Raw genomic sequence first — 54,836 nt, 5'->3', positions numbered from 1 at the left:
AGTGCTTATTGATTTGAAAAATAATTATTAATATGTTATAATTAATTATAAAGTTAAGAGAGGAAGTTATAAAATGAAAAAATGGAAGATTTATGCTGGCTCTTTAAATGAAGCCGAGTATATTGAAACTTTTGAGGGTACTGAAGAACAAGCTGCTAGATACGCTTGGGAATGTGCTTGTGAAGATTTTGAATCCTATGCTGGCTTGCACGGTACTCGTGATATTACAGATATCATGGCGGAAGAAAATGTTGAATGGGATGAAGCGGAAGACATCTTTAATGATGAGCGTGAATCCTGGTTAGATTATTACGTTATTGAACAAAAAGATTAAGGCTTCGGCCTTTTCGGGGGATTAGTTTAGCGGGAAAACCCTAGATTTGCAATCTAGTATCAGGAGTTCGACTCTCCTATCCTCCATTAGTACCAGTATAGCACGATTTATAGGCGGAAAACCGGTCAATGCTCCTTAAAATTGTACTACTTACCTGTAAATTGGACTACTTATCTACGGGTTATCCGAGAATATGCGCAAATTCTTGGGGGAGTGAAAGTCTCTAATCTGGTACGAACCGCACCTTTAGTTCAGCGGGAGAACGCTACCCTTACAAGGTAGATGTCGGTGGTTCGATTCCATCAAGGTGCATTAAGAAGCTAACAGCAATTACAACTATTAATGAAAAAGATAAGTTGTGGGTTCGAATCCCACCTGGCTATGCCAGAGGCTCAATGGCAGGGCAATCTTCCCAATAGATACGCTTCTTGTAGTACATAATTTAAGAACCTTACAGCAAATTAATATGTTTAATTCAAATATTAAAAACATTTTGGTTCTTGAGTTATTTTTAACCAAAAGAGAAAAAGGAGAGAAATAACTATGACATTTTTAGACAATTTAAAAGAGGAAACAACAGTTGGGCGCACAGCAAATGGTGCAAGCACTTTTACATCTAGCTTGAACGCTAACCTAGATTTTTACGCACAAGCTGGTTCAATGCGACAAAATAAGGCTGCAATCAAACCTTTGTTCGCAAAAGCTTACGATGAAGATCGTGAGATTGCCCTTCGTAACTTGATTCACTTACGTAACATTCGTCTTGGCGGTTTAGGTGAACGTGATGCGTTTCGTATTGCTGTTCAATATCTGATCGATGCTAAAGACTATAAAGCGATTACTATGATCGCAGAATCTGTCGGCTACTTCGGTCGTTGGGATGATTTAGTTGCAATTATGGCTAAAGACACCAAAACGTTCGACATTGGTATTGAAGTCTTGAAAGAGCAGTTTGCTCAAGATTTAGATGCAATGGAAGCTGGCGAAACTGTTTCATTGATGGCTAAATGGGTTCCTAACGTTAGCGTTAAGAGTGCAGAACGTCGTCATATGGCGCATCGAATTGCTAAAGCTTTAGGATACACACCTCGTGACTATCGTAAAGTAATGGTTAAACTACGCTCTTACATTGGCGTACTAGAAGTTAAGCTTGCTGCTAAGGAGTATAGCTCAATTAACTTTGAGAAATTACCTTCAAAAGCATTGTTCCGCTACCGTGCTGCATTTAATCGTCACCTAGAAGACGAATACCAAGCATTTATCGAAGCTGTTAATAGTGGAGAAAAACAAATGAATGGTAAGCTAATGATGCCTCACGAAGTTGTTCGTGCCTATGGAGAGGTAGCATTCGGCTGGAGCCAAGTAGAACCAGTAGACGCTGTACTAGAAGCTACATGGAAGTCAATGGACGATGTTCTAAAGGGTGTCGAAGACAATGCTATTGTTGTTGCCGATACTTCTGGTTCAATGACCTCTACTGGTGGATGGGGTTCTAATAACACTGTAGCACCATGGAATGTTGCGGAAGGTCTAGCAATTTATACTGCTGAACGCCTAGAAGGAGCATTCAAGAATAACTTTATCACATTCTCAACACGTCCACAACTGGTAACACTACCAGAGCATGGGACATTGCGTGATAAAATGAAAGAGTATCGTAAGCATTCAATCATCGATAGTACCAACATTGAAGCGGTCTTCGATCTAATCCTAGACACAGCTGTTAAAAATGGTACTCCGCAAGAGGACCTTCCAAGCAAAATTGTTATCATTTCAGACATGGAATTTAACATTTGCGCACGAAATGCTTCATTAAATAACTTTGACAATGCTAAACGCAAGTTTAACGCTCAGGGTTATGAATTACCATCAGTAGTATTCTGGAACGTGAATGCTCACGGTGGTAACATGCCAGTTCGTTTTAACGAACAAGGTGTGGCGCTTGTGTCAGGGTTCTCAACTAACGTCTTATCTGCTGTTCTTGGTGGAGAAATCTCTAGTCCAGAAGAAATGATGTTAAAAGTTCTAAACAAACCTGAGTACGATTTTATCAAGCTCGGTTTATAATAAATCTGCCCCTTCGGGGGCTTCTAGTTCCTTTAGCTCAGTCGGTAGAGCAATCGGTTGAAGCCCGATGCGCACTGGTTCGATTCCAGTAGGGAACATACGGTTGGGCTGCTCAAGGCCCAACTGATAACCCAGGGGAGCGCTTACATTCCTTTCTCGCTCTTTTGGGCTTTTTATTTGTTATTTTTTATATAATATGATATAATTAATTATAAGGTTAAGAAAGGAAGTTATAAATATGATTAAGAAGAATTTTTTAACAATTATCAACATTCACTTTGAAGATGAAGCTTTATTAATTGATTTAGATACAAATAAAGTTGTAATGCAAGGTGATTATTATCACAATAAAATTCTTGACAAAATTGAGGGTTTTGTTAAAGGATTGGAGTATGCCGGTTATGAAGTAAATATTTCTACCGAGCATGGTACACATGAAGATTTTGTAGTTGGAGAGGAAGGATAGTTATGGAAGATGCTATGGAGCAAATTGCAGATAAGTATTGGACTGACTGGAGCATGCTGCAATCTGGATATCACAAGACTATCATTGATGAAGAAGGCAACTCTCATGATTTAAGAGAAGAGCTAGAAGCTTATTTGAAAGAAAACTTCATTGGTTACGACTTTGTTCATGTTGATCTTGGATATCAAAAAACAAAAGAACTTTACATAGTTTCTTATGTAGATGAAAGCGACCTTATTGTCCGAACTAACGTATTTAAATTAATTAATCCTGACTATTAAGTCAGTATTATGGTGGTGTAAGCAAGCTGGTTGAAGCAAACAGACTGCAAATCTGTAGGAAAGAAATTTCCCATCGTGGGTTCAAATCCCATCACCATCTTTAGGAGGTGTATTGGTATATGTTTAAAGATCAAAAAGGAAATATTTACTCATTCGGTGGCTTTTGTGAGCATCCTATTGATGGACGCACTTACATTGGTCATATAGACCATGCACCCCATGTTATTGGCTTTGATAAAAAGGGAAATAAGCATTTTATCCCTATGATCGATGCTGAATTTATAGAAGAAGAGGAGAATGAAGATGCCAAAGAAAACTAAAGAAATTAAACAAACCCCACTTACTCAAGGAGTGGATCTACGGGATTGGCTAAAGGGTCAACCTAAAAAATTCCAAACGCAGGTTTGGAAACAATATAATAAAAAAGAGAAAGCTAGCTAAAGCTTTCTCTTTTTTGATTTTTATTATTTAAAATGGTATAATATATTATAAGGTTAAATAAGAAAGGGAGTTTTAAAATGGCTGTGATATTAATAATTTTCTTTATACTTTTTCTTATAATTTCTGCTAGTGTTTGGGAGTCAAGTGGAGTTTTATTCTCTTTTATTATGATAGTAATTCTTGGTTTTTGGGTGTATTCAGCGAATACTTATAAAATTGAAAAAACTGTAACGACCGAAGAAATTCCTATCTATAGTATAACTACTGACAAGAATTTTCAATTAGGTTACTCAGAGGATAGATATAAATTCTATATCAAAGATAATGAGGGAGCATATAGAGTAAGCACAGCACCAATCGAATCTCCTTTATATATGTCTGATGATGTAGAGCCACATGTCTCTGTCACAACAACAACGAACGGAGAACTACCTTGGTATCATCGTATTGCAATGTTCGGCTTTGAAAGATCTATTGATACCATAGAGTACAAAATATATGTTCCATCTAACACAATTAAACTAGACTTTAATTCTGGAGGTTAAAATATGGCAATTAAAGCTAATCATAATTGGCTTTCTTCTAATGAAAACAAGAAACTTTTCCAAGAAAAGCAAGAATATTTTGAAAAAGTAACTGGATTAAAAATCAAACATGCTTACGAAAAACGTTCCTTTTGCTCAGGTTTTGCTCATGAAATGGTAATATTTGAAGCAGAAGGCAATATCTATGCAATAGATGATAACCATAAAATTTATATTCGTAAGGATGAATGGGAGGAATACCAATGGCAGAATTAAGATTCCATGATGTTGATAATCATGATGTAAGTAGACTAATTGATATATTAGCTGGTTATAAGGTTGAGGTTATTTTAACTCCAGAAACATTAAGCTTTGAAGAATTAGACAAAGAGCTACCAAAAGAAATGACTCTGTTTGTGGATAGATGTTATTTAATTGATGGGCGTCCTTATTTCTTCTTAGATGTAGTAGATGAGCAAGAGGCTAGATTTCTTATATTTGAAGATGATTATGGCTCGATCTTCTCTATTGAAGAGCAAACTATAATTAATTACCACATTGTAGAAAGAGAGGATATTAAAAAATGAAGATTTTAGAACTGTATGGTGATAAAACGATGTACGCTATTATAAATCGAATTATCGATGATGAAGTTGAAACTAAGACTGGGCTTCAAGAACGCATCTATGAAGTGTTACCAGTTAAAAAGTTAGACTTTACAGATGAAGATGTACAAGTTATTGAAATTACTTCTCAAGGATCGCAGAAAGCCCAAGAGCGTGAGATAGATAGTATTGTACTTCATATTCATGAGTTTCGGCGCATTATTGATGGTAATGTTGTTAAAACAATGCGAAGCTATCATATTGTTCCAACATTACAAAGCGATGAAATACTTTCAGAAATCTTGGATGAAAAGCAAGCACAGTTGAAAAAATTTAGATAACATGATATAATATTTATATAATAGAAAGGATGATTGTTATGGGTTTTACTAAATCGGAGTTTTGGTTGTCAGTTTACATGGGGGTTGCATTTAGCTTATTGTTCACTTTCTTTGCTGGTGGGTCGATTGTATTATTCGTAGCTTACTTTATGGCAATGTTTATGTGGACCTTGTTATCTTATTTCATTGTTAAAGTATTAGGTAAGATCGATTTCTATATTAAAAGAAAAATTTGGGGGTAGATTTATATGAACAACTTTGCTAGCTTAGAAAAAACTATGCCACCTGTTGCGTTTGAAGTTCCTGATGGATTCTTGATTCATCAGTTGACTGAAGATTTCTATGTTGTAGCAAGGGAAGACATTACAGTCGGCATGGAATCTATCCAACAAGAACCAACAGACGCTGAACTTGACACTCTGGCGGACCGAGCTGCCAAGCGCCAACGAGAGATTGAAGAATCTCTCAACCCAACAATCTCGATGTTTTGGACACAATTTGAATAAAAAAGGAGAACGATGCACTATGGATAAAATTAAAGAAAACTTGAAAGATATGATCTATTTTCCAGACGAACGTACTCGTGAAGCATATTTTGCTGACTTAGAAAAAGCTGTTGCAGATGCAGGCGTTGATCATGACGACGCAGATGGACTTACTAAAATCGCCAACAAGTTGGCAGATGATAAGGGCCTCACTCATGAACCTAAAGCTGCTGATTAATGAAACACCCCATTACTGCCACGGCAGTTATACGAAACAAACAACAAGGCACACATACAAGCTTGGCGCCCGATACATCGTCACTGATTCCTTGATCGCTTTTGGGGACACAGTAGAATATGATGAAAAAGAAGAAATATACAGAAAAAAAGCCTAGACAATTAAGTTTAGGCTTTTTTATTTAATCTTCAATGTTAGTTGCGGTTGGAATATCGCCGACTTTTTCAAAACCACCTGTGATAGAGTCTGCTACGTTTGTAATATAATAAACATCGTAGTCTTTAGTTGATTCTTCTTTAATCTTAACCTCAATCAGACCGAGTTGGTTTAATGTATATAGAATATTGTCTAGTTTCCTGTAATTAGCAGAGCCATTGCTCTTTTTCCATACGCCCTGAATTATATGCGAGCGTGTAAAGTAAAATGCTTCATGACCTTTATGCTTGTGATAATTATACATAGCCCTAAAATAAGAGTAAAGAGCTAACATTTCATCTTTTGCTGTAATATCAGAGAAGAAGTTCAATACTTCTGCACTAACTGTTGTATAGCGTGTTTTATCGTATTTGAGGACATATCGATCTTCTAGGTCTTCAACAAAGTTATTATTAAGTAATTTATTCATTTGATTATAGACTGTAGCTCGTGTGACCCCAAGTTTCTTTGCAATCTTGGTGGGTGAATAGTCTTCTTTTAACACATAGCGGAAGCCCCCATTGTCAAAGAAATCCCACGCAGAGATCGATTGAAGATAACCATAAAGCTTATCCACTTTAATTAATGACATAAACACATCGTCGGTCGGAAATTGATTGTTGTAAATAATACCGTCATTCACTATTTTTATCACCATCCTTCAAGCTATATCAAAGATAAATAGGGTTGAATCTAGTTAAATGCCCATATAATTATACAGAAATGTATAGCGCCTAGTTGATTTTTTACGTTAAAGATGTTATAATATATTATAAAGTTAAATAATAAAAATTATAAAAAGGATGGATGATTAATATGAAAAAAGTTGCTAGAGTAATTCTATTTTTACCTTTGTTAGTTTTGGCATTTTTGTTTTCGACTATTTGGTTTTTGTATAGAAAAACAGCTTATTACTTCTGTTGTTTAATGCTTTTCTTGCTTAATGTAGGAGAAAAGACTTCTGATTTCTTAAATGGGAACTATTAATATGGAAATTATATTAGCTATAATCGTATTATTAGTGTTGTATGGTATCGTTGTACTTATTGCTGCTATATCCATAATCTTACCTATGATGATTATTCTTTTGATTATTTGGTTGTTAATAGTGATTGTTGATAAAATGAAAGAAGGAGATTAGAATTATGACTATTGGACAAAAATTAATGTTGATTGGAGCAGTAATGATTATATTAGGCTTTATCATGTTATTAGTTTCATCTTTTGGACTCGTTTCTTTGGCAATAGCACTCGCATCATTTATGGTTGTTGGATTCTGTATTATGGAAGATTTATTCTTTTAAAGAAAGGGAGGAGAAGTTTTATGAGTAAAAAGAACAAAATATTCTTCATTTCTTTATTTATTTACTGTACAGTAGCAACAGTTGCCTATTTTTCATCATTATTGCTAACCGGTCTAATTGCAGCTATACTTTCTTTCATCGCTCATGGTATGTTGTTTTTAATGATGATAGGTATTATATATTTAGTTATTGATATTATAGAACAAGAGAGGCGTTAGAATGAACAAATTCACAAATATTTTCTTTATTGTCTTAGCAGTAATCATTCTGCTTACTATGTTATATTTTGAGCCAATTCCAGTATTAATTTCGTTTATTACAGCAGCATTATTTTCATATTTCGATGGAGAAGAGGAGTATCAAAATGGAAAAAGAAAAAACAAATATTAACTTAGATGAATTTTATTTACAGAAGAAAGCGATCTAGGAGGTTATCCATGTTCAATAAGATAAAAGCTATAGATTTGTTCTTAGGTGGAGTGACGCTAGTCATATTTGGTATTTCTTGTCTTCTCTTAGAAATACCAGTAATAATTAGCTTACCAGTAACTACTGCTTTTTTAATAATGTTTTACATTGATGCAAGAAAGCGAGGAGGTTGACCCATGTTCAAGCGCATTAAAAGGATAAGTTCCAAAGAATGGTATTATTACGGATGGGCCATGATATGGCTTGGTGTTATTGGTATTGTGGCGAATATAGCGGTAAGTCTTTTTGTAAGTTTATTTATTGGAATAGTAATTTCTATGTTCACTCATTAGGGGGGGAGCCAATTTGAATAAAACAGTTTTACACATATTGATGATCATCATCGTCGGAGCCATCACCGTACTAATTGCGCCCATATTGATCGCACTCTTGGGGGTTATCCCAGGTTTAATGTTGACAGTTGTTGTTTTAGCCTTTATGGTATACAAGGAGGAGAGTCAGGACATATGAAAGAAAGATTGAAAGACGCATTTAAAAACACACTTGCTTTATTTATTATCTGGGTTGCTATACTAGCAATAGGTACTGTTCTCGTATTTTTAATTGGGTTAGTTGCACTTCTTAGCCTTCCTATCCTAACATTTTTGGTCTCTTTAGTTGGTTTATTTTTATTTATATTTTTGGTAATGTTTATTATAGAATATATTGCAGATCTCTTTTTGGGATGAGCAACGAAAAAAATTTGACGGATTGACATCAAATTTGTATAAAAGGAGGTGATTTTATCGAAGAATTAGAAGAATGGAGACCTTTTGGTCCTCCTTACGAGGATATCACCGAGGGATATTTAGTTAGTAATCTTGGTAGGATCATGGATATAAAAACAGGGCGTATTTTATCACAACGAGAATCTAGTGATGGACTTGGTTATTATCGAGTACAAATAAGAAACAGTAAACTAGCATCTAAATTAGAAATGGTCCATAGGTTGGTTGCATCAGCTTTTGTAGAAGGATATCAAGAAGGAATGGTAGCAAATCATATTGATTGTAATCCTAGTAATAACAGAGCAACAAATCTTGAATGGTTAACAACCAAAGAAAATCTTAATTATAGAAGTCCTAATACTTTATTTAAGAAGTATAAAGCTGTTTATTCTTATACTAAAGATGATGAGTTAGTGCGTGTATATGCGGCTCAAGAAATTGTAAAATATGACAATCATATACCTAGTCGTGTTGGTGAAGTTACACGAGGTGCAGCTCATAGCCACCATGGTTTAAAATGGGGAGTAGTTGGAGACGATCTCTGGGTGTCTACTTTCAGAGAGATCTATGAGGATGATATAGACTATTTTACAGTTCATTGGTGATGGTCAAAAAAGTAGGCATAATTTTTTTCGCACTAAAACACGTGTTTTGTAAAAGAAACTTCGCTTAAATTATATTATACTCGGCTACGCCTCGTACTACATTATATCGTAATATTTAACTCGCTAACGCTCGTTAAATATTACTCTTACGTTGGCGCCGGCGGTTAAAAAGTTTATGTTTCTAGTCCTCCATTGTTATTGAGGTTGAAAAGGAGGTCTGCCAAATGATATATCTTGCTTTTGCAGCGTTCATATTTTATATGACATTGAAAAACGTTCGTTCGGTGGGTGGGTTTGATAAAGGCCTCGATTATATAGTAGCTACTATAACGATGTTTATATTTACATTTGTATTTATAGTATTTACTGCCTGGGCCATGATAGCATTACTGCCTTCACGAGAGGTATATGAACAAACACCATTGGTAGAAATAAAACTTGATGATTCGGATATTCCAACATACGTTACGATTAGTGGTGAACCTGGCGAAAGAGTTTATAATTATATAGTGAGGGATGAAAATGGCTCGTTTGTTATTAAGACAGCTCCTGCGACTGATACAAAGGTTAAAGAGAGCGCCGATACAGATGTTCCTTCGTTCACATATAACTATGAGGTAATTGATATGACTTCGCCATTATGGAGTTTTGTGGCACGTTGGGTATTCTTGTTGGATGATTATTTAAAGACAGATGAAAATAGATATTTCAATATTCCTTTAAATAGTGTTCGCCGAGATTATGAGTTGACCATGGACGATATATTTAAACAATATGAGTACAGAGAGACAGGTAAGTAGAAATACTTACTTGTTTTTTTGTTTTTAAAATGATATAATTAATTATAGAGTTAAATAAGAAAGGAAGATTTTGATGAACACTTATCATGTAGAGATTCGTGAGGTAACTACAACAACAATCGCTGTTCAAGCTGATTCTTTAGAAGAGGTCTATGGAATGAGTTCTTATGAAATAACAAATGAAAATATTGTTGCGGCACCTGATTCTTATTTTGAAGTCGTTAGCGCAGAGGAGGCCTAATATGGAATATACTTATGTATTACCTATCGGAGACTGGTCGAAGGATGGGCATAGTCAGTCAGAGAATATCACAATGGAAATGAATAAATCTAAGGAAGAAATTATTGATGCCTATCATAAGACTACTGAGTTATTGAATATGACTTTTGATAGCAATGATATGATAGGGTCCAATCCTATTCGATTGATTAATAGTTGGGACGATAATAAAATAAATAAAGAAGTAGCTGATATCTTGTCTCAGCATGGAGTTGATCTTGAATTATTTGATAATTTTTTAGGTAATTATTACTTCGATGCTGAAGAAGCTGCTGTATTGTTCATGGAGTTTGTTAAGATTTCATTGCCAGATCTTGAATATAAGCGTGTTAATGATAAGATACCTTATTTGTTTGGTTACTGGGGAGATTTGAATATTAGTGTTGGCTATGGAGTATTCGGGTAGGAGGAAGATTATGTTAAATCAACATGATAGAGAGTTTATAGTACAATCATTAGGATATGTGTTAGATGTACTAGAAAAGAAAGGCAAGACTATCCAGCTAAGTTCGCTACAACAAATTGAAGAAATTGTAAGAAAGACTAAGGAAATGGTCAAGCCATGGACTGATTTAACTCTTTTGTGGGATTCAACTAATTCAAAGCTAAATGAAGTTAAACAAGAAATTAGTCGGGATTCAAATTTAAAAGCAGCTTTTGAAAAAATTGCTTTATTAAGAATTTCGGGTTCCCATAGTGCTAAAGAGATTGCTTCAGTATTAAGTTCTCTTGCGGAAGATTATTCTGAAGTTGATGGTTATGATCGACTTTATGAGCAAGAATATGCTGCCTTGAAAGTATTAAGTGAACAAGAAATGAAAGGTTGGGGTATAGTATGACAGAATTTAAAAAAGGTGATTTAGTTGAATGTGTTGAAGCTAATTATCAAGAAGGATGGCCTTTTACCTTGCATAAGGCCTATGAAGTATTAGATACTTCAGAAGATGATGTTTGTTCATGGAAATATATAATACTTACAGATGACAATGGAAATACAGTTTCTTATAGAGATGAATATTTTAAATTGTTTAAATTCAAGGAAAATGATATGGTTATCTGTAAAGTACCTGCAGTAAATCTTACAGTTGGGAAGACTTATAAGGTTTTAAAAGAGCTGGAAGATATAGGTAAATCTTTTGTAAAAGTTGCTAACGATGATGATGGGGATGCTCGTTTCTATATGTCGAGTCACTTTATTCTTACGGATGCTGAACCGAAGTTTAAGATAGTAATTGAAGGATATACAATGGACGAAATGCTAGATAAAATTGAAGAAGCTGCTGATGTTTTAAACGATGCTGTTAAATTAGAGAAGGTATATCCTAAGCTTAGGGACCTACTAGACGATAAAACCTTGCCGTTGGACCTTTTTTAAGGGGAAAGAAAAGAAATAAGATTTCCGTCTAATACACGGAAAAACCTGGGGAAAGATGCCGTGTTACACGGTCGTAGGCTAGGTAAGGGATGGGATTTAACGGAAAAAGAGACCAAAAGAGTTGAAAAGTAGCAGAAAGTAGCGGAGTTATGTGGCGCACCCTTTCAGCACCTTTCACGTAGCACTGACCTCCTCCTGGACACGATAATATGCGACCGCCTATTTCCCCATACATATTTGAAAATTTTTATACAAAATGGTATAATATATATATAGTAAGAAATGAAAAGGAGTGCTTTTTGAATGATTCGTAAATTTACCAAGTCAGAGGTCTTAGAAACCTTTATCGAAACTGTACATGAGGAGTCACCTATCGCTTTAGTAGAGCAAACAACTCATGTTAAGTTAAGTCCTGAGTTACATGTGATTATCTCAAATACCATTTCCAAAATGATCAAAAAAGCTTCTCCTGATTTAAGTTTTTCAGTGCAAGTCGATTCTATTCAAGATACTTCATATCATGGCACTAGCACATTTGAAACTTTTTTTAATGCAGATCCAGCCGATGTTCAATTCTATGTATCACGAGAGGCTGATCCAGTATTCTTTAGATTCAACAATGAACAAACTCTAACTACTACTAATATCAGTATTGATTATTACTATCCATCTTCTTGGACTATGACACCTCCTAGGGATGAAGAAGCAGCAATTAGACGTACAATGGACGAAATTTTGTTTGCTTGGGCAATAGTATCAAAAACTTTGATGTCTATACCTATTATTCGTTTTGATGATGAAGACGAAGCTGCTGAAGCAGTGTTCGCCTTTGCCAATACTCTTTTGTTTACTAGAGTGGTGACAGACCCCTATTATTACAAAAATGATTTTATTAGACGCTTGATGTATATCCAAAAAGCTATTAAGGGCAATCAGCCTGCTTTCAATAAGGAATTAGCTACTATTTTGTATCCAGAAAATAAAAAAATTGGTCAACTAGAGGTTCCGGTAGCTACTATCCAACATAATAAACTTACACAATATGGGGAAGACTACCTATCCTGTCATGGACAAGAGCGGTATGAAGAATACTATAAAGTGCTAGAAGCCTTTAAACTCTATGAACTTAAAGGAGAAGGCTTCCTTGAAAAGGATATTTCCGATCATCTTTCATATCGTGTTGGTAGACAACCAGAAGATTTCCACAATTATGACATGAATAAGATGGAGCGAGTAGTAAATAATGATAATTATATGAGAACTCGTCCTCCTATGGTAAGTACAAATTTCAAGGGCATTAGATTCAATGATATTTGTCCATTCACTTATGGATCTCGTGCTTTCACATATATTCATTTTGAAAAAGACTTTGTTTCTCACCTAGAAAAGACTTTCAAACATTTAGACGCTGAGTCTGCTGTTGACATTGCAAGACGTATGGACTTGCCTAAAGATGATGAAGTTAATGATGGCTATGATGTTGATCCTAGTCTGATTGATCTTGATCTGTTTAGCTTCGATTCAAGAGTAGGAAGTGCTAATATGATTGAAGATAAAACAAAAGAAGTCTATAAGAATCATGGTCTCCATGCTGCAGAGCAACGAGCTGCTAAAGAAGCTAAAGAAGGAGCCACCGTCGAGGTTAAGTATGAACCAAGCGATGTCGATCTTCTTGTTGACTCTCTTAGATCAGCAGAACGCATTCGTGACGAACGGCTTGCTGAAGCCATGGCCCAGGCCAGAAGCATAGCAGAAGAAAACCTCTTTTAATAGGGGGCCCTCCCCAAGGGGGCCTAGTTCTTCTTCTCTCTTGGGCACTTAGTTTTAGGAAAATGAATTTCGATTTTCGATTTTCAAATTATGGAAGGGAGTTATCATTTTGAATATACACGATAAACTGAAGGAACTTAAAAACCAAATCTCATTATTAGAATCAATCTCAACAGAGATTATAGACAACAGTACAACTAAAGATGGACGGGAACAGATTTTGAATATCGCTAAGTCCTATGAAATCTTTGAAGACTCATGGAATGCCTTTGGCAGATTTCGTAATGCGATGGAAGTAATCTACTGGAAATATGATTCATCATTTGATCTCCCTCAGTTCAAAACAGATGCCTACGGCTTAGACTGGGTTTATACTATGGAGCATGGATATCTATTGTTGAAAGTTGACACTAGCCGTAACTATAATGCAGTAAGAGTTTTTGGTCTATCTGCTCTATTTGATTCATATAAAGAAAATACTGAAAAGCATACACCTGAATCAACATACTTCTTTGTCATGGATTGCATTACCTATCTACAAAGAGCAGCCCAAAAGATGCTGTCATTACCTATCTTCGATTCTAACGAGTTTATTCTCTCATCTTTGATGTACCACTACTACCTTGACTACCAAATTAACTCAAACTCTTGTCTAAGGCATGTTATGAACGCTAGGGGTAGCTACATCCATGATGATTTCAGACGTATGGTATTTGAAACTAATGGATCGGACCCATTATCAGTTCGTGGCAGCTTGCCTATTCTAAGTCATCTTGCACGGAAGAAAACCTACGGACATTATCGATGGAGTGACTCTGATCCATCTGAATTTGTTAGGGATATGAGAAGCAATAAGGCGCTAAACCTTAGAGAAGCTTTTGCCGAGATGGAACGTCGTCTAGATCATGATCCCGAAGGTAGCAGTGAGGAATTAGAAGAAGAAATTACTTTTCAATGTACTGTTGGTGTTTCTACGCAACAACCTCATTACAACAGTCGGAAGAAGTTCCCTGGTATCAGTACCTATCCTGTTATATTCTTTAATGACAGTTTGCAGCTAGGTCTCTTTGCCACCTGTATGGACCCACGGAGATCAGACTATGGTGAGCAGTGCATCGGTTGGGTTGATTTCGAAAGTAGTGTAAGCGTATATGATAGACATGAGGGTATCTTCAATTGCTTAGAAGATAATATTGTCGATACGTTAGAAGATAACTATAACTTCCTGCTAGAGAAGCTACCTAACCTAGACAAAGACAGATTACGCAACGATATGCTAGATTATATTATAGAAGGCCGCTAGGCCTTTTTTTGTTTTACCGGACCTTAAAAAGGTCTTTTTTTATATTGTAACATATTATTCTAAATAAATCAAGAGGGGGTGGGTAGTGGGCCAAACTCCCAGCTTTTGAAGCAGCTCGTTTAACATAAGAAAAAGTTAGCGTGGTGGTGTCGCAGAGGCTAGGTTCCGGCCGCTCGCGACCGGCCAAAAAATAACACCTCCTTTCTCATAATCCCCTCATTTTGGGATGGCTTGTGAATTTTTCACATTTTAAAATAACAATTTCAGGGGTGAGTTTCGGGATGAAAACTCAATGAAAGCTTGATACATCAACGTTTTGGGAATGTTATTTTATGATTCAAGAACAAGCCCCCTTTGTTATTTAATTGGATTGTGAACTTTTTCACATTAGAAAAAAATTAAAAAATAACAAAAGAAAAATGAGAACTTTCTAATGTTATTTAATTAAAAATAACACTTGTTATTTAATAAGACAATAAAAAAATAATCAGTCGGTGACTGATTATTTACTTGATGAATTTTTAAAGAGTCCGCCGATAAATGATAAGGCAATAGTTATCCAAAACATTTGCCAAAATGTAACAAGGGGAACCGCAAAAAGTTGAGCGATTACATAATTCCACACTAACATTAAAACTAAAGGTGTGATACTAAATAAAACGAATACCACTAAAATAATAAGTAGACCGGCTAAAAATTTTTTCATATTAATTTCCTCCAAAGGGTGTATTTTTTTATTATATTATTAGTAGGGTGTTTTGTTGCTAACACCCTACTATCATTTTTTAAAATTCGATTATATCAGGGTTTGGTTGATATTCTTCTAGCTTGAATTGATATAAATCTTCTAAAATAGAAATTAAAGCATCATCTTTTTCGTTAGGTAAAAAATCATCATCAATAAGATTGAGAAAATGAACAGCTTTTAAAACCATATCTCTCACGTCGTCTACCAACAAATCATCTTCTATAACATTATATAATACGCCACCAATTCTAATTTTAACCATTTTATTCACCATACTTGCGACTTATAAAGTCGCAAGCTCTTTCATATTGATTTCGTTGATTTTGTTTTTGTGGGTAGCGCTAGGAATACGCCAACAATAACGATTGATTTTTTTGTTCATTTTTTTATGTTGTCGGTAGCACCATGCCATGATTTCAGTTTCAATCAAAACATCTTCATAGCCGGTATGCTCTTCCACAAAATCAGTTGTTTTCATAAGCCAATTATAAGCAACTTCTGCGTTTGTTTTTAGATTCCCTGCTTTTGAATAAAAACCATTTTCGATAGCCCACTTTGGAAAAGTTTTCTGAGAAAAAATGGTTTGGCAAGCCATGTGCCAGATACAAGTGATTTCCATTTTTTGACTTACTTCATAAGGGAAAAAGTAAGGATAATTTGTCAATTCACACCATGTATTATTTAAAGCCTTGACAAAATCAAAGTAGGCGTTGTAAGCTGCGACTTGTTTAATATTGTATTCTTTCATCACGTTTAGAATAACCGCCCGAACATATCGCAAAGGTTTCACTTTCATTTGACCTAATCGAATTTTTTCCCGATATAGTGGTAGTTTCGTATAGTAGTAAGCACTTCTCATGAGGGCATCATCATCGAAAATTTCCTCGATTGCGTATGAAAATCTTTCATAGATAACGCCTTTTTTGTCGGTCACTACAAAACCAATATCATAACACAAAGGATTTTTTTCCACGTCGCCCGCCGTTTCAACGTCTAATACTAAAATATAATTTTTTCGCTTGTCAATTTTCTTCACAATTTTTCCCACCTTTTATAATTTTAGGGCTAGGCTTTTACCTAGCCCCGACTTCCTACGCTTGCTTATTTAGCTTGATAGCCTACTTTTTTCTTGTCGCTTGTAGCTTGTGCAACTTTTTCAGCATTTTCAACTTGTTTCAACAAAGCAGTCATTTTTTGAGGTGTAAAGTCTGCGATTTCGCCACCTACTGCTTGAGCAACTTCTGCACTTGTATATGCAATTTCTGGATCGGCTTGTTCAAAGAAGAAAGCGTTGATTTTTTCCACGTGTACCAAGTTTTCTTTTTGCGTTTTAGTCAAGCCACGTTTTTTGCTTGTCGTGCGTTTTTCGTGTTGTTCTTTGCGTTCGTTGATGAAATCAACTAATTCAGTTTGAGCGCCTGCCGCTACCAATACTCGTGCTACTTCTGCAAATTTTTCCGCTACTGTTTGTTTTTTGTTTTCCATGATAATTCCACCTTTTTATAATTTTGTTAGTAAGTCGATCCCTTACTACTCTTTAAGTATAACACCTTTCTTTTTGATTGTCAACACTTTTTTCTTACTTTTTTAAAAGTTTTTTTGTGTTATTCTCAAAGAGTAAAAAGGGAAGTATTCTGTTTTCAAAGGACTTATTTAACTTTATAATTCATTATAGCATATTTTGTTTCACTTTGCAAATCTTTTTGTTCGATTATGAGAAATTTCTAATTTTTGCTTTTTTCCTCATATCTCTTACTTACATACATAGTATAACATTTTCGATCTGAATGGTACTGAGAAAACAGTTATAATTTCATTAGAATTTAATGAGAATTGTTTCTCATTTTAACACAATTGCTTGTGATGTTATTTTATTATTAAATAACACTCGGTGAACTGAGATAGCGTTATTTAATTTCACGCCAGATCCGTAATAGCGCTTACAAATGGCGGTCTATCAAGCTTTCATAGGTTTTCAGAAACTTTCATAAGTATTTTCATGTTATTTTAATTGCGATAAATAACATAACAAAAATAACATGTGAAAAAATTCACAATCATAAAATAACACCCAAGAGGGAATAAAATAACAGTTTCGGGCGCAAAATAAGCTGTGAAATATACACAATCTCTTGTGAAAACACCTGTGAAAGCTTGATATATCAACGTTTTGTCTTGCTCAATAGTTCACAAGGGGTCTACTTATGGGCGAATAAAATAACACCTAAAAATAATAAAATAACAGATCCAAAAACTTGACAAACATTAAATAACAGAGTAAAATTGCGCTCGCCAGCGAGCGGCCGAAAAATAACGTCCTCCTCTGCATCTTTATACATTTTCACAAACTTTGATTTTGGGATTCCGTTTTTTAATTCTTGAAAATGGAAATGAAAACTATGAAAATGAAAATGAAAGCTTGATATACCAACGTTTCGGGGGCCAATTCGGGATATGTTATTTTATTCTTCTTCTCTTGGGCTGTTATATTATTTTATACATTTCACAAACTTCTATGAATAAAATAACGGAACTAGTTTGTGAAAATTTTCACAGACCAAAATTAAATAACATATTATTTTTTTACTATAATATTCTAAAAATAAAAAGGTGAGAAATTCTCACCTTAAATTTTGTAATCTAACATTGATTTTATTTTTTTACTGTGTCTATTATATTTTGCAATCAATCTCTTTTTATTGTGTTTACCTAAAATTTTATAGTATCTACAAACAACTTCTTTGCCTGTAAAATCAAAGCTATCTTTATACATTTCTTGCAATTTTAAAAATGATTTTCCATTCTCACAATATAACGATACAAAGAAATCATTCTTTTTCCCAGAAAAAGCTTGTTCTTTAATTAAACTATACATTTTATAAGCACTTCCTTTTTATAAGTATTTTTCTTTAAATTCTTTTGCTTGTTCTACTGTTTGCTGAATTACAGTTTTAACCACGATTGTTTTTTCTGTTTCTTGGCACACGTAAATTCTAGCGCCTTTTGTGAAAACTCGAAAAGTATTATCTGCCTGTTTTGCTTCTTTATATCTAATATTCATAACTTGAAAATCTTCTAAAATTTGTTTGCGTATAGCATTGTTAGAATATTTTACTTTGTTCCCTTGACTATCGCCAACACGTTCGGCAAACCTTGCCATGCAGTGTTTTGTTATCCATACCTTTTTAGTAAAAAATAGCATTCCTTTCACCACCTTATATTATTATTATAAAGGATAAGAAAAGGCTTGTCAAGCCTTTTCTATTATAAAATTAAATCAATTATCATTTTTTGGGCTAGTGTTTTGAGAGTTTCAAAGGTTGGGTCAACTAACATTTTGTAAGTTGCATGTTTGAAAAGTCCAAAATCGCTTGCCGTATCCCCCCATGCTTCAATTTCATCATATTCATTTAAGTTGTAATTCCATTGTACACAATCATCTTTTTGTGTTTCGGAAAACATTCCCTTTACATTGCCTGTAAAGCATCCATTTTCATCTTTTAAATATTCTGTTGCGTGATAATTACATTGTAGAATATCAGCTAAATGTTTGATAAGAAAGTCGCTTGAACCAGTCACAAGGCAAACCTCATAGCCCTCTTTTTGTTTATCCTTGATTCTACCTAGTGTATCGTACCAGTTATCAGTTTTTGCAAAAAATTTTGCGATGAAAGTTTGTGCTTGCATATCACTTTCTCTCAAGCCTGTAATTTGTGAACGATAATTTTCGGCAACCGCCACAATCAAACTTTCGTTTTTCATATCTTGTGACCAAGCTTTATAAGAACCATCATCTTTTATGATACCTTGTTCAATTAAATAGCCAGCGTGTGATAGAACCACGCTCTTTTTCGTTAGTGTACCGTCAACATCTGTTAGAATTAATTTTTTCATTTTGTTCCCACCTTTTTATAATTTAAGTAATTGCTTTCCCTTACACTTATTATTATAAGGGAAAGCAAGAAAATTGTCAAGCGTTTTTTATACTTCTTTGCACAATTATTTTTTCAATTTTTTTATCTGTACCAGAAATAAAATCTTTGAAAGCATAGCCATTTAAATCGTTGCCTACTTGTTCATTATTTTCATCATAGGCAATAACAATGCTGTTTAAACCAGAATAAACGCTATAATAAGAAAGTTCTTTATAATAAGAAACATCTTTATTTCTTACTACTTCTAATAATTCTAAACTTTTTTTATCATCAATTTTTTCTTCACCAGAATAAACTTTCTTATTTCTGAAATAGACTTTAATCTTTAATTTTTTAAATAGTTTGTTGTATCGAATTTTTACGATACCTTTTTCTTTCCCCATTGATTTTAATTGGATTGGTTTTTCATAAGTTTCAAACATTTTATAAACACTTCCTTTTCTTATTTATATATTCATTATAAAGGAAAAAGAGTTAAAAGTCAACTCTTTTATCCTAATTTTTCAAACATTTTCGTAAATTTAACCCACTCTTTGAAAGTTATGATTCTCTCTGATTCTAAGTTATAAAGAAAATCTGTAAAACTTTCCTTTTCGTTCCCTCTAGTTTCCCAAAGTCTTTTAATTTGATAATATCTTTTTTTCTTGCTTACCATTTTTATCATTCCTTTCTATAATACTATTATAAGGGATAAAGGGTTGAAAGTCAACCCTTTATTTTATAAGTTTTTGGCGAACCGCCTAAGTCGTCAAGCTTTCCCTCACTAGCTAACTTTTTCAAAGCGTGTGGCGTTTGTCTGTTTGAAAATTTATCGCTGACTAATTTCCATAAGTCTTTGCTTTTAAATTCTTTATCTTTGAAAGCTACCAAAATTACATCTTCATATATCCATTTTAGATTGCTTTCACTTGTGATAGTACTTTGTTCTTTCTTATCCTTTTTAGCTTGTATCTTTGCTTTCTTTTCTTCTTTTTCCTCGCTTGTTTCTCTTTCAGCGTCGAATTTGTCAAACTCTCTTAATTCAATCGCTTCAGCAAGTGAAAGTTTTAGGCTTTCTTTTGATACCATATTTTCGATTAGTTCCCAGTCGTGCTTAGTGATTTTTTCGCCATTGCTGAATGTTTCAATCATCTTTATCATTCCTTTCTATATTTATATTATAGCAAAGCCTTAACATATTGTCAAGGCTTATTCATCTAAAAAGTCTAAAAAGTTTTCACATTCTGCCGTTAAGGTTTTGAAAAATTCTAACGCTTCTAAAAACGATTTGTTTAGGTATTCTTTATAGATTGGATCTTTTTCGTAAAAGTTCCCAAAGTTTGTGATATAATACACAAGCCCTTCATTGTCCACACCAGCCCAGAAATCACTCGCAGCTTCAACACCATATTTTTTTACTAACTCAGTAGCATCTTGTTCGATTTTCTCGTAGTCCATTTTTATCATTCCTTTCTATATTTATATTATAGCAAATTAAAAAGAAAAAATCAACTAATAAATTCATGAGCGCCCGATTAAAATTCTCTCACTTTTGGGATAATTAAATGAGAAAAAATTAATTAAAATATTCCGATTTTTTTCTTGACAAAGACCTGATTTTGTGGTAAAATTTCGGATCGCTTGCGGAAACTGTGAAATATTTCACAAGGCAGCCAAATAAAAAAGATAGCTTATAGCTATCTTCCAAATAATTCTAATATAATCACACAAAACCAACCCCAACCAACAATAAATACACATAGAGTAGAAACTATACCTTTAAGACTAAAAAATTCACCTATTACAATTATATAGCCCGTATAGACAAGAGGTGTAAAGGCTAAAAAGGCAATTACCAAAAGAAAAATTATTCCTATAATAAACATACCAGCTTTTTCTGTAAAGTTTTCTCTCTTTTCTATTTTCTTTCTATTTCTGATTTCGATTCTATTCATTTCTTTCACTCTCCTTTTTTATATCTCTTCATTTAATTCACTCTTACATTCATCACATAACCATTGGAAATTAATCTTTCCGCTGATTTCATGAATATAAGGATTGATATCCACATGAATTTTATTTTTCCTTTTGCAATAAGCACATTCTTTCTTTTTATTTGTGTCTTTTTTAAACTGTTGAACTCCTGCTTTTATTAGGGTTTCAAAAAGCAAAGATTCCTCACTGCTAGAAAGTTTTTTCTCAAAATCAATTTGTTGCAAACAATTCAGTATGTTTTCATAATTAGTTGCTTTTGTCATTTTTATCATTCCTTTCTATACTATAATTATAAAGGAAAAAGGGCTTAAAGTCAAGCCCTTTTTTTATTATTCTTCTTCTTTTGTATTGACGATTTTCCAAGCTTGCGTATTAATTTCATAAGCGTGCAAAGGAATGCTTTCTTTTTGGTTTAATAGGTGGTGTAAAATTTCTGTTTCATCAAGACTATCTTGCAAAGCCGTATGTTCTTCAATATAACTTGGATTGTTAGTGATAAATTGAAAAGTTGATTCAGCGGACGTTTTTAAATTCCCTTTTTCAGTCGTTAGATTATGCTTGCGAGCAAACTCTTTATATTCTTTCGTGTTAAGAATTGTATAGGCGCTTGCGTGCCACAAGTCAATCAGAAATTTATCATCAAAGAGAAATTCACGACCTAACAAGAATTGAGTAGTCTTATCAATCACTCGCAAATCAAAACCGAGGTTATAAGCTGATACAAATTCAACATTGTGTTTGTTCATATCTTTCGTAAGTTGTGCAATAATACTTTTCCAGTTTACGACTTTCATTTCTTTATTTAAAAGCTTAGTGATATAAGTTGCCTTGTCCACTACCTCGCTATCAATCAAGAAAGCTTTTTTCTTTTCCAAGGCTTGCAATCGAAATTCTTCCACCATGTAAGAACGGGTTTGTAAAATTTCACCTTGTCTGTTTGAAATAGTCCAACCAATATCAAATACCGATTGATTAGGCATATTATAGCCCTCTTTTGTTGTTTCTGTATCAATAACTAGGAATGTTTCTTTCATTTAACTAACCTCTTTCGTTTTATAATTTATTTTGTTTCCTTACTACTCTTTTATTATAGCATTTAATGAAATGAATTGCAACTACTTTTTAAAAAGTTTTGGGAAAGAGTTTTGTTGCTAACTCTTTCCCAACAAAATTATTTTGCTTGGTAAGCGACTTTTTTATCTTTGGTTACTTTTTCAAATTCATCATTATCAACTAGCGGTTTCATGATAGCAGATAATTTTTGCGGTGTGGCATCATCTAGCCCAATAGCCTGACCAATTTCAGCAAGTGTCAAAGCGTTTTGTTCGGTCATTTCAGAAAAGAAAGCACGTACTTTATCCATGTTTTCGGCTTTTTCTTTTGCAACTTTGCTTGTGCCTTTTTTGTTGCGTTTTGCGCTATCTTGTTTCTTTTGTTGTGCAAGCATTGTTTCCAATTTTTCGACTAATTCTTGCGGTTCTTTGATTTTTTCTAGTGCCAATTCCAATGCTTGTGCCTTTGTCATTTGTTTGTTTTCCATGATATATTCCACCTTTTTATAATTTTTTTGTAGTATCTTTACTACATTTATAGTATAAAACATTTTGAAATGTTTGTCAAGTGTTTTATACTATTTTCTAATAAAGATTTTTTTATTGCTTTTCTATACTCTTATTATAACTTAGAAAGAAAGGCTTGTCAAGCCGTTTCTTTCCATTTTCCAGCGATAAAATCTAATGATAAGTAGCTGATTAAAGCGGTAAAGACTACCATTACCAAACTACTCAAAGCCCAAAAACCATTTTGCGCTATAATGTAATAGGTGTAATAGGCTGGTAGAAAAATTGTGCCACCAAAGAAGAATAACAAGAAAGCTACCAAGAAAAACCAATTTTTGATTGTCATTTAATTCATTCCTTTCTTTACTATATACATAGTATACCATAGCCTTTTGGGCTAGTCAAGTGTTTTGTGTTAAAAATTTAAAATTGTGATATTTTCGTTTTTGTACTTTTCTTGTAAGTCTGCTTTTGCTTGTTCGTATGAATCGGCATAGATCGCTTCATGGAAAACAGTGTTATAACCGCTATCCATATTAATTTGACCTTCTTTGATGAAATGTAAGTGATAAGTCATTTTTATCATTCCCTTCCTTTATCTTGATTTAAGTATAACACTTTCTAGTTCTTGTGTCAAGCGATTAATTGCTCTTTCTGCTTTTTCTTTTCTAGCAAGTTCCTTTGCCTTTTGGGTTCTTTTTGCTACAAGTTTCATTCTCAAATATTTGTTTTTCATTTTGTTTCCTCCTTGTTGATTTCATTAAATATTTTTGTCAAGGCATCAAATTCTCTTTCGGTGAAATATGCTTCCATAATCATTTCAGGGTCGTAAATACCATACATACATAAGAAGATAGCCCCATTTTTTTGCTTTTTAACAGTTGTTTGAGTTTCTGAAGTTTTTAACGTTTTTTGCATTTTTATCATTCCTTTCCTTTACTATATATATAGTATAGCACGATATAGAAACTATTTCAATTAAAATATCATTAAACTTTTCTAATGTATTTCTCATTGTAAGCGCTTTCATTTTGGGGGTTCTCTGGTTTCTGCGGGGCGTTCTCACCTCTCCTTATATTTATATTATAGCAGAAAAAAATAAGCCCGTCAAGGCTTATTTATAAATTTTCCCATTTATTTCTTTGTTCTCGATATGCTTTTGCTTCTTGTTCTTTTGCGTTATGAAGCATAATCATACTCTTACCTATCTTAGTTTCTTTAATTTCTTTAGTTTCTTTTATTTGTTCTAATTCATTTAAAACTTCTTTTGAATAATCTTGATAAGTTTTAAATGAGCTAGATTCATCTAAGATTATATTAATCTTTTTTCGTTTCAAGAAGAAAGTTTTATATTCTTCTTGCTCTAATCGGATAAGTTGTATGATTAAAGAGTCTTCTGGCAGCCAATCTAACTGTACTTTCAAAACATTATAGCCAAAACACTTTTCGGGGTCTACCTCAATTAGCTTAACATTTTCCTCATTTTTATAATAGTGTTTTCTGATATATTGACAATCGTTCATTTTTATCATTCCTTTCTATATTTATATTATAGCAAAGAAAAAAGCCTTTGTCAAGGCTTTATTTCAACTTTGTAATATTTTCCGTCTTGAAAGAAAAACAAGTATTTGTAAATTTTAGGATAGCTTGTTTTATATGTTTTGATTTCGTTTTTTGTTCCTTCTTTCATTTGAGTATAATCAGCCGGTATTTCAAACGTACCATTTTCATTTGAGTAAGTAAAATATTTATCACCAGATCGGGATCGAGTAAAACTACCAGTTGCAAAACTTTCTATTTGGATTGGTGTGTCTGATTGAATAGCCTTATCACTTACCATAAAGACACCAACTAATAACAACATTCCGCCTAAAATTAAAGTTCCTAAAAATCGAAAAAGCCAATAAGTATCACACTTCTTATCTAATATCCATAAAACAATAAACAGTAAAATAAACAACATTTTAAAACACTTCCTTTCTCTTTATACTTATATAATAGCAAAGAAAAAACCTCTTGTCAAGAGGTTTTCAATAATCTTTTAGCAATTCTTTTTCTTTAAGCTTTTTGTTTAAGTCTGCTTTTAGGATAGCGTAATTTTCATCTGATATATTAGATTTTTTAATTTGTTCTAATAACTCCAAATCTTTTTGTTCTAACTCGTTCCGTAACTTATAACAAGGAATATAAAGACTTGTGTTAGCCGTTTTATTTTCGTCCATTAAGGTTACTCTTGCAAATTGTACATAAGCCGTATCAATATCAAAGCCGATTGAAGTCCAGTCGGTTGATTTAATTTTTTCATACCATTCAGGTTTTAATAAGAAATAACCAAGATAGTATTTTGTTCCATTATCATCTAATTCATAGCCATCTCTAATATAATATTTTTCCCCTCTTTTGCTCATAGCTTTAACTAATCTTTTTCGTCTAATCCATTCATAAATAGAACCGACAACAAGAAAAACTGTGAAAGCTACCAACAAATAAAAAACAATATCTGATACCAACATTTTAAAACACTTCCTTTTCTTATTTATATATTTATTATAGCAAAGCCTTGACGTTTTGTCAAGGCCTTTCACAAAAAAGTTTTGTCAATTTAATAAATTCATCTTGTTCTAATACATTGTCAAGGTAGCTTTTTGGGTACTCACTTAATGAATAACCATATTCATTTACCAAAGTATCAAAATAAATTTGATAATCATTTTTCATTTGTCTTTGTTTTAATAGTTTGCGTGGCATTTCTATCCAAGATATATGCCGACCATCATCACGTACAATTTTAATATATAGACTTTTGGGATGTTCGGGCTTCAGGTTTGCAATTTTAAATTCATTCTGATATACATAAGGACTACAAAGATAAAACCTAACTACCTTTTCATTCTCATATATGATATTACTTAACTCTATCATTACACTAACCACCTTTCTATTATCTAAAATAAGTATATCATTTTAGAAATCATTTGTCAAATGAGAATATTTTAATCTTAAACATTTCTTAATAATTTAATATAACAAGTGTTATTATTGAATGCGCCCAACCCTTGATTAGTACGTGAAAAACTTCACAAGATAGTCACTCTCTTTTGGGGAAAAGGGAACAGGCGTTCGCCCAAGAGGGAAGGAAAGAAATGTATTTGAGTATTGGGAACGTATGTTCGTTTTCAATTTCGGACGCTTATTTTCTATTTTTTAAATAACAAGTGTTATTTATTTGCATAGAATAACAGGTGTTATGTTTGAATACGTTAAATAACATATGTTATTGTAAGCGCTTACATGAGCGATGCGTCATTGGAAGGAATATGAAAATTTTCTGAAAGAATGAAAAATGTTTTGTATATTTTCATGAAACTTACATTAGCAGCTCGCTGTCAAGTAAATATTCTTGGCGCACGTATGTTCGCTTTTATTCACAGCACCTCGATGATTGGACTAGACCACTCTATGAGAGACCCTCAGCAATGTTAGTGGCCTAGGCGATGCAGCCAAACATATGTTCGTATACACTAATTCCAATTTTTTAAATAACAAGTGTTATTTATTCGGACACTGAGGTGGTGAACAATTATGAATACAGTGGAAAAATACAGTATCATTAAAATATAGCTCTATTATGTAAGCGCTTACAAAAATTCAACGCTTATTTGCTAAAGATTAAATAACAAGTGTTATTTAATAGTCACTACCAAGTGGTGTTAAGGGGAACATATGTTCGATTATTATGTAAGCGCTTACATGGCATTCACAGCACAGCGGTGAGCTAATTGCTAAGTATAGAATAACAAGTGTTATTTATTCATACGGTGGATTGGAAAAAGGTTTTGGGGAAAGGATTCCAATACCCAAATACATATGCCAGAATGGAAATCGAACTTGAGACTGAAATCGTTTTCATATTTGCATTGGACTCAGAGGGCGCTCGGAGGGGGTGGGTTTAATGCCCGATTGGAAGCGCTTACAAAATTGTCAAGAAAGGTTCACAGGGGGATGGTTCTGGGATTTGTGAAAATTTCACAAGGGAAAAGACAAAAGCCGCGGCAACTACTCACAGCAGATATTTTTTTTTACCATGGCGTCTGACAGTCCCTAGCCGTCTAACGTGGTCGGGTACTCATTGATAATATTTGCCCGCTAATCTCCAAATGTTTAGAGGAGGTTTTGCAAATGGGTAAACATATTATTGAAGAAGAAGCCCTAACAGGCAGTGGATTCAACCTAATTAAAGTAGAAGATGGCGACGAGATTACCGCCGACAATACAAACAGAGTTTTAAATGTCGTAGGGGACGGCACTGTTGACCTCGATGTAGAAAATAACAAATTAAAAATAACAACTAGGGTTCCTGTATTTAAGACCCTGGATTGGTAAGGAGGAAAAGGGCCCATGATTAATTTTCACAAGAAAACTGGACGCCCAGCCAGTGTCCAAAAAGGCCACGAGGATGTATGGTTCTCAACAACAGGTCTCTACGCATCAGCTAATGATGGCTCGGCCCGACTAATTACAGCGGCCACTTTGACAGGTAATTCTGTCCCTGTTGGGGTACCAGTAGAGCCAAACATGCTTTATTTTAATAAAACAACTAGAAAACATTATATTTCAACTGATCAAAAATGGGTTGAAATTCCAACAGCTGGTATTCCTGGATCAGGAACTGGTGGGGGCAATGCAAGTAACGTTATGATTGCCGACGCTGGTAATTGGTATACTAGTAACGACGTTGAAGGAGCATTATCAGAAATTGGGGATCGCCTACCTCATTTATTAGGAACAGGATTGTTACCTAACTATGGCGCAAATACTTATGATATTAAGACTGGTTCAGAGTATTTATTAAATACAACAGCAACTAATAAACCATCGAGCGTTACTTCATGGATGACTAGTCGTAAATCAAGCACGGGCGACATATATGGCTTGGCTGTTGATAAAAATGGACAAGTCTTTTCTCGTGTAAACAATTCATTTACGCAGTTAGCTAGAAAGGCTGATTTAGATACTACTAACAATGCTATTTCGGCGTTAAATAGTAGCTTGGCGGCTAATTGGAAAGTAAAAGATATTACAGCAGGGCTATTTACTACTGTGGCAGCGGGCGCCAATGGCGTTTACACAGTGGGGCTAAATACTGAGGCACAAAATTTACTAAATGGTGTCAAGAACGGTAACTATGTTAAAAAAGCCGGAGATACTATGACTGGTAATTTAACAGTGCGCTCAGGTGGTACGGGTATTGTCTATGTTCGTGATGCAACAGACTCAACTTATATTGGTATGCGTGCCGGAGATACAAGTGCGGGATTATATGACTATAAAAATCGTAGAGGAATTTTATCAAGTTATACTGGCGGATATTTCTATCTGAACGGTTATGGTAAAAATACTTCACACATTCAAGTACAACATAAATTGAATTTTGAAACAACAAGAACTGATGGGGGCTATGCGTTTGAAATGCACTCTCATGGTATTAACAGCACTCTTTATATCCAGAATAAAAACTCACGCTTATTATTTGGTGGAGATAGATATGGGGCCTATATCACATCAGCAAGTGCTACTGGATCAAGAGCTAACTTGCGCTTCGCTCATATTAGTGGGGGTAACTTGCCAGCTGTTAAATTTGAGACAACAGTACTTCATAGTACGACTCGTATTACAACAGGTAGTGGAGTCCACATTGGGGCCAACGAAACTGGCTCAGGTGGTATTGCTGGTAGCGAAAGAGAAGGGGCCAAGTTATATCTATTCCCTTATTCTCATAATGGTAGTGCGGCCCAACGTAGAAGATATGCCGCTATTGGATTTGATGCTAGACAAGATTTAGTGACAATTCATACTGCCGACCGACGCTGGGATTTATCTGCTGGTTATGCCAACTCAAGACAAGCTAGAATTGCCGCTGGGGCATTTATCGTACGTTCAAGTGAGACCGTTAAGGATATTCATGGTGAATTTACAGAGAATGTACTAGAAACAGTTAAGAAAGTTAAACCTTATATCTACAACTATAAAGGATCTCCTGAAAAACCTGAACTAGGGTTTATCGTAGAACGAGGAGTGCCTACTTTGCTCCAAGAGGGTAAAGGAGACGATAGAGGACTTAACTCTTATAGCTTGGTGGCCTACCTATGGAAAGCCGTGCAAGAATTGACCGAAAAAGTGGAAAAATTAGAAGAACAAGTAAAAAGATAGGAATTTTCCTATCTTTTTTTTATTTTTTACTTGACAAATGATTGAATAGATGCTATAATATAATTAGAAAGATTAAGGGAGGACATTCAATGTCAGCAAAATTGATATTAGACAATACATTAAAGTCTTATGAAGAAAGAGCGGCTCATATTGAGTCAGAATTAAATAGATTGGGTGAATCAAATATTACTAATTATATGAAGGAGAAAATTGCTTCGTATTTAATTGAGGCGACTGATTTGGAACCAAGAGGAGAAATCATTACGCCAAATCGTATGGTCACCGTAAATAAAAGAGAAACAAGTCGGGAGGGCTTGGTTGATAAACTAGAAGGGGGAGAGAGCGCTTTCCACGGTTTAATTAGACAAGATAAAAATACTATCTTGACCCCAAAAGTGGAGATAACAGAAGATGATATTGCTACTATTCCAACAATGGCGCAACTTAGAGGAGAAATTGATAAGTTGGAGGCTTACTTAAAAGATAATCCAGACTTGGACGTGAAAAAACGAGGTAAGACCCGCCAAACTATTATTGAATTGCGCAAAGACCAATATGTGTTAAAGAATGCTTACAAGCAGCCGATTTTTAGTCATGGTAATGGAAATAGCTTCGATCAAGAAGCAAAATACGACCTGAGCCTTCAGGATGTGAGCCAGGTGAAGGATTTACTGGTAAATTACGCCGGATTGAAGATTGCTTTTAATGATAAATTAGATTCAGACATTAAATGGATACTGGACGACTTAGATAATTTAATTCAACAAAGCCTGGCAGATAAGCCGACTTTATTATATATTTTACAAGAGAAGATTAATGGTTCTAATAACTTGGAGATTAGAGAAGGCTTAATTAATATCTTTGGAGTGGATCATACACAAGAATACATTTCTTCTTTATACAGAAACAAAATTCCTCAAACAATAGCTAATCAGGCAACAGAAAACTGGATTGATAATATTTACATGAACAAAATGAAAGGGAACTACAAACGTTGTTCTCGTTGTAAAGAAATCAAACTAGCCAACAACAGAAACTTTAGTATAAATAAAACATCTTCCTCTCAGTTTTATTCTATCTGTAAATCTTGCAGAAACCAAAAGAATAAATAACCGAAGAAGATAGAGGAGCCTACATTATGGATGATAAACAAAAAGTAATTTTAGACACGAATATTTTAATGGGATGTCGGGATGAAAAAGCCTTATTGGACGAATTTTGTGACCACGAAGTGATGGTCACTCTAGGGACCGTACGGGAGCTAGACCGATTAAAGGGAATGGAAGGACGCCGAGGCTTTGAAGCTCGCAATGGACTAAGAATACTAAGAAACCATTCAAATAAAATTAAAATTGTTTTAACAGAAGTTGATAAAGAACAACTTGAAGAAAGCACAACAGTTGATAGCCAAATTATCAAACACGCCGAATTAGAAGGAGCAATCGTAGTAACAAACGATTTATCTATGTCAACTATTTCTGATTCAGCTGGCATTATCTCTACTCAATACGAACACCCACAAGATAAATATCGAAAGGGTCACCATACAATAGAAGTAGGAGAGCAATTAAGTAGAGGACAAAACATCTTTACTATACTAGCTCTCTTGGAGGACGTTAGAACTAACGAATATATTATTGTTCAAGAGTTTGGTCAAGTAAATAATATCTATAAAAAACTTCCAAACAATGGTGGTTATGACACAATTAAATCTAACGTTTGTATTGATAGTACGGTTTTTGGAAAGATTAGAGCTAAAAACTTAGACCCTTATCAAATTTGTGCGATTGATGCGCTTAAAACTAATCAGATTAATGTTATCACTGGACCTGCTGGTTCTGGTAAAACATTTTTAACTCTAGCAGCCCAATGGGAAATGCTTGAGGAAGGTAAGATTGATGGTATTACAATTTTTGTTAACCCAGTAAAAACTAAGAACTCAAAAGAAGTTGGTTTTTACAAAGGAGACAAGAATGCTAAACTATTGCAAGAAGGTATTGGATCAATCTTAGCTTCTAAACTTGGTGGCGGGAATATGGATAACATTATGAACTATATTCTTGATGGAACAATTTTAATTTTACCTGTATCAGATATTCGTGGATATGAAGTAGGAGAAAATCGTTCTTTATATATAACTGAGGCTCAAAACCTTGATGTAGAATTAATGAAACTGGCACTACAACGTGCAGAAAAATGTAGAGTGTTTGTCGAAGGAGACCCATCTACTCAGTTAGATGGCTGGATGTATGAAGGTAGTAACAATGGAATGAAGAGAGCTATTGAAGTATTCTCAGGAGAAGAAATCTTTGGAACAGTTTCTTTAGAAACAATCTATCGTTCGGAAATTGCTAAAATTGCCGATAAAATGTAACACTTTTGTCAAATTTGTATAATACACTTGTGACCAGCTTCAGCAACAATGAGGCTGGTCATTTTTAACTAACCTAAAGGAGGAAATGTATATATGGCTACAACTTTATTAGAAACTGATAAAATCAGTTGCGAACGCTGTGGACGTGAGTTTAAAGTAAAAGATTTCTATAAAGACAAGAATGGAAATCCTATGAAGAAATGTAAAAAATGTATGGCTAGTATGATTGATTTAAATTCTTATTCAACAATACTACCTGTACTTAAAGAAATTAACATTCCTTACATTCCAGCAGAATTTGAAAGTTTAAAAGAAAGATATTTATTTACAGAAAAAAATGGACAGTTGGTGCGAAATCCTAACGCTAACCAAACTATCCTAGGCAAATACATTGGTAAAATGAAGCTCTTGCAATTTAAAGATTATAATTATGAAGATACTCCTAAATTTGTAGAAGCTTTTGAAGATAAGAAAAGTGAACAAGAAGAAGAAGTTAAAAAACAAATAGATGAATTATTAGCAGAGGGTTATAATATCGAAAGTGCTCTTGCTCTAATTTTGCATGGCAAAGACGAGGAAGAAAAAAACGAAGAAGATGACGCTCTATTAACTCGTGCCCAAATTAAAGAATTAAAGATTAAATGGGGTTCAAGTTATACAGAAGAAGAGTTACTTCAATTAGAAACCTTCTATAAAGAGATGCACGATTCATATGAAATTGTTACAGCTTCTCATGAGGACTACCTCAAGAAAATCGTACGACTATCTATTCGTATCGACCAAGCGATTGAAATTGCTGATTATGAAGCTGTTGGTAAATTATCTAGTAACTACGATAAATTTATGAAATCTGCTAAGTTTACTGCTTCCCAAAAGAAAGAGGAAGAAGCTTATATTGACAGTTTCTCAGAAATGTCTCGTTTGGCTGAAGAAGTTGGTTTTATTCCTGTATACCATACAAATGAGCCGCAAGATATCGTTGACGTAACATTACGTGATTTAAACAACTATACTAAGAACTTAATTGAAAAAGAACCTGGTTTAGCTACACTGATTGAACAAGCATTCGAAGCTATTAAACAGGAAGAAGAAAAAGATAGAATGGCAGAGGATGAAGATGATAGTTTATTCGATAAAGACTTTATCACTGATGAAGATTACTTTAAAGATGCTGAAATCTTAACCGAAGACCAGTGGGGGGATGAAGCTGATGGCGACAACGACGACAACAAAGATTAATGTTAAATCAGACTTCTTAGAAGCTAAGAAGAATCGAGAAATTGTTTTAACAGAGGAACGTGTTAGAAAAAATATTCCTGTTTTTAGAGAATATATTTCTTTCTGGCGAGAATATCCTGATATGTTTATTGATATGATTAAAGGAGAAGATAGTAAGTTTAACTTTTTCTTTTATCAGAGAGTCTTTTTAAGAGCCGCTATGAGGCACAGATACTTTTTTGGAACATTTACTCGTGCCTTTTCTAAATCCTTTTTATCAGTGCTTTTAATGATGATTAAGTGTATTCTATATCCTGGGATTAAAGTATTTATCACTTCAGGTGGTAAAGAACAGGCTGCTGGTATCGCTGGGGAAAAGGTTCGAGAACTTTGTGACCTAGTTCCAGCATTGCATAATGAAATTCGTTGGGATCGTGGACCATCTGGTTCTAAAATTGGTAATGATGATGTACAGATTATCTTTAAAAATGGATCAATCTTTAACGTTGTTGCCAATAAAGAAAGTTCTCGTGGTGGACGTCGACACTCTGGACTTATCGATGAAGTTATCCTTGTTGATGGGGAAAAATTCTCTCAAGTTATCGTACCGATGATGAACGTATCTCGTCGTGCAGCAAATGGAGAAGTTGACCCTAATGACAAGATGAACAAATCACAGATTTATATTACATCTGCTGGTTTCCGAGATCACTTTAGCTATCAAAAACAAATCCAGTTACTAGTATGGCAAATCGTACGTCCTGGAACTGCTTTTGTAATGGGTGGAACATGGAGAACGCCAGTTAAGATGGGTCTATTAGACCGAGGATTCGTTAATGACCTTAAAGCCGATGGTACATTTGATGAAATCTCATTCTCACGTGAATATGAATCTATTTGGGCTGGTTCAGCAATCGGTTCATTCTTTAATGGAGATGTATTCGATCGAATGAGAACTATCAAACAAGTTGAAACCACAAGAAGTGGCAATGGAAATAAAGATGCTTACTATATGTTTGGTATTGACGTAGGTCGGAATGGATGGCAAACTGTTATCAGTGTTATTAAAGTTAACCCACAGAAAAAAGGGGTTGGCGTTAAATCACTTGTAAATATAATCACATTTGAGTCAGAACACTTTGGTGAACAGGCTAATGAAATTAAAAGACAATATATGAATTATCTTCCTCGTTATATCGTAATTGATGCGAATGGTCTAGGTATCGGTTTAGTCGACTATCTAGTAATGCCATCCGAGGATCCTAAAACAGGCGAATCTTTCCCTGCTTTTGGAGTACACAATGACGAGAAGAAACAATATAAAAATATTGATGCTGGTCCTAACGTTATCAAAGATACGCTTTGGTTAATTAAAGCCAATGCAGAGTTAAACTTTGAGGGTTACACCACTTTACTAACACAAATGGGGTCAGGTAAATTACACTTCCTCTTGGAAGAACGTGAAGCTAAAGCTACTATATTCTCTAAAGCTGTTAATCAGAGATTAAGTATTGAAGAACGTAACCTCAAACTGCGCCCATTTGTTACCACATCGATTCTAAAGGCAGAGTTGATGAATCTTACCAAATCACAAAACAACGGCACACAGTTCAAACTAGAGCCTATAAATAAGGGTATTGGTAAGGATAAGGTTTCATCTTTAATGTATGGAATATATGCAATTAAAATACTTGAAGATGAAGATCGTAAACGTAAACGTGGAGGTTTGGCAAACTTTGTATTTATTAATTAAGGAGGAGTTCTATGCCAGCATTTAAAGGAGTATCAAGAGGTCATTTAAAAATTAGAGATATTCTAAGAGAAAATGATTTTGTTTGGGAAGAAGAATATTCTTTTCCTGATTTAATCGCTAGTTCTGGAAGACCTCTAGCATTTGACTTTATGGTTTTTGATGAAGATTATAATATTGATTTTGCTATTGAAGTAAATGGTGAACAACACTATGAACCAGTAGCAGCTTTCGGCGGACCAAAGAAGTTCGCCAGACAGAAATATAATGATAATCAAAAACGATTATACTGCCAAAGACACAATATAATTTTGATTGAAATTCCTTATTGGGAGCTAGAAGAAGTAAATCTGGACTATATTATGAAAAAAGCAGGAATTTAAACACTTATATATAAAAACGGTCTTTCTTTTAAAAGATTGGCCGTTTTATGTTTATTTTTGGAGAGATAAAAACGAGGAGATAAGGAGGAGTTTATAAATGTCGGTTAGAAGAAGACAACCACAGAAAAAGAACCCTGAGCTAACAAAGAACAAGATAGACAAATTAGAATTTGCTTATTCTAGTCCTCGTCAAACTACAAACTTTGGTTGGGGTATGTCAGGAAGCAAAGGTTTATCAAACACTTTCGTTTCAACGGAAGATGTTCGTATTGCTTTAGACAATGCCTTTAGAACAAATGATATTGAAGGTATTAGAGCTGTGTCACAGCACTTTTTTAAAACGTCTGGTGTTTACGCATCTGCAGCTAGATACTTAGCTTACATGCCAACATACAGCTATTTATTAATGCCAAGAGTCCTAGGTATGGAAGTTGACGAAAAAACAGTAACGAGAGCGGTTATTAATCAATTACGATTTTTAGAAGATATGAAACTTAAAACATCATTAAGAAACATTGCTCTTGATGTAATTGTGGACGGAGTTAGTTTCGTTTACTTTAGAAGAAGAGGAAGTAAAGCTGTTATTCAAAAATTGCCAGTTAACTGGTGTCGAACTAGAGGTTTCTCAAATGGTTTTCCAACTGTTGAATTTAACTTACGTTATTTTGATAAGTTCCCGAACCACCAAGAGAAGATAAGAATGTTAAATTCTTTCCCTCCAGAAGTTGTTTCAGAATTTAATAAATTGAAGCAAGACCGATACGAGGGCAAAAATACTTCGCAAAAAAGATTAAATCCTACAATGTTTGATGATGGTAACTGGATTACGCTAGATCCTAATCATGCCGCAGCGTTTTACTTTAACCCTTCTTTACAACCTATCTTAGCGAACTCATTCTTTGCTATCCTAGATGTATTAGAACTTAAAGGCATTGAAAAACGTAAAGCAGAAAATGAGTTGTATAACTTAGTTGTGCAACATTTCCCACTAAATGATGATGATGAACCAGTATTCGATATTATCGAAATGGAAGCATTCCATAATAGTGCGAAAAAGGTCTTTGAAGATACAAGACAAACTGATTTGCTTACAACCTTTGCGGAAGTATCAAATGTGAACTTGAACGAAGCTTCATCAGCACCTATTGATTTTTCAAACTGGAATAAAGATGTTTACTCTGAAATGGGAGTATCACAACAATTATTCTCAACTGAGGGTAATATGGCTCTTGAAAAATCACAAAATGTTGATATGGCATTAATCTTTACTTTGGTAGAAAAATTTGAAGACTGGTTAAACTTCCAGTTAGACTATAACTTTGGAAGTGAATCAGAAGAAGAAGATTTATTCTATACAAGATTACAAATCTTGAAAGTAACAGAACATAATAAAGAAAAATATGCAACACAAACTAAAGACTTTGCCACATTAGGATATTCGGCGTTTCTTCCTGCTGTTGCTATTGGACAATCTCAATTAGACCTAATGTCTTCGATAGTCTTTGAAAATAATATTCTGGATATCAAGTCTCACATGAAACCTCTGCAATCATCTCACACAGCAACATCAACAAGTGGGTCGGGCAGTGGTGGAAGACCTCCATTACCAGAATCAGAAAAAAGCGACAAGACAATAGCAAACCAAGGAGGATAATATAATGAGCTTAGAAAAAACAACTTTAGCATTTTCTACCGAGATTCAATTCTTGGAGGCTCTCCCAGTAGAAGGGAATCCAATGATTTCTAAAGTAAAAATTAGAATCGCAAAACCAGGCCAAGGGAATCAATTCTTATTCACGAAAGATGTCCTTGAATCTGCAGCAAAGCGTTCATTAGGTTTAACACCTATTTTAACATATTACAACCACTATAAAGAAGATTTTGGTGAACATGGACAACAAGCTGTCTATGATAAATTCGGCGAGTTCGTAACAATCGGCGAAACAAAATCAGTGGGCGTTATACCAGAGAACCCAACTATTTTCTGGGACGAAGATGATTATTTGGTCACTTTTGGGTATCTTTGGACCACACTTTACAAAGAAGTTGCACAAGCTTTAGAGGGTAGACCTCAATCAATGGAACTAAGTGAAGAAAATACTATCATGCGACCTATTGGCGATGGAAGAATCGAAATCATAGATACAGCTTTTCAAGCTTTATGTATTCTTGGTGACGATGTTAAACCTGCTTTCCCAGGAGCATATGTTGCGTCAGCTATGCAATTTCAACATAATGATGAAGGAATTGCAAAAATAAACGAAGGAGTTAGTGATTTTATGACTGAATTAAAATTTGCATTAAACAATAACTTTGAAGATGCTGACCTAGTTGTAGACGTTGATGGCGAAGAAAGAGATGCAGAGAATCGTAAAAAGATTTCTGTTGCAATCGACACTCTTGATGATGTAGCAGAAGAAACAGAAGACCCAGAAAACATTGCTAAAATCGACGATGCTATTACTGTATTAGTAGACGCCGAAACAGAAATGAAAAGGGAAGCTGATATTATTCCTGCTACTAAGGCTGCTCAAGAAGCACTTCAAGGAATGCCTGATGGTCGAGAAACTATCGTTAGCGTTGATAACCTTAGTTACAAATCTAAGAAATCTAATTCTCTATTACAACCTAAAGATGGAGAAGAAGATACCAAAGAGGAGGAAGAACAAGTGGCTATTAAAAAGAAAAAAGAACAAGTAGTGAATCCAGAGGAAGAAACAGTTGAAACTAAAGAAGAAACTGTTGTAGAAAATCCTGAAAGTGAAGCTGTTAAAAAAGAAGTTGTCGCTGAAGACGACAAAGAACCAGCTGTTGAGGAAGAAGTTGCAGCTGAAAAAGAGGAAGTAGCTGAAGAAACTCCCTCTGACAATGGAGAACCTGAAGCAGATAATAAGGAACCAGAAGCAGCAGTTGCAACAGCAGCAAAAGCAGATGGAACACCAGCAGACCCTGAAGGAGCTCCAGAAGGCGGAGAATTTATTCAAGCAGGCAGTGAAGAAGAAACCGCTGCTGAAATTGGGAGCAAGCGCCAAACCGCTGCAAGTAAACGTACTAGCGCTCTATTATCTGAGCTCGGCGACGCTGAAATACTTGAAGCACTTGCTGACAGAATAGAAAATACTGAAGAAATTAAAACTCGTTTAACTGAGTTGTTAGGTGCTTCTATTCAAAACGAATTACCAGGACAAGAAGTAGCAGAACCTGCGGGCGATATTGCTTTAGAAGATACTGGTAATGGTGAAGAACCAGGAGTTGAACTACCTGGTGAAAACGATGCTCCAGTAGAAGGAGAAGGAGACGTAGCTGCAGATGTTGAAGAAGAAAAAGAAGATGTCCCAGCTGAAGAAACTCCAGATGCTGAGGAAGATCCAAAAGCAGAACAAACAACTGTGGAAACAGCTAAAGTAACTAAAGAAGAAGTTCCTGTTGAAGAAGATGAAGACAAGAAGAAAAAGAAACCTAACTTCTCTCTTGACGAATTAAACTTCGCAGAAATTATTTCAGAAAACAATCGACTAAAGAAAGAAAATCAAGAATTACTTGAATTTAAACTTAATGTCGAAAAATCTAAGAAAGAAGAAATCTTGAGTGATTTCGTAGATCTTTCTGAAGAAGCTAAAGATGCTTTGCGATTACAGTTTAACGAGCTTTCTATTGAAGAAGTAGAGAACAAAGCGATCATCGCTCAATATCGTGAAACTAAAAATAAACAAAGTGGTCAAAAAACATCTGGTGATGCGATTGTCTTTTCATCAGTAGAAGAAGAGGTAAGCTTCGTAGAAAACGATCGAGTATCTGCTATTGATGCTTTGGCTCAATTCTTAGATGCTTCATCTAAACTTCAAAAATAATTTATCGCATATCAAAAAATTGCAATTATTGTTCGCTTGTTTTTACTACAAAATGAGCGAACAGAATTGTAAAACCATTAAGGGAGGAAAACAAAAATGGCAAAATTTACAAAATTAGGTTATGGCCAGGTTGAACCAAACCGTATTACTGGTATCAAACAAGGTCGTGTTTTAGCCGATGTTGCCGTTAAACCTGAAACAGTGGAAGCTTTGGGAGGATACATTGAAAATGGTATCTTTTTAGCATGGAACCCAGGTGTTGGTTTAGACGGAAATCTTAAAAAAGGTGAACTAGATTTACCAAAAGCAGATAGTGCTTATATTGGTATTGTTTATACAGAGGTTAAATTATATAGCCAATTCACATCAAATAAAGACTTTGCTTTATTTACAAAAGCTCCAACGATTAACCAAATGACACAAAGTCCTTATTACGACAAAGCTGAAAAAGCACACGGAACTGTAATTCCACGTTTGATTGGATTAACAGTAGGTGACGTATTCACAACAAATAACTTAGAAGGTACTCCAGAAGTTGGAGACGTTCTAAAAATCAACGATCAAGGTCTTTTAGACGCTGCGGGAACAGTAGACCTTATTCAAGTTAAAGTTACTGACAAAACTACAATGGCTGATGGACAAGCAGCTTACAAAGTTGTAGTAATTGCAGCTAACGCCTAAGAAGGAGGAAAACTAGAATGGAAAGACTTACTGACAAACATTTAAAAACTTTGATGTTTACCGTAGCTACAAATGAACAGCCTAAAATTCAGTTTAACGATACTGAGTTTACTCAAGAAGGGTTAAATGATGCGCTACGTGCTCAATTTCAACTATTAGCCGGCGATCGTCGTGCTTATAACAAAAACAAAGAATTAATCTTCCAACTATTAGAAGAAACAGTTGATGATTTACTACCAAAACGTATGTTCGATAGCTTAAATCGTTTCGCTGAAATTCAAACAGTAGGAAATGGAGAAAAAATTACTTTCAACCGTCCTAAAGGACATGTACGTGGACGTAACTTCGTTACTCAAGTCAGCCCTGCTGGTCTATACGAAGTGTTCAAACTAGACCGTGAAGTATTCGATATGCCGACTACTGCTTACGGTGCCGCTGTAATGATTTCATTTGAAGAATTTTTAGAAGGTCGTATCGACTTCCCTGAATTGATTCAAATCATCACAGAAGGTTACGAAGAAGTAATTTACAAACAAATCCTACGTCACATGGTTGCATTGAAATCTGATACATTGATTCCTGCAAACAACATTCGTACGGTAGCTGGTTGGGACCCACGTGGTTTCGCTAACTTGCTAGGTATATCAGCTGCTTATGACACGCCAACAATCTTTACTTCATTCTTATTTGCATCAGAAATCTTACCAGAAGGTCACATGATGACTGTTGGACAAAAAGAAGAATACTCTCGTAAAGGTTACCTTGGCACATATAAAGGGGTTAACGTAGTTGTACTTCCTCATTCATTCTATAATGAATCAAACGAAGCTTCTGCTGTAACATTGCCTCTAGGTATGGCTTGGATCTTACCAGCAAGCAAAAACAAACCTGTTAAAATTGCTTTTGAGGGTGAAACTTATACCAAAGAAGTTGAAAACGACGACTGGTCTAAAGAGATTCACTTCTACAAAAAAATTGGTACTGCATTGTTTGCTAATCCAGCAATCTGTATCTATGAAAACACTGCATTGAATAACTGGCCTGAAGGTGGCGGAGTTATCATTGTAGACCCATCAGACAAAGAAGTAGTTCCTACTTATACTCGTCTGGTTTAATATAAAAACTCCCAAGGTTCTAACTTTTTGTTAGAACCTTTTCTTTTTGGGGGCATTTTAGTACAAGTTAAAATTACGTATTTACAACTAAGTTGACAAAAGAGAAAAAGGAGAGATTTATTATGTCAAATAGCGTAGATTATAGTTTCTTAGGGATCAAAGATCTTAGTGGAGATCGTAGAGTAACCCTACAGAATTATGGAAGAGCAAATGTATCTTATTCAGTTACACTTTCAAATGGTTCTCCAGTAACACGTCAATTTCGTCCTTATGTTAATGGACAACCACCTCATGCAATTAGTGTTTCATTTGATGAACTATACCAATTATCTCAAATGGCTGGTGGTAAACAACTTATTTTTGATAATCTTTATACAGATGATATGGAAGTTCGTAAAGCATTAGGATTACCATATGATACAGAAGAAGTTCCAGAGATTGCGTATACTCGTGAAGATGTAGCTCGCATTGTTCGTGAAGGTAGTGACGACGAACTTAAAGATTTAGTTGAATTTGGTGTTGGAGCAGGGCTTCACTATATCGCTGAATGGATGAAAGAAGAATTAATTTCAGTTGATAGTTTTTCTCGTAGAGAATTAATTGGTGAAATGTTAAACATCCATCCAGATGCTTTAATTTCTGTTACAAAATGGATGGCCGAAGATGAAAAAGCTGGTGAATTAGGATTCGGTTCAATTAAAGGGTTGAATGCTCAAGGTAAAACAACTGGCGGAACTCGTCGTCGTAGAGCAGGACAAGCCGAAGCAATAGGCGATGATAGTGGCTCAACACCTACTGGTGGACGTCGCAGACGAGTTTAATAAGATAATAACTGGGCTGGCTTCGGCCAGCCTATTTTTATAGGAGAGGAAGGATAATTATGGACGAATACAATGGCACAAGCTTTTTTAGAATCTATTGCAGATTTTTAGATAAAATACAAGATGAAATGTTTATGGAATTAACAATGGAGGATACCATCTCAATTATAGAATCTATTTTCTTAGATTCATTGGCAGAGTTTAAATATCCCCGTTTTAATATCAACAAATTTGATCCTTATAAAGTTACTAGCGATGGAGTTGATGAAGAAGGCAATCCTATTGCAACAGGGGCTTTTAAAGATGTATTAACCAATGAAGAAGAAGACATTTTAGCTGAATTAATGTTAAATGAATGGTATAGACGCCAACTAGCATCTACACGGTTAACACAAATGAGATATTCTACTTCAGACTTTAAACAAACATCACAAGCTGCACACATGCAACGGCTTGACTCATTAATTAAAGAACATAGAAAAGTTCTTTATAGCAAACAAAGTCTATACCGACGCAGACAAACAGATGAAGATGGAATGTACTATGCAAACTTTGATTCATTATCTGGTGTTGGGCCTCGCAAATATCGCAAGATTTGGACTTCGATGGGTGAGGTGAAGCACCAATGAAACAACAAGTATTAGAAAATGGCTTTAAAGTACACGAAGTACCTTGGAGTATTTATATTAAACAAAAGAAAAACCAAGTATTTAAACTGCTACCACTTAAAGAAGAAAATGGCGAATGGGAGTTGCAATTAAACACTTTACTAATTGAATTAGGTGGACTTAATCGAGAAACTCCCGCTCAAGATGCAATCGCTTTAACAATAATCGCAAAGCTATCTGGTCTACGAGATAAAGAGCTAGAATTTTTTCTTTATAGAAAAACAGTTTTCGAGGTAATTAGTCTATTAGAGGAGTGGTAATATGAAAATGGCAGACTTAAACAAACATAAACAAGTCCATGATGATAAAGTTGCCAATGATCAATACATCGGACCAGACAAACCATTAAATACCGACACCTCTTGGGACTGCTTAAATAGAGCCAGAAAGAGAATGAGTTACTCTATCCCAGGTAATACACTAGAAAGTAGTTTTATCCAAGCATTAAATACTGCTGAGGGAACTGAATTATTTTCTGTATGGGAACTAGGAGATAAAGATCTTCACAAAGTAATCCTTAAAAATGCTAAAGACGATTGGGATAAAGATACTAAATTAATCAATGCCCCAAAAGGACTAGGATTTGAAGTGGGGAATACAGTTACATGGGATCGCTTGAAATTAAGATGGCTTATCACTTGGCAAGATTTAGTTATTGATGAATATTTTCGTGGTGAAATGCGTTTAGCTACTCATATGTTAACTTGGAAAAATTCTAACGGAGTTATTCAAAAACAATGGGCGGCAATTCAAGGGCCTGTCGAAACAAGAGCAAAGTATGAACAGACTCAAGGTAACGCTATCATTGAAAGACAGAACGATTCAGTTGAAATATGGATTGGTGCCAAAGATAAACAAGCTATTAAATCATTCAAAAAATTTAGTCGTGTTATGATTAATGGGCGTTCTTGGGAAGTTCAGGTTCGTGATGATATTAGTAATGATAGTATCTATCGTATGACACTAATTGAAGATTATAAAAACAACGAAGTTGACGATGTAATTAATGCTATTCCTTTAGGTGAGATTGACTTTGGTAAAAACGAAGAAGAAATCACAGAAACTAATAGTGTTCGCATCGTAGGACCTTCTAAAATTAGAGAAAAGATTATCACAGAATTTTATGCAGTTGATAATTTAGAAAATGTAATAACAGATATCATGTGGGATGTCCAAGGAGCTAAGAGCTTCGAAACTACTCCAGATGGTAAAATGACTGTAATTGGCGCCAAAATTGGAGATACAGCAACAATCACTGCCTATTCACCTACTCTTGGGACTAATACAATTACAGTTAAAACAGTCAGCCTATTTGCTGATTTAGGGACGAGTTAAAGGAGAGTGTAATTTATGAGTTTATATAATGGTGAAAATCAGAAAATGACTTCTGCTTTATATACTAAGAACCGATTCTTAACAGCAGGAGATAACTTGCAAATAATTGCAGATAGAATAACTAGAAATGACGATCTTTGTAAATTACTCACAAGATATACATCAGATGTAATGAAAGATGCTAAACCAGTAACGGCAGCAGAAAGAGCGGAAGTATTCCAAAAAAGAATTAGAACCGTAGCTACATTGCCTAAAGATGATGAAGTCGGTGCTTTTATTGTTATTGGTATTGGATCAATTACCCCAATGGGAACTGGACTAAGTTATAATATATCTTTTGATGTTTTGTGTAACACAGATGTATGGAATCTAGAAGATTATACTGCTAGACCATACTATATTATGAATGAAATTGATTGGATGTTAAGCGATACAAAGATGAAAGGAATTGGACCAACGGCTTTTCTAGGAGCAGCACCTATTAAAATCAACGAAAAATTACTTGGATATACAATGTTATTCAATGTTGGTGAGATATAATGGCAAAACTCCATATCTTAGCTGGTACCCCAATACCTGTTCGCTCAATGGGTACTATAATTACTCAGCCTAAGATAAGGGAAATTGCTGCAATAGGAGAAGATAAATACTTCACTGTCTTATCATTATTTCAAAAGGCAGATAAGGAAGATTTTAAATCAGAAATTTTAAAAGCAGAAGAAGCAAGAATTAAGGAAGAAAATCCTGATTTAGAAATTACAGAAGATGATAAGCGTGAAATCGAGTTTGAATTAGATATAACCTATCCTTCTGATTTTTCTGTTTTTATTTATTTGCTACAAGCGTTCCCTGATTTAAAAAGTAGCTTCGAATCTTTTCTTTATATTATTTTCCCTAACTTGAGAAAGATCGGTTGGGTACCAACTTTGAATTTAACTTTAGCTGAAAGAGATCCAATAGATTTTACAGAAGATATGTTTACTGAAGTAAAAGATATTGCTCTTTCTTCTCTAAATTATAAAACAGCTGAGGAGCAGAGTGCAGAGTTCAATCCAGCAAATGGAATGGCTTCAGAAATAGCAGAAAAGATCAAAAGGGCAAAAGAGAAAAGAAACACAGAGACCTCCTCTAATTCTACTGAATCGCCCCTTGCCGATATGTCTTCAATCCTAGCTTCTAGTTCGAATTTATCAATTCAAGAAGTAATGGATATGACTTATCCCCAACTGGTAATACAATACGAACGTAGCTCATTGCTACTAGGTTTTGTAAACCAAATTAGGGCAAGTGCGTTTGGTGGATTAGACCCTGATGATATTATTGATTGGACAAAAACGTTATAAGCTCTATCAAAAATGTGTAATAAGAAGAGGTCTTTTTATAGTGGTATTAGGGAATTGAATTATTCCATCAATCAGAAAAATAAAACTCATTAAGAGGAGGAAAACAAATGGCTGCTAATGAAAAATTTGGCGTTCGTGAGATAGTGGATATTACTTTTAAAGCAAGAGCTGACATGCAAATTGGTAATACTCAATTTGAAAAAGGTGAACCAGTTTTTATCTTTGATTCTGCTAAAACTTCGACGCTTGAATCTACAACAACAACTGTTTACGCCCAAGGTGGTCGTGGTAACCCACGTTTAATCGCTTGGGAAGGTGACAAAACTGTTACATTTACATTCGAAGAAGCTTTAATTTCAGCACAAAGTTTTGCAATGTTATCTGGAGCTAACTTAATTGAAAACTCTCGTGTGGCAATGCACCAACAAAAACGTGTAGAAGTTGTTCAACGTGAAGTTGCTTTGGGTGAAAAAACTGCTGCAACTGTAGCTGTATTAGATTTAACTGACTTAATCCCAGAAAATGGTCAAGTAGTTTCTGCTGCTGATCCTAATATGGTAGACGAAGCTGGTAACTTCTTGTATGAAGGTCGTGGAAACATCTACGTTATGGAACTTGACGCTGATGGACAAATCACACGTCGTTTCAAAGTTAACCAAAAAGGTGCTTTGACTACTCAACCTACTGTTCCTACATTATCTGTAGTTGCTACTTCTAAAGCTGGCGAACCTGCAGAAATGGGAGTTACAGAAAAATTCCAATTAGTTTCTGCTATTGCAGGAGACACTGATACTGAAGCTATCACAGAAGCAAATGGCTTAGATGCTGGTAAGATCTACATGGTAGACTACTACGTATTACAACCAGGTTCTTCTATGACTGTTACAGCTGGTAAATTCGCTGGAACTTACTTGATTGAAGCTAATACACTATTCCGTCGTCAGACAGATAATCGTGACTACCCAGCTCAATTCACAATTCCAAACGGAAAAATCAGTTCTGCATTCACATTTACTATGGCTCCTACTGGAGATCCAAGTACATTCCCATTCACAGTTGATGCGTTCCCAGACTATCTTCCATTTAACCGCAAATGTAAAGCATTGTTTGCATTGGAAATTGCTGACGCTCCTGTTGAAGCAACTGATTGCTAATAAAATTTATACCACTCTTCGGAGTGGTATTTTTTTGGGGCTTTTTATTATAAAGATTCTATATTTCTTCTTATGTAATAAGACAAATGAGACAAAGGAGAGATTCAATTATGGCACAGGTTAAATTTACAAATCTAAAATTAAAGGTGAATGACGAAGTAAGCAGCTTTGATTTCGGTGGACAAACTATCGAGGTTAAGCAATATCTTCCAGTAAAAGAAAAATTAAGTTTGGTTTCTAAAGTCGTACAAAATTCAATGTTAGGTCGTATTTTACGTAGTGACTTGCTAGAGATTTATTTAAACTTGGAAATTGTTGACGCTTATACAAATATTACTTTTACTGAAAAGCAAAAAGAAAAAAATGCTGATATTTATGATGCTTTAGAATCTAATGGAGTATTCGAGGCAATTATCTCCCATATTCCAGAAGAAGAATATGAAACATTGTTAGATAATATTGACGATTACGCTAAAAAATTAGGCGACATGTCAAATATCATGGTATCAGGATACTCAACACAAGTTGAAGGTATGCAAGATGTCTTAAACCAATTTGCTGCTAAAAACTTAGCTGAGGTCTTTGAAGGGGAAGAAAAAAAGGCTGACGAAAGTTAATCACCTATTCTAATAGGGGGTTAGAAAATGGACAGTTTATCTGAGTTACTAAGTGCGATGTCCGGTATATCTGATGTTGCAGCGGTTGTGCTAGCTATCTTGGTTATTGTTTGGATTGTTAATAAATTCTTAGAAAAGCAACAAGAACAACAACTTTTATATATAGAACAGAATAATAAAACAATTAAAACTATCTCCAATTATACAGAGGCAATTACTCGCTTAGTTACGCTCATGGAAAATAACCTCCAAGAGACAAAGAAGATTGGGGAAGAATTTGACGACTTCCAATCAGAAGTCTTAAAAAAAATTGAAGAACTTGATACAGAAAAAATTGTCTCGAAAGAGACCGAAAAATGAGACAGGTCGGTTGACTGTCTCATTTTTGCTATAAAGGAGTGAATAAAAAATGGCAGTAAATTTATATGAACTAGGCTACATGGCTGACAGTACAATTACAGAATCAGAAATTGCGGCGCAAAGCTACTACTCAATATATAACGCACAACAATCTAGCGTCTTCTCTTTTGGGGGAGATATTCATAAACGAATTATGGAAAGCTATGCTGATCGTAGAGAAAAAGATTTTACTTCAAGATTCGGCAAAACTCCTCAACAATACTTAGAGGATAGTATGATACAACAAGATATTTTTGAATCTCAAAAAGATTTCCTGAGAGATTTAGAAAATATGGATGTTCAGTTTAAAAAGGCTAGTGGTCGAGCCAAAAAATCATTAGATGATTTAAAAAGAATTAAAGCTGATGCAGATGCAAATTCAGCACAGTTAAAAACAATTATAAATGATATTAAGAATTGGGAAAAAACAACTCAAGATTATCTTAATTTAATGGCAACTGTTGGAGATACTTTTGCCAACACTCAACAAATAACAACTTCTAATATATCTGGTCAGACACCAAAAGGCCTGGCTATGAGTACAAATGCTTTAACATCATTTGAAAAAGCCTCCTTGTTACTTGAAAAAACTAGAGAAAATATGGAAAAAATAGGCATGGATGTTAAAAAACTAAAGAAAACACAATTAACTACCCCAGTTATTAAAGGTGGGAACATGGTTAAAAATAAAAAGACTAACCGAGTTATCAATGATAAAATGTCTTTGGATTCAGTAATTCAAAATAGTATGCGTGGCTATATTAGCTCTATCAAAGGTATCATTTTTGAAATTGCAGTGGCAAACGCTCTGAATGACACAGCGAATGATTTAGTTAAAGAAGTTTTTATGTTAGGTCAAGCAGATGGTATTACGATTAAAGATAGCCGAGGGAAACAAGTTACTTCAATGAGTACAAGTAAAACAGACGTAGCTTATAAAGATAACCAAGGATTCCAGGTAAATCTATCTTTAAAAAATCAAAAACACGATAGTGGTAAACCAATACAAACAAGTTTTCTTTCTACAAGTCTTATCCAGTATTTACGTATGGTTGGTACATCAGAAGAATCACAAAAATTATTAATTGCCGGTTTCAATAGCAACTCTAATTTTAATGCAAAAACTTCTGGAATAAACATTTTCTTAGCAAGCCTGGTAGCCGATATGGCGATTGGGTCAGGTGGTGTAGATAAGATCGACTTTATTGTATTTAATAATGGAATAATGAGTCTAGGAGACTATTATAGAAACCTAACTGGCAAAGTAAGTATCTTTGCTAAAATTAAAAATAAAAACAGCATAAACTCGATTCTGGGAGCAAATGGAAGTGTAGCAGATGTATCTGGAACACTAAATGTAACAGTTCGAGATTAAGAGAGTAAAGGAGAGAGATAAATGGCAGAAGATTTTCGTTTTGGTATAGACGTCGAAGCTACAGTCAGCAATAAAGAAGAAGCTATACTAGCCCTGCAACAACTTAAAAGAGAGATGGAAGAAGTCTCACAGGGTGTAAAAATCGACGTTAGTGAAGAAGATATTAATAAAGCCAAAATTCAAATACAAGCTTTAGAAAAAACCATTGATGAACTAGGTACTTCAGGTGGAGATTTCAAAGCTGCGTTCTCTAAAAACTTAGAGTCTGTTCAATCAGATTTTAAAGATACAGCTAAAGAAGCTAAGAGAACTACGAAAGAAATTGAAGACTTAAATAGAGCTGCTCAAAACGGAGGCTTCTCCAATATCTCTAAAACTGCTAAGATTGCAACAAGAGATATTCAGGGTACGTCTAGTCAAATTGACAGCTTGAAACAAAACTTGCAACAAGGTGTGGGACAAACCCTAGCTTTTGGTGCTATTACTGGTATTCAAAACGCTCTTTCAAGTGCGATTGACAATGCAACTGAATTAGATGAAATCATGACAGATATTTCTATCGTGTCTGGTAAAACTAATGATGAAATGCAAAAATATCGTGATTACGCTGGAGAAGCGGCTGATGCCCTAGGTACAATGGGTTCAGATTACTTAGAAGCTTCTTTGATTTACGAACAACAAGGTGGGGTAGCTGCCTACTACGCTAAAGATTTAGCAGATGCAACGGTAACTGCGGCAAATATCTCTCGTGAATCAACTGCTCAAATGTCAGAATATTTAACTGCTACAATCAATGGTTTTGATTTATTATCAGAACGTGGAGGACAAGCAGCAACATATATCACAGACGTTTTAGCTAAATTAGGAGCAGCTTCTGGTTCTGACTTAGCAGAAATCGCAACTGGTTTAACACGTACAGCAAATACTGCTCGTGACGTTGGTTTTGAGTTTGAAGAAATTTCAACAATGATCGCAACAGTATCTGAGGTAACTCGTCGTACTCCAGAAACTATCGGTAACGCATTCAAGTCTATGTTAACAACATTTACTCAATTACGTGAAGCCGGTGGCGATGAACTAGAAGAATTTACAAATAAAGTAGAAGAAGCATTCAAATTGGGTGGTATTGAGGATATTTCAGTATTCGACAATGGACAACTAAGAGAAGCTTCGGATATTTTCAAAGATATTGCGGATCGTTGGGACACAATGAATATGGAACAGCAATCACTCGTTTCTGAGTCTGTTGCTGGTAAATACCAAGCCGAAACATTCCGTGCATTTATGAACAACCAAGAGCGCTATAATGAATTATTAGATGAGGCGTATGGTGCGGCAGGAACTTCTGCACAACAACAATTAATCTACATGGATTCATTAGAAGCTAAGACTAAACAATTTGGCAATCAATGGGAAATTATTTCTACAAACATTATTGATAGTGATATGTTTAAAGGTCTTATTGATGATGCTACAAACCTATTGAAAATTGTTGGCGCTCAAGAAAAAGGATTCCAAACTTTAGCTACTGCTTTAGCTCCTGTTGTTGGTATTTTTGGACAACTATTTGGTTCTCGATTTGTAGGAGAGGCAGTACAAAATAAACAATTAAATGATATTACTAAAAACACACTTAAAAACGTTCAAGAAATTGGTGTTGCCGAAGGTAAAAATACTCAAGAATTAGAACGTCAAGTTAAAGCAGCTTCCGAAATTAATAAAATTATGAACAACTTAGGACAAGAAGCTGGTGGAAACTTCAGAGAATTAGTTCAAGAAATTGATTTATTGAACGAAAAAATTCGTGCAGCAGATTTGGCTCCAGAACAATTTGAAAAAGAAGTTCAAACTAAAGCTCGTGAAGCCCTAGGTCGTGGTGGTACTAAAGGTATCCAAAATGCTAAGTTTACCGAAGAGCTAGAACAAGAACAAGGTAGATTATATGCGGCGAATGAAACTTTACAAGCAACAGAACAAACTTTACAAATTGAAGCAAAACGCCTAGCTTTAGCAGAACAAGCATTGAATGCTAAACAAGGTGAAAAAAATACAATTTCTTCATTAAATGCTTCATTGTTAGATACAACCAATCAACAAAATTTACTGGATAACTTGACTGATGAAACAGCTGCTCAAGTTAAAGTAATTCTTAGAGATGTTAATGAATGGGGCGAAGTATTAAAAGAAACTGGTTTAGATTCAAAATTCATTGATCAAGTAAACAAAGAAATTGCTAAATCTCAAAAACAAATTGTCCAATTAACTGATCAGGATTTACAGAAAAAACGCGATGCAGTTAAAGCTAAAGGAGAAGAATTACGATTAGCTTATGAACAACAAAAAGTTCAAGCCAGTGAAAATGTAGTAAGAAGAAATATTACTGCGGCGCCAGGCAGCATCGAAGAAATGAAACAGACCGTTGCTCTTGGAGAAAAAACTTTAGAAGGTTATAGAAATGCTTCTGCTAAAACAGAATTAGCTACTAAAGCTACACAAGGTTTATCTCTTGCTTATAGTACATTAGTTCCAATCTTAGCAACAGTTAATGCTGTTCAAAAAGATCAAATTAGTGTTCAAGATGGAGTTATTTCTTCATTACAATCTGTAGGAAGTATGTTAATGTTTGCTCCAGGACTATGGGCTAAAGCAGCAGGTGGTATCACATTAGCATTATCTATGATCGTAGATCATATGGATATTTTCTCTGATAAGGCAGAGATTGCTAAAGAAAAAAATGACGAATTGATTCGAAGCTACATGTCTATGAGTGAAAGTACGAATGCTCAACTTAAAAACCTAGAAGGCCTACAAGAAGTTTATACTCAATTCCAAGGTATCGATGCAGCTTCATTCTTAGCTAGTGATGATGTTGATACAGAATCATTAGAAGAATACTTAAATATGGCTGAAAAAATAGCTGAAGTTAGACCTGATTTAGTTAAGTATTATAATGAAGAAGGTCAAGCTATTATTGACTTAACTCAAAATTACGAAGATTTAGTAGAGGCTCAAAGAAAAGTTGTTGATGATACTGCTGGTATCTTAGCAAATAATCGAGAAGGTTTCATGACTCAATATTCGGCAGATATTGAAGATAGTCAACTTGGTTTAATTGAGTTAAATAAACAGATGGTTGAAGCTCAAAAGAACCTTAAAGAAAGCCAAGCAAAAAATGATGAAAAGGGAATAACAAGTTCATTATCAGAAATTACTGATTTAAATAATAAAATTTCTGAATATCAAAAAACTATTACTGATTCAAAAGAATTAATTAATACAAACATTATCCAACCATTTTATCAATCTAATACTCAGTTAAGAAAAATTAATGAAGAATTAGGAATTTCTACTGATAAAATCAAGGAGTTCAGTTCTAGTATCGTAGATTCAGATTCTTTAACTAAAATGATTTCTAATGGTGATAGTGGTTCTGCAGAAGCAGCTATGACTAACCTTGAAATGATTTATGATAAATATTATGAAATTGCTAAACTTCAAGGCGAAGAAAAAGCCGATAAATTCTTAGGTAAAATTGCAGATAGTTCTAGTTTCGCTAAATCAGCTATTTACGAATTACAAAATTCTATTGAAGACTTAGGTCGTTCAATGGATGAAAAAGGTGACGTAACTGGTTGGTTAGAAGGAATTACACTAAGCAATATTTCTTCATTCACACAAGTATCGAAAGATGTTCAAGAACAAATTAATGATACGACTGATAAAATTATAGAACTAGAAGCAGAAGGAACTAAGATTAAAAAACAAGGTGGAATCATTGGTTTCCTAAAAAATAACCTTCCTAGTGAAATGGGAATGCTAAATAGCGAAATCGAAGTATACAACAGAGAATTAGAAAAACTTCGTGGGAACCTTGATGAAGATTATTCTAATAACCTAGAAGAAGTTGCTAAAGATTTCGAAAAAGCTTCTCAAACTGCAGATGGTTATAAACAAGCCCTAGAAGAAATCGGTAAACAAGAGCAATCTATTGACGCTATCAAAGACATTTTAAAAGATGGAGTATCTGACTCAGCTCTAAAACAATTATCTCAATTTGCACCTGAAATAGCTAAAGGAATTGAAAGTGGAACAGTTAGTGCGAAAGATTCGCTAAGAAGTCTACAAGACGTTCAAACATCAGCTATCACAGGTATGATGATGAATAATGAAGCCTACTACGAAGACTGGAAAGTTAGAAACGCGAGTCAAATTCAACTAGCAGAAGAATCTTTAGGTATTCAATTAGGTTCGGCTTCAACTCTTGCTGAAGCAAAAATTATGCTAGAACAAGCAACAACTTCACAGTTAAGAGTATTGGCAGCTCAACGAGTTAGTGATAATCAAGTAGCAGACGAAGCAGTTGTACAGGGTGCTCAAAAAACTTATGCCAATTTAACTACATTAAATGGCATTTGGAGCGATGGCACATTAACTGTATGGCAAAAACTTAACGTAAGTATTCTTGAAATATTTGATGGTATTATGAATGCCTTTAAAGGATTAGTTGCAGAAGCACTTGATTATTTAAATGGTTTCTTGGATAAAATTCCAGGACCAGTAAAAGATGTATTAGCTTTTGTTTTCCCTGAGATTTCAACTAGTTTAAATGCAATCGATGCTGCTGGTGAGAAATTTACTGAGAACTCTAGCACATATGCCGATAAATATATCAAAAATATCCAAGAAGAACAACGTAAAGAACAAGAAGAGCGAGAAAGCCTAATTCAACAAATTCTCGAAGATAGAGGAACTGGAGATAACACAGATCTATTTAAGGATAATTTTGGTAAATATGTTACTGCTGGACTAGGAGCAACAGGATTTACTAAAGATGAAGATGAAGGCGACGGCGGTGGAGACACTGGCGGTGGTGGTGGAGATAAAGAAGATGAAGATGAAGTTGAAAATCTACGTCTTACTCTAAACCAATATTATAAATTAGAAAATGCTCTTAAAAAGATTCAAGACCAATACGACGCATTAGGTAAGAAAAAAGATGCAGCTTACGGCGAAGATAAGTTAAGACTTATGACCCAAGAGCAAGAGATGTTGGTAAAACAAACTAACCTTCTTAAACAGCATTCGGCGGCTCTTTCACAAGAACAAGCTGATATTAAAAAACACTTATCTGGTTATGGTTTCACATTTGATAAACAGGGCGAAGTAAGAAACCTTAATGAAAGACTTACGGCTTTACAGAATGAAGCGAATAAGAAGACTGGTGTGGCAAAAGAAGCAGCTATTGCAGCAGTTCAATCTCTACAAGAAGAAGCTTCTCGCTATTCAGAAATAACATTCGATTTAATTCCAGATAAGAAAAAAGCTATTGAAGAAGCTAAACAAACTTTCTCTCAAATTGCTCGTGAGAAAGTAGAATATGCAGTCCAAATTAAAGTTGATCGCTATTCAATGCAACGTGAAGTATTAGACGTTGTTAAAGAAATGCAAGATACATTTGGAACGCTTGATGAAAAGATGGATTATACTGCTAGACAAGCAAGAACTTCATTAAATGAAATTGCTCTATTACAAAAAGCTATGGACGAGGTTCGCAAGAATCCTGCCTTAACTGATTCTGATAGAGAAGAACTATTACAACAATATCAAAAAGACTTGTTAGCAGCAGTAGGCGACGCCAGAAGCGCCTATAAAGAAATGGCAGAAATCCAACAAGACTTCATTTCACAAACGATTGATCAAATCGATGAAGTTACTGATGGTTATGATAGAATTATCGACAAGTCTCAAACTATGATTGATAAATTAAAAGATTTATATGGAAACAAAAACTTCGGTCAAATTGAAAAGCTTTATGATACGCAAAATAAAGCTTTAGAAGCTCAATTAAAACATCTACAAAATAGTCAACGAGCACTTATTAAATATAGAGACACCCTTGAAAAAGGAACAGATGCTTGGAAGGACGCAAACGACCAAATTATTGAAATGGGAGAAGCAATCGATAACAACTTGGTAGCTAAAATCGATTTATTAAAAGCTAAATTTGAAGATTTTTCTAACAGTGTATTCGATAAATTTAATAATTTATTTGGTGTCTGGGGACTAGATGGAGCCGTTGATGATTTCGATAAATTAATTGATAAATCAAATGAGTTCATGAGTACTTACGATAAGATTACTGTAATCGGAAATAAAATCAAATCTATTAATGAGGAGATAGCTAAGACTAATGATCCTACCAGGGCAGCAGAATTAGCGAAATATAGAGACGAAGAACTTGTTAGCCTATTGGAGCAAGATCAAGTTTCACAAAGCGAATACGAAAGAGCTTTAAAACTATATGAAATTAAGCAAAAAGAACTTGCATTGCAAGATCGCCAAAATGCTTCTCGTATTGCTCAATTAGTTCGTGACGAGAATGGTAATATGTCATATGAGTATGTACGTCAGGAAACTGATGATACTCAAAAAGCATTAGATGAATTAAATGAAGCAAAAAATGATTTGTATGAGTTTGATTCTAAGAAAGTCCAAGAAGCTTCTAAAAAGATTTTTGAGATTATCCAAAACTACCAAGCTAAATTAAAAGAATTAGAAAGTAAAGGATTATCTCCAGAAGATTATAAAAAAGAATTAGATAAACTATTAGCTGGCACACAAGCTGAAATTGATGCTCAACAAGCGATTGTTGATAAATGGATGCAAAATGTAGGCAAAGATGGGTTCAAAAATATCATGGATATGTTTGGACAAGG

The 54,836-nt window shown here is 34.5% G+C and carries 73 protein-coding genes and 4 tRNA genes (2 of these 77 cut by a window edge); 54 read left to right on the top strand and 23 right to left on the bottom strand.

Translation table 11 applies throughout. From position 1 onward, the window contains the following. From ABS916_RS09785 to ABS916_RS09700, 18 genes are all read left to right on the top strand, one after another. Window positions 1-31 carry the final stretch of a hypothetical protein gene (locus ABS916_RS09785; RefSeq protein WP_350451722.1) on the top strand. 224 nt of this gene lie to the left of the window's left edge, so only the last 31 of its 255 coding nucleotides appear in the window; the start codon falls outside the window, past its left edge; the stop codon is at window positions 29-31. 42 nt (window positions 32-73) lie between these two features. After that, a complete protein-coding gene (locus tag ABS916_RS09780) occupies window positions 74-334 on the top strand; it encodes a hypothetical protein (protein ID WP_350451721.1) in 261 nt (86 codons plus the stop codon). 15 nt (window positions 335-349) lie between these two features. Then, window positions 350-420: transfer RNA gene (locus ABS916_RS09775), tRNA-Ala, on the top strand. Between the two features lie 154 nt (window positions 421-574). Beyond that, window positions 575-646, top strand: a tRNA-Val gene (locus tag ABS916_RS09770). Window positions 647-877: 231 nt separating this feature from the next. After that, window positions 878-2,401 carry a DUF2828 family protein gene (locus ABS916_RS09765; RefSeq protein ID WP_350451720.1) on the top strand — a complete coding sequence of 508 codons (1,524 nt, stop codon included), beginning with the start codon at window positions 878-880 and terminating at the stop codon, window positions 2,399-2,401. A 26-nt stretch (window positions 2,402-2,427) separates the two neighbouring features. Continuing rightward, window positions 2,428-2,499: transfer RNA gene (locus ABS916_RS09760), tRNA-Phe, on the top strand. Between the two features lie 140 nt (window positions 2,500-2,639). Next, window positions 2,640-2,867, top strand: a complete 228-nt coding sequence (locus ABS916_RS09755; protein ID WP_350451719.1) for a hypothetical protein — start codon at window positions 2,640-2,642, stop codon at window positions 2,865-2,867. Between the two features lie 2 nt (window positions 2,868-2,869). Further along, window positions 2,870-3,148 (top strand): hypothetical protein, encoded by a 279-nt coding sequence (locus ABS916_RS09750; protein WP_350451718.1) that lies wholly within the window; start codon window positions 2,870-2,872, stop codon window positions 3,146-3,148. Window positions 3,149-3,159: 11 nt separating this feature from the next. Next, window positions 3,160-3,248: transfer RNA gene (locus ABS916_RS09745), tRNA-Cys, on the top strand. Window positions 3,249-3,267: 19 nt separating this feature from the next. After that, window positions 3,268-3,468, top strand: coding sequence for a hypothetical protein (locus ABS916_RS09740; protein ID WP_350451717.1), 201 nt, complete (start codon window positions 3,268-3,270; stop codon window positions 3,466-3,468). Then, complete coding sequence (locus tag ABS916_RS09735) at window positions 3,452-3,589, top strand: hypothetical protein (protein ID WP_350451716.1); 138 nt, start codon at window positions 3,452-3,454, stop codon at window positions 3,587-3,589. Before ABS916_RS09740 ends, ABS916_RS09735 begins: the two co-directional genes overlap by 17 nt. 77 nt (window positions 3,590-3,666) lie before the next feature. Next, window positions 3,667-4,134: a hypothetical protein gene (locus tag ABS916_RS09730; RefSeq protein ID WP_350451715.1), complete on the top strand. Its 468-nt coding sequence runs from the start codon at window positions 3,667-3,669 to the stop codon at window positions 4,132-4,134. 3 nt (window positions 4,135-4,137) lie between these two features. Beyond that, a complete protein-coding gene (locus tag ABS916_RS09725) occupies window positions 4,138-4,389 on the top strand; it encodes a hypothetical protein (RefSeq protein WP_350451714.1) in 252 nt (83 codons plus the stop codon). After that, complete coding sequence (locus ABS916_RS09720; RefSeq protein WP_350451713.1) at window positions 4,377-4,700, top strand: hypothetical protein; 324 nt, start codon at window positions 4,377-4,379, stop codon at window positions 4,698-4,700. The genes ABS916_RS09725 and ABS916_RS09720 overlap by 13 nt, the downstream gene beginning before the upstream one ends. 29 nt (window positions 4,701-4,729) lie before the next feature. Then, on the top strand, window positions 4,730-5,059 hold the full coding sequence (locus ABS916_RS09715; RefSeq protein WP_350451712.1) for a hypothetical protein: 330 nt from the start codon (window positions 4,730-4,732) through the stop codon (window positions 5,057-5,059). 38 nt (window positions 5,060-5,097) lie between these two features. Continuing rightward, on the top strand, window positions 5,098-5,301 hold the full coding sequence (locus ABS916_RS09710; RefSeq protein ID WP_350451711.1) for a hypothetical protein: 204 nt from the start codon (window positions 5,098-5,100) through the stop codon (window positions 5,299-5,301). Window positions 5,302-5,307: 6 nt separating this feature from the next. After that, complete coding sequence (locus tag ABS916_RS09705) at window positions 5,308-5,565, top strand: hypothetical protein (protein ID WP_350451710.1); 258 nt, start codon at window positions 5,308-5,310, stop codon at window positions 5,563-5,565. 19 nt (window positions 5,566-5,584) lie between these two features. Next, entirely contained in the window at window positions 5,585-5,782 is a 198-nt protein-coding gene (locus tag ABS916_RS09700) for a hypothetical protein (protein WP_350451709.1), read from the top strand. 181 nt (window positions 5,783-5,963) lie between these two features. Here ABS916_RS09700 and ABS916_RS09695 read toward each other — a convergent pair whose 3' ends face one another. Further along, the gene (locus tag ABS916_RS09695) at window positions 5,964-6,620 is read right to left on the bottom strand and encodes a helix-turn-helix domain-containing protein (protein WP_350451708.1); all 657 of its coding nucleotides are present in this window, start codon (window positions 6,618-6,620) and stop codon (window positions 5,964-5,966) included. A gap of 330 nt (window positions 6,621-6,950) precedes the next feature. Here ABS916_RS09695 and ABS916_RS09690 point away from each other — a divergent pair, with 330 nt between their 5' ends. The 14 genes from ABS916_RS09690 to ABS916_RS09625 all read left to right on the top strand — a co-directional run bounded on the left by ABS916_RS09690 (window position 6,951) and on the right by ABS916_RS09625 (window position 14,610). Beyond that, entirely contained in the window at window positions 6,951-7,118 is a 168-nt protein-coding gene (locus tag ABS916_RS09690) for a hypothetical protein (protein WP_350451707.1), read from the top strand. 4 nt (window positions 7,119-7,122) lie between these two features. Then, window positions 7,123-7,281 carry a hypothetical protein gene (locus ABS916_RS09685; RefSeq protein WP_350451706.1) on the top strand — a complete coding sequence of 53 codons (159 nt, stop codon included), beginning with the start codon at window positions 7,123-7,125 and terminating at the stop codon, window positions 7,279-7,281. A 20-nt stretch (window positions 7,282-7,301) separates the two neighbouring features. Further along, window positions 7,302-7,499: a hypothetical protein gene (locus ABS916_RS09680; RefSeq protein WP_350451705.1), complete on the top strand. Its 198-nt coding sequence runs from the start codon at window positions 7,302-7,304 to the stop codon at window positions 7,497-7,499. Between the two features lies 1 nt (window position 7,500). Next, window positions 7,501-7,671, top strand: coding sequence for a hypothetical protein (locus ABS916_RS09675; protein ID WP_350451704.1), 171 nt, complete (start codon window positions 7,501-7,503; stop codon window positions 7,669-7,671). 384 nt (window positions 7,672-8,055) lie between these two features. After that, a complete protein-coding gene (locus ABS916_RS09670) occupies window positions 8,056-8,220 on the top strand; it encodes a hypothetical protein (RefSeq protein ID WP_350451703.1) in 165 nt (54 codons plus the stop codon). Then, window positions 8,217-8,438 carry a hypothetical protein gene (locus tag ABS916_RS09665; protein ID WP_350451702.1) on the top strand — a complete coding sequence of 74 codons (222 nt, stop codon included), beginning with the start codon at window positions 8,217-8,219 and terminating at the stop codon, window positions 8,436-8,438. The genes ABS916_RS09670 and ABS916_RS09665 overlap by 4 nt, the downstream gene beginning before the upstream one ends. A gap of 32 nt (window positions 8,439-8,470) precedes the next feature. Then, window positions 8,471-9,082, top strand: a complete 612-nt coding sequence (locus tag ABS916_RS09660; protein ID WP_350451764.1) for an HNH endonuclease — start codon at window positions 8,471-8,473, stop codon at window positions 9,080-9,082. Between the two features lie 224 nt (window positions 9,083-9,306). Further along, complete coding sequence (locus ABS916_RS09655) at window positions 9,307-9,882, top strand: hypothetical protein (RefSeq protein ID WP_350451701.1); 576 nt, start codon at window positions 9,307-9,309, stop codon at window positions 9,880-9,882. Between the two features lie 73 nt (window positions 9,883-9,955). Next, window positions 9,956-10,123, top strand: a complete 168-nt coding sequence (locus ABS916_RS09650; protein ID WP_350451700.1) for a hypothetical protein — start codon at window positions 9,956-9,958, stop codon at window positions 10,121-10,123. A gap of 1 nt (window position 10,124) precedes the next feature. Continuing rightward, a complete protein-coding gene (locus ABS916_RS09645; protein ID WP_350451699.1) occupies window positions 10,125-10,568 on the top strand; it encodes a hypothetical protein in 444 nt (147 codons plus the stop codon). A gap of 10 nt (window positions 10,569-10,578) precedes the next feature. After that, window positions 10,579-11,001, top strand: coding sequence for a hypothetical protein (locus ABS916_RS09640; RefSeq protein ID WP_350451698.1), 423 nt, complete (start codon window positions 10,579-10,581; stop codon window positions 10,999-11,001). Further along, window positions 10,998-11,537, top strand: a complete 540-nt coding sequence (locus ABS916_RS09635; protein WP_350451697.1) for a hypothetical protein — start codon at window positions 10,998-11,000, stop codon at window positions 11,535-11,537. Before ABS916_RS09640 ends, ABS916_RS09635 begins: the two co-directional genes overlap by 4 nt. Before the next feature lie 303 nt (window positions 11,538-11,840). Then, a complete protein-coding gene (locus ABS916_RS09630; RefSeq protein WP_350451696.1) occupies window positions 11,841-13,307 on the top strand; it encodes a hypothetical protein in 1,467 nt (488 codons plus the stop codon). Window positions 13,308-13,416: 109 nt separating this feature from the next. Further along, the gene (locus ABS916_RS09625; protein ID WP_350451695.1) at window positions 13,417-14,610 is read left to right on the top strand and encodes a hypothetical protein; all 1,194 of its coding nucleotides are present in this window, start codon (window positions 13,417-13,419) and stop codon (window positions 14,608-14,610) included. A 502-nt stretch (window positions 14,611-15,112) separates the two neighbouring features. Here ABS916_RS09625 and ABS916_RS09620 read toward each other — a convergent pair. The 22 genes from ABS916_RS09620 to ABS916_RS09515 all read right to left on the bottom strand — a co-directional run bounded on the left by ABS916_RS09620 (window position 15,113) and on the right by ABS916_RS09515 (window position 25,748). Then, complete coding sequence (locus ABS916_RS09620) at window positions 15,113-15,316, bottom strand: hypothetical protein (RefSeq protein WP_350451694.1); 204 nt, start codon at window positions 15,314-15,316, stop codon at window positions 15,113-15,115. Window positions 15,317-15,395: 79 nt separating this feature from the next. Continuing rightward, window positions 15,396-15,620 carry a hypothetical protein gene (locus ABS916_RS09615; protein ID WP_350451693.1) on the bottom strand — a complete coding sequence of 75 codons (225 nt, stop codon included), beginning with the start codon at window positions 15,618-15,620 and terminating at the stop codon, window positions 15,396-15,398. 21 nt (window positions 15,621-15,641) lie between these two features. Then, window positions 15,642-16,394, bottom strand: coding sequence for a hypothetical protein (locus ABS916_RS09610; protein WP_350451692.1), 753 nt, complete (start codon window positions 16,392-16,394; stop codon window positions 15,642-15,644). Between the two features lie 65 nt (window positions 16,395-16,459). Further along, entirely contained in the window at window positions 16,460-16,843 is a 384-nt protein-coding gene (locus tag ABS916_RS09605; RefSeq protein ID WP_350451691.1) for a hypothetical protein, read from the bottom strand. Window positions 16,844-17,984: 1,141 nt separating this feature from the next. After that, on the bottom strand, window positions 17,985-18,233 hold the full coding sequence (locus ABS916_RS09600; RefSeq protein ID WP_350451690.1) for a hypothetical protein: 249 nt from the start codon (window positions 18,231-18,233) through the stop codon (window positions 17,985-17,987). Between the two features lie 18 nt (window positions 18,234-18,251). Then, the gene (locus ABS916_RS09595; RefSeq protein WP_350451689.1) at window positions 18,252-18,572 is read right to left on the bottom strand and encodes a hypothetical protein; all 321 of its coding nucleotides are present in this window, start codon (window positions 18,570-18,572) and stop codon (window positions 18,252-18,254) included. 50 nt (window positions 18,573-18,622) lie between these two features. After that, complete coding sequence (locus ABS916_RS09590; protein WP_350451688.1) at window positions 18,623-19,252, bottom strand: HAD family hydrolase; 630 nt, start codon at window positions 19,250-19,252, stop codon at window positions 18,623-18,625. A 76-nt stretch (window positions 19,253-19,328) separates the two neighbouring features. After that, entirely contained in the window at window positions 19,329-19,715 is a 387-nt protein-coding gene (locus ABS916_RS09585) for a hypothetical protein (RefSeq protein ID WP_350451687.1), read from the bottom strand. Window positions 19,716-19,998: 283 nt separating this feature from the next. Beyond that, entirely contained in the window at window positions 19,999-20,424 is a 426-nt protein-coding gene (locus ABS916_RS09580; protein ID WP_350451686.1) for a hypothetical protein, read from the bottom strand. Between the two features lie 57 nt (window positions 20,425-20,481). After that, on the bottom strand, window positions 20,482-20,730 hold the full coding sequence (locus ABS916_RS09575; protein ID WP_350451685.1) for a hypothetical protein: 249 nt from the start codon (window positions 20,728-20,730) through the stop codon (window positions 20,482-20,484). Window positions 20,731-20,969: 239 nt separating this feature from the next. Further along, the gene (locus ABS916_RS09570; protein ID WP_350451684.1) at window positions 20,970-21,227 is read right to left on the bottom strand and encodes a hypothetical protein; all 258 of its coding nucleotides are present in this window, start codon (window positions 21,225-21,227) and stop codon (window positions 20,970-20,972) included. Window positions 21,228-21,245: 18 nt separating this feature from the next. Then, window positions 21,246-21,539: a hypothetical protein gene (locus ABS916_RS09565; protein ID WP_350451683.1), complete on the bottom strand. Its 294-nt coding sequence runs from the start codon at window positions 21,537-21,539 to the stop codon at window positions 21,246-21,248. A 57-nt stretch (window positions 21,540-21,596) separates the two neighbouring features. Then, window positions 21,597-22,301, bottom strand: a complete 705-nt coding sequence (locus tag ABS916_RS09560) for a hypothetical protein (RefSeq protein ID WP_350451682.1) — start codon at window positions 22,299-22,301, stop codon at window positions 21,597-21,599. A 137-nt stretch (window positions 22,302-22,438) separates the two neighbouring features. Continuing rightward, window positions 22,439-22,807 (bottom strand): hypothetical protein, encoded by a 369-nt coding sequence (locus ABS916_RS09555; protein ID WP_350451681.1) that lies wholly within the window; start codon window positions 22,805-22,807, stop codon window positions 22,439-22,441. 158 nt (window positions 22,808-22,965) lie between these two features. Continuing rightward, window positions 22,966-23,172, bottom strand: a complete 207-nt coding sequence (locus ABS916_RS09550) for a hypothetical protein (protein ID WP_350451680.1) — start codon at window positions 23,170-23,172, stop codon at window positions 22,966-22,968. 69 nt (window positions 23,173-23,241) lie between these two features. Then, window positions 23,242-23,403: a hypothetical protein gene (locus tag ABS916_RS09545; RefSeq protein ID WP_350451679.1), complete on the bottom strand. Its 162-nt coding sequence runs from the start codon at window positions 23,401-23,403 to the stop codon at window positions 23,242-23,244. 18 nt (window positions 23,404-23,421) lie between these two features. Continuing rightward, window positions 23,422-23,562 (bottom strand): hypothetical protein, encoded by a 141-nt coding sequence (locus ABS916_RS09540; RefSeq protein WP_350451678.1) that lies wholly within the window; start codon window positions 23,560-23,562, stop codon window positions 23,422-23,424. Beyond that, window positions 23,559-23,744: a hypothetical protein gene (locus ABS916_RS09535; RefSeq protein ID WP_350451677.1), complete on the bottom strand. Its 186-nt coding sequence runs from the start codon at window positions 23,742-23,744 to the stop codon at window positions 23,559-23,561. Before ABS916_RS09535 ends, ABS916_RS09540 begins: the two co-directional genes overlap by 4 nt. A 200-nt stretch (window positions 23,745-23,944) precedes the next feature. Beyond that, complete coding sequence (locus ABS916_RS09530) at window positions 23,945-24,358, bottom strand: hypothetical protein (RefSeq protein ID WP_350451676.1); 414 nt, start codon at window positions 24,356-24,358, stop codon at window positions 23,945-23,947. Between the two features lie 41 nt (window positions 24,359-24,399). Further along, window positions 24,400-24,789: a hypothetical protein gene (locus tag ABS916_RS09525; protein WP_350451675.1), complete on the bottom strand. Its 390-nt coding sequence runs from the start codon at window positions 24,787-24,789 to the stop codon at window positions 24,400-24,402. 67 nt (window positions 24,790-24,856) lie between these two features. Further along, on the bottom strand, window positions 24,857-25,339 hold the full coding sequence (locus tag ABS916_RS09520) for a hypothetical protein (protein ID WP_350451674.1): 483 nt from the start codon (window positions 25,337-25,339) through the stop codon (window positions 24,857-24,859). A 58-nt stretch (window positions 25,340-25,397) separates the two neighbouring features. Then, a complete protein-coding gene (locus ABS916_RS09515; RefSeq protein WP_350451673.1) occupies window positions 25,398-25,748 on the bottom strand; it encodes a hypothetical protein in 351 nt (116 codons plus the stop codon). 1,257 nt (window positions 25,749-27,005) lie between these two features. Between ABS916_RS09515 and ABS916_RS09510 the strand changes: the two genes are divergently transcribed. The 22 genes from ABS916_RS09510 to ABS916_RS09405 form a co-directional block, all read left to right on the top strand. After that, complete coding sequence (locus ABS916_RS09510; protein WP_350451672.1) at window positions 27,006-27,209, top strand: hypothetical protein; 204 nt, start codon at window positions 27,006-27,008, stop codon at window positions 27,207-27,209. Window positions 27,210-27,224: 15 nt separating this feature from the next. Next, window positions 27,225-29,036, top strand: coding sequence for a tail fiber domain-containing protein (locus tag ABS916_RS09505; RefSeq protein WP_350451671.1), 1,812 nt, complete (start codon window positions 27,225-27,227; stop codon window positions 29,034-29,036). A gap of 89 nt (window positions 29,037-29,125) precedes the next feature. After that, window positions 29,126-30,148, top strand: a complete 1,023-nt coding sequence (locus ABS916_RS09500; protein ID WP_350451670.1) for a hypothetical protein — start codon at window positions 29,126-29,128, stop codon at window positions 30,146-30,148. A 26-nt stretch (window positions 30,149-30,174) separates the two neighbouring features. After that, complete coding sequence (locus ABS916_RS09495) at window positions 30,175-31,410, top strand: PhoH family protein (protein WP_350451669.1); 1,236 nt, start codon at window positions 30,175-30,177, stop codon at window positions 31,408-31,410. Window positions 31,411-31,503: 93 nt separating this feature from the next. Next, entirely contained in the window at window positions 31,504-32,649 is a 1,146-nt protein-coding gene (locus tag ABS916_RS09490; RefSeq protein WP_350451668.1) for a YonG family phage-derived protein, read from the top strand. Beyond that, window positions 32,621-34,381 (top strand): hypothetical protein, encoded by a 1,761-nt coding sequence (locus ABS916_RS09485; RefSeq protein WP_350451667.1) that lies wholly within the window; start codon window positions 32,621-32,623, stop codon window positions 34,379-34,381. Before ABS916_RS09490 ends, ABS916_RS09485 begins: the two co-directional genes overlap by 29 nt. Window positions 34,382-34,392: 11 nt before the next feature. Further along, a complete protein-coding gene (locus ABS916_RS09480; RefSeq protein WP_350451666.1) occupies window positions 34,393-34,761 on the top strand; it encodes a hypothetical protein in 369 nt (122 codons plus the stop codon). Window positions 34,762-34,858: 97 nt separating this feature from the next. Beyond that, the gene (locus ABS916_RS09475) at window positions 34,859-36,415 is read left to right on the top strand and encodes a hypothetical protein (protein WP_350451665.1); all 1,557 of its coding nucleotides are present in this window, start codon (window positions 34,859-34,861) and stop codon (window positions 36,413-36,415) included. Between the two features lie 4 nt (window positions 36,416-36,419). Further along, window positions 36,420-38,612: an ICP22 family protein gene (locus tag ABS916_RS09470; RefSeq protein WP_350451664.1), complete on the top strand. Its 2,193-nt coding sequence runs from the start codon at window positions 36,420-36,422 to the stop codon at window positions 38,610-38,612. Window positions 38,613-38,708: 96 nt separating this feature from the next. Further along, window positions 38,709-39,293, top strand: coding sequence for a hypothetical protein (locus ABS916_RS09465; protein WP_350451663.1), 585 nt, complete (start codon window positions 38,709-38,711; stop codon window positions 39,291-39,293). A gap of 17 nt (window positions 39,294-39,310) precedes the next feature. Further along, entirely contained in the window at window positions 39,311-40,408 is a 1,098-nt protein-coding gene (locus tag ABS916_RS09460) for a YonB family capsid-like protein (protein ID WP_350451662.1), read from the top strand. Window positions 40,409-40,530: 122 nt separating this feature from the next. Beyond that, window positions 40,531-41,229 carry a hypothetical protein gene (locus ABS916_RS09455; RefSeq protein ID WP_350451661.1) on the top strand — a complete coding sequence of 233 codons (699 nt, stop codon included), beginning with the start codon at window positions 40,531-40,533 and terminating at the stop codon, window positions 41,227-41,229. 59 nt (window positions 41,230-41,288) lie between these two features. Beyond that, complete coding sequence (locus ABS916_RS09450; protein WP_350451660.1) at window positions 41,289-41,858, top strand: hypothetical protein; 570 nt, start codon at window positions 41,289-41,291, stop codon at window positions 41,856-41,858. After that, window positions 41,855-42,157, top strand: a complete 303-nt coding sequence (locus ABS916_RS09445; protein ID WP_350451659.1) for a hypothetical protein — start codon at window positions 41,855-41,857, stop codon at window positions 42,155-42,157. Before ABS916_RS09450 ends, ABS916_RS09445 begins: the two co-directional genes overlap by 4 nt. A gap of 1 nt (window position 42,158) precedes the next feature. Beyond that, complete coding sequence (locus ABS916_RS09440) at window positions 42,159-43,232, top strand: hypothetical protein (protein ID WP_350451658.1); 1,074 nt, start codon at window positions 42,159-42,161, stop codon at window positions 43,230-43,232. Window positions 43,233-43,247: 15 nt separating this feature from the next. After that, on the top strand, window positions 43,248-43,772 hold the full coding sequence (locus ABS916_RS09435; RefSeq protein WP_350451657.1) for a YomW family phage-derived protein: 525 nt from the start codon (window positions 43,248-43,250) through the stop codon (window positions 43,770-43,772). Next, window positions 43,772-44,575 carry a hypothetical protein gene (locus ABS916_RS09430; RefSeq protein WP_350451656.1) on the top strand — a complete coding sequence of 268 codons (804 nt, stop codon included), beginning with the start codon at window positions 43,772-43,774 and terminating at the stop codon, window positions 44,573-44,575. The genes ABS916_RS09435 and ABS916_RS09430 overlap by 1 nt, the downstream gene beginning before the upstream one ends. A 107-nt stretch (window positions 44,576-44,682) precedes the next feature. Then, window positions 44,683-45,729, top strand: a complete 1,047-nt coding sequence (locus tag ABS916_RS09425; RefSeq protein ID WP_350451655.1) for a YomU family phage tail tube protein — start codon at window positions 44,683-44,685, stop codon at window positions 45,727-45,729. Window positions 45,730-45,839: 110 nt separating this feature from the next. Then, a complete protein-coding gene (locus tag ABS916_RS09420; RefSeq protein ID WP_350451654.1) occupies window positions 45,840-46,346 on the top strand; it encodes a hypothetical protein in 507 nt (168 codons plus the stop codon). A 27-nt stretch (window positions 46,347-46,373) separates the two neighbouring features. Then, on the top strand, window positions 46,374-46,706 hold the full coding sequence (locus ABS916_RS09415) for a hypothetical protein (RefSeq protein WP_350451653.1): 333 nt from the start codon (window positions 46,374-46,376) through the stop codon (window positions 46,704-46,706). A gap of 49 nt (window positions 46,707-46,755) precedes the next feature. Then, on the top strand, window positions 46,756-48,120 hold the full coding sequence (locus tag ABS916_RS09410; RefSeq protein ID WP_350451652.1) for a hypothetical protein: 1,365 nt from the start codon (window positions 46,756-46,758) through the stop codon (window positions 48,118-48,120). A gap of 21 nt (window positions 48,121-48,141) precedes the next feature. Then, window positions 48,142-54,836, top strand: partial view of a phage tail tape measure protein gene (locus tag ABS916_RS09405; RefSeq protein ID WP_350451651.1) — the 5' portion only. Its footprint extends 1,276 nt past the window's final position; the window shows 6,695 of its 7,971 coding nt (coding positions 1-6,695); the start codon lies at window positions 48,142-48,144; the stop codon falls past the right edge of the window.

It is taken from the genome of Carnobacterium sp., from assembly GCF_040274945.1.
Classification (GTDB): Bacteria; Bacillota; Bacilli; order Lactobacillales; family Carnobacteriaceae; genus Carnobacterium_B.
The sequence above is the reverse complement of the archived record's forward strand: the minus strand, read 5'-3'. Positions and strand labels throughout refer to the sequence as shown.

Excerpts from the sequence above, each read along its gene's own strand:
- ABS916_RS09615 (WP_350451693.1), bottom strand. The coding sequence starts at position 15,620 with ATGGTTAAAATTAGAATTGGTGGCGTATTATATAATGTTATAGAAGAT.
- ABS916_RS09495 (WP_350451669.1), top strand. The coding sequence starts at position 30,175 with ATGGATGATAAACAAAAAGTAATTTTAGACACGAATATTTTAATGGGA.
- ABS916_RS09470 (WP_350451664.1), top strand. The coding sequence starts at position 36,420 with ATGAGCTTAGAAAAAACAACTTTAGCATTTTCTACCGAGATTCAATTC.
- ABS916_RS09710 (WP_350451711.1), top strand. The coding sequence starts at position 5,098 with ATGGGTTTTACTAAATCGGAGTTTTGGTTGTCAGTTTACATGGGGGTT.
- ABS916_RS09415 (WP_350451653.1), top strand. The coding sequence starts at position 46,374 with ATGGACAGTTTATCTGAGTTACTAAGTGCGATGTCCGGTATATCTGAT.
- ABS916_RS09750 (WP_350451718.1), top strand. The coding sequence starts at position 2,870 with ATGGAAGATGCTATGGAGCAAATTGCAGATAAGTATTGGACTGACTGG.
- ABS916_RS09420 (WP_350451654.1), top strand. The coding sequence starts at position 45,840 with ATGGCACAGGTTAAATTTACAAATCTAAAATTAAAGGTGAATGACGAA.
- ABS916_RS09535 (WP_350451677.1), bottom strand. The coding sequence starts at position 23,744 with ATGCAAAAAACGTTAAAAACTTCAGAAACTCAAACAACTGTTAAAAAG.
- ABS916_RS09525 (WP_350451675.1), bottom strand. The coding sequence starts at position 24,789 with ATGTTGTTTATTTTACTGTTTATTGTTTTATGGATATTAGATAAGAAG.
- ABS916_RS09445 (WP_350451659.1), top strand. The coding sequence starts at position 41,855 with ATGAAACAACAAGTATTAGAAAATGGCTTTAAAGTACACGAAGTACCT.
- ABS916_RS09430 (WP_350451656.1), top strand. The coding sequence starts at position 43,772 with ATGGCAAAACTCCATATCTTAGCTGGTACCCCAATACCTGTTCGCTCA.
- ABS916_RS09550 (WP_350451680.1), bottom strand. The coding sequence starts at position 23,172 with ATGACAATCAAAAATTGGTTTTTCTTGGTAGCTTTCTTGTTATTCTTC.
- ABS916_RS09765 (WP_350451720.1), top strand. The coding sequence starts at position 878 with ATGACATTTTTAGACAATTTAAAAGAGGAAACAACAGTTGGGCGCACA.
- ABS916_RS09685 (WP_350451706.1), top strand. The coding sequence starts at position 7,123 with ATGACTATTGGACAAAAATTAATGTTGATTGGAGCAGTAATGATTATA.
- ABS916_RS09585 (WP_350451687.1), bottom strand. The coding sequence starts at position 19,715 with ATGTTTGAAACTTATGAAAAACCAATCCAATTAAAATCAATGGGGAAA.
- ABS916_RS09510 (WP_350451672.1), top strand. The coding sequence starts at position 27,006 with ATGGGTAAACATATTATTGAAGAAGAAGCCCTAACAGGCAGTGGATTC.
- ABS916_RS09715 (WP_350451712.1), top strand. The coding sequence starts at position 4,730 with ATGTACGCTATTATAAATCGAATTATCGATGATGAAGTTGAAACTAAG.
- ABS916_RS09520 (WP_350451674.1), bottom strand. The coding sequence starts at position 25,339 with ATGTTGGTATCAGATATTGTTTTTTATTTGTTGGTAGCTTTCACAGTT.
- ABS916_RS09485 (WP_350451667.1), top strand. The coding sequence starts at position 32,621 with ATGGCGACAACGACGACAACAAAGATTAATGTTAAATCAGACTTCTTA.
- ABS916_RS09440 (WP_350451658.1), top strand. The coding sequence starts at position 42,159 with ATGAAAATGGCAGACTTAAACAAACATAAACAAGTCCATGATGATAAA.
- ABS916_RS09570 (WP_350451684.1), bottom strand. The coding sequence starts at position 21,227 with ATGAATAGAATCGAAATCAGAAATAGAAAGAAAATAGAAAAGAGAGAA.
- ABS916_RS09450 (WP_350451660.1), top strand. The coding sequence starts at position 41,289 with ATGGACGAATACAATGGCACAAGCTTTTTTAGAATCTATTGCAGATTT.
- ABS916_RS09635 (WP_350451697.1), top strand. The coding sequence starts at position 10,998 with ATGACAGAATTTAAAAAAGGTGATTTAGTTGAATGTGTTGAAGCTAAT.
- ABS916_RS09465 (WP_350451663.1), top strand. The coding sequence starts at position 38,709 with ATGGCAAAATTTACAAAATTAGGTTATGGCCAGGTTGAACCAAACCGT.
- ABS916_RS09455 (WP_350451661.1), top strand. The coding sequence starts at position 40,531 with ATGTCAAATAGCGTAGATTATAGTTTCTTAGGGATCAAAGATCTTAGT.
- ABS916_RS09690 (WP_350451707.1), top strand. The coding sequence starts at position 6,951 with ATGGGAACTATTAATATGGAAATTATATTAGCTATAATCGTATTATTA.
- ABS916_RS09460 (WP_350451662.1), top strand. The coding sequence starts at position 39,311 with ATGGAAAGACTTACTGACAAACATTTAAAAACTTTGATGTTTACCGTA.
- ABS916_RS09590 (WP_350451688.1), bottom strand. The coding sequence starts at position 19,252 with ATGAAAAAATTAATTCTAACAGATGTTGACGGTACACTAACGAAAAAG.
- ABS916_RS09640 (WP_350451698.1), top strand. The coding sequence starts at position 10,579 with ATGTTAAATCAACATGATAGAGAGTTTATAGTACAATCATTAGGATAT.
- ABS916_RS09425 (WP_350451655.1), top strand. The coding sequence starts at position 44,683 with ATGGCTGCTAATGAAAAATTTGGCGTTCGTGAGATAGTGGATATTACT.
- ABS916_RS09755 (WP_350451719.1), top strand. The coding sequence starts at position 2,640 with ATGATTAAGAAGAATTTTTTAACAATTATCAACATTCACTTTGAAGAT.
- ABS916_RS09580 (WP_350451686.1), bottom strand. The coding sequence starts at position 20,424 with ATGATTGAAACATTCAGCAATGGCGAAAAAATCACTAAGCACGACTGG.
- ABS916_RS09620 (WP_350451694.1), bottom strand. The coding sequence starts at position 15,316 with ATGAAAAAATTTTTAGCCGGTCTACTTATTATTTTAGTGGTATTCGTT.
- ABS916_RS09700 (WP_350451709.1), top strand. The coding sequence starts at position 5,585 with ATGGATAAAATTAAAGAAAACTTGAAAGATATGATCTATTTTCCAGAC.
- ABS916_RS09740 (WP_350451717.1), top strand. The coding sequence starts at position 3,268 with ATGTTTAAAGATCAAAAAGGAAATATTTACTCATTCGGTGGCTTTTGT.
- ABS916_RS09600 (WP_350451690.1), bottom strand. The coding sequence starts at position 18,233 with ATGTATAGTTTAATTAAAGAACAAGCTTTTTCTGGGAAAAAGAATGAT.
- ABS916_RS09530 (WP_350451676.1), bottom strand. The coding sequence starts at position 24,358 with ATGATAAAAATGAACGATTGTCAATATATCAGAAAACACTATTATAAA.
- ABS916_RS09655 (WP_350451701.1), top strand. The coding sequence starts at position 9,307 with ATGATATATCTTGCTTTTGCAGCGTTCATATTTTATATGACATTGAAA.
- ABS916_RS09675 (WP_350451704.1), top strand. The coding sequence starts at position 7,501 with ATGAACAAATTCACAAATATTTTCTTTATTGTCTTAGCAGTAATCATT.
- ABS916_RS09500 (WP_350451670.1), top strand. The coding sequence starts at position 29,126 with ATGTCAGCAAAATTGATATTAGACAATACATTAAAGTCTTATGAAGAA.
- ABS916_RS09730 (WP_350451715.1), top strand. The coding sequence starts at position 3,667 with ATGGCTGTGATATTAATAATTTTCTTTATACTTTTTCTTATAATTTCT.
- ABS916_RS09480 (WP_350451666.1), top strand. The coding sequence starts at position 34,393 with ATGCCAGCATTTAAAGGAGTATCAAGAGGTCATTTAAAAATTAGAGAT.
- ABS916_RS09435 (WP_350451657.1), top strand. The coding sequence starts at position 43,248 with ATGAGTTTATATAATGGTGAAAATCAGAAAATGACTTCTGCTTTATAT.
- ABS916_RS09475 (WP_350451665.1), top strand. The coding sequence starts at position 34,859 with ATGTCGGTTAGAAGAAGACAACCACAGAAAAAGAACCCTGAGCTAACA.
- ABS916_RS09665 (WP_350451702.1), top strand. The coding sequence starts at position 8,217 with ATGAAAGAAAGATTGAAAGACGCATTTAAAAACACACTTGCTTTATTT.
- ABS916_RS09575 (WP_350451685.1), bottom strand. The coding sequence starts at position 20,730 with ATGGACTACGAGAAAATCGAACAAGATGCTACTGAGTTAGTAAAAAAA.
- ABS916_RS09630 (WP_350451696.1), top strand. The coding sequence starts at position 11,841 with ATGATTCGTAAATTTACCAAGTCAGAGGTCTTAGAAACCTTTATCGAA.
- ABS916_RS09540 (WP_350451678.1), bottom strand. The coding sequence starts at position 23,562 with ATGAAAAACAAATATTTGAGAATGAAACTTGTAGCAAAAAGAACCCAA.
- ABS916_RS09605 (WP_350451691.1), bottom strand. The coding sequence starts at position 16,843 with ATGGAAAACAAAAAACAAACAGTAGCGGAAAAATTTGCAGAAGTAGCA.
- ABS916_RS09735 (WP_350451716.1), top strand. The coding sequence starts at position 3,452 with ATGCCAAAGAAAACTAAAGAAATTAAACAAACCCCACTTACTCAAGGA.
- ABS916_RS09515 (WP_350451673.1), bottom strand. The coding sequence starts at position 25,748 with ATGATAGAGTTAAGTAATATCATATATGAGAATGAAAAGGTAGTTAGG.
- ABS916_RS09725 (WP_350451714.1), top strand. The coding sequence starts at position 4,138 with ATGGCAATTAAAGCTAATCATAATTGGCTTTCTTCTAATGAAAACAAG.
- ABS916_RS09555 (WP_350451681.1), bottom strand. The coding sequence starts at position 22,807 with ATGGAAAACAAACAAATGACAAAGGCACAAGCATTGGAATTGGCACTA.
- ABS916_RS09565 (WP_350451683.1), bottom strand. The coding sequence starts at position 21,539 with ATGATAAAAATGACAAAAGCAACTAATTATGAAAACATACTGAATTGT.
- ABS916_RS09680 (WP_350451705.1), top strand. The coding sequence starts at position 7,302 with ATGAGTAAAAAGAACAAAATATTCTTCATTTCTTTATTTATTTACTGT.
- ABS916_RS09720 (WP_350451713.1), top strand. The coding sequence starts at position 4,377 with ATGGCAGAATTAAGATTCCATGATGTTGATAATCATGATGTAAGTAGA.
- ABS916_RS09560 (WP_350451682.1), bottom strand. The coding sequence starts at position 22,301 with ATGAAAGAAACATTCCTAGTTATTGATACAGAAACAACAAAAGAGGGC.
- ABS916_RS09505 (WP_350451671.1), top strand. The coding sequence starts at position 27,225 with ATGATTAATTTTCACAAGAAAACTGGACGCCCAGCCAGTGTCCAAAAA.
- ABS916_RS09645 (WP_350451699.1), top strand. The coding sequence starts at position 10,125 with ATGGAATATACTTATGTATTACCTATCGGAGACTGGTCGAAGGATGGG.
- ABS916_RS09705 (WP_350451710.1), top strand. The coding sequence starts at position 5,308 with ATGAACAACTTTGCTAGCTTAGAAAAAACTATGCCACCTGTTGCGTTT.
- ABS916_RS09490 (WP_350451668.1), top strand. The coding sequence starts at position 31,504 with ATGGCTACAACTTTATTAGAAACTGATAAAATCAGTTGCGAACGCTGT.
- ABS916_RS09410 (WP_350451652.1), top strand. The coding sequence starts at position 46,756 with ATGGCAGTAAATTTATATGAACTAGGCTACATGGCTGACAGTACAATT.
- ABS916_RS09650 (WP_350451700.1), top strand. The coding sequence starts at position 9,956 with ATGAACACTTATCATGTAGAGATTCGTGAGGTAACTACAACAACAATC.
- ABS916_RS09545 (WP_350451679.1), bottom strand. The coding sequence starts at position 23,403 with ATGACTTATCACTTACATTTCATCAAAGAAGGTCAAATTAATATGGAT.
- ABS916_RS09780 (WP_350451721.1), top strand. The coding sequence starts at position 74 with ATGAAAAAATGGAAGATTTATGCTGGCTCTTTAAATGAAGCCGAGTAT.